This is a genomic window from Siphonobacter sp. BAB-5405 (genome assembly GCF_002872335.1).
Taxonomy (GTDB): Bacteria; Bacteroidota; Bacteroidia; order Cytophagales; family Spirosomataceae; genus Siphonobacter.
In genome coordinates this window covers 57,672-115,342 of sequence record NZ_NJAG01000002.1, presented here as the reverse complement: position 1 = coordinate 115,342, position 57,671 = coordinate 57,672, and the positions used below count along the sequence as shown (strand labels likewise).

Sequence of the window (57,671 nt, the reverse complement as noted above, 5' to 3'; positions counted from 1 at the left end):
CTACGCGAACCAGCACGGAACCCCGGCCGTTATCATCCTTCGGAATTTCCGGGGTGTACTTGCCTTTGGTCGGTAGGGTGCTGTAGGTTTTGGTCGTGACATTGAGAATGTAATTGACAATCACATTCGCGTCCGCTACCGACATCGCCGGGTGACCGGGCATGGCTACCTCACCCCAAACGCCAACACCACCGTTCCGAATTTTCTGTACCAGGCGGTCTTTCTCTTTTTCATCACCTTTGTACTTGTTGGCAATATCCGTAAAGCTCGGACCTACTGATTTCGTACTTACCTGATGACAGACTTTACAATCACTCTGACTGATCAGCGTTTGAGCAACGGCGTACTGGGTCGAAGCATCTACACTCCGTTGACCCTGAATGACTTCCGCGTAATCAAATCCTTCTGACGTATAGTCCATACTTAGAGCTACCCGGGCCGGAGTGATTTTCCCGTCTGCCAGACTTCCATCTTCCTTGTCCGCCACGTTTACTTCATACTGAATCGGCTGATTCGGGAAGAAGAAAGTTTTGTTACCCATGAGATTGATGGCGACTGCCGGAGGTTCATTGCCAGCCGTAATTTTCACCGACTGACTATTCGACGCTCCCTTGGCATCCGTCACGGTAAGGGTTGCCGTGTACACACCCGCTTTGTCAAGCGTGAGGGATGGATTCGCGGTGGTAAATACCTTGGGTGTACCGCCCGCCGAACTTACCTTCCATTGATATTTCAGAGCGTCACCGTCATAGTCTTTGGTACCATCAGCCGAGAGCGTTAGCTTCAGCGGAACGGTTCCTCCTTTGGTACTGGCCGATGCCTGCACGATAGGTTTGCGGTTTCCACTGTTATACTCGATGCGGACCAGCCGGGCGTTGTCACTTTTGCGAAACCAGTTGCTCCCATACTCCAGCACGTACATATCACCCTCGGGACCAAACTTCATATCAATCGGTTCAACCGGATGGTAGCTGGGTAGTACCCGTTCCATCGACTGATAATCACCCTGTTCATTCATGGTGATGGCCATAATCCAACCCCGGGAAAAATCAGTAACAATCCACTTGCCTTCGTAATACGCGGGCCAGGGACGTTTCGCTCCCTTGAAGTCGGATTGATGATAGACCGGTCCACCAGTAGCACTTCGCGAACCCGTACCCACGAGTGGGAAGGTTTCCGAAACGCCGTAGGGATAGTAAATGAAGTTCGGAGCTACGGCAGGTAATTCTTTCAAACCCGTATTATTCGGCGAATTGTTCACCAGCCGTTGCGGGTCTTTCTTCGCCAGCGGTTTATTGTTTTCATAATCGTAAACCGGGAATGCCTGATCGTTCCCGACAAACCAGGGCCAGCCAAAGTTACCGGGCTTACGAGCCTGGTTTAGTTCGTCATAACCGCGTGGGCCAATTTCCGAGTCCTCCGTAGCATCCGGACCTACCTCTCCCCAGTACACGTAACCCGTTTTGCTATCCACCGAAATTCGCCAGGGGTTGCGGTGGCCCATCGAATAAATTTCCGGACGGGTTTGGGCGGTACCTTTGGGAAACAAGTTTCCGGCAGGAATGGTATACGTGCCGTTCGCTTCCGGGTGAATGCGAAGAATTTTTCCACGGAGGTCATTCGTATTTCCGGCGTGTCCCTGATCGTCCCAACTACTGCGACCGGGGCGTTCATCGGTTTGAGCCGCTTTCTGGTTTCCGGTATTATTACCGACGGTAAGGAAGAGGTTACCCGCTTTGTCCCAGGTCATACCTCCACCCGTGTGGCAGCATACTTCCCGTTGCGTCGGTACTTCGAGCAGTACTTTTTCGGAGTTTTCCTGCAAGTCATCTTCGCCCACTTTCCAGCGAGTCAGCAGGTGTTTGTGCTCAGTGGGGTGGGCGTAGTACAGATAGATCCAGTGGTTTTGAGCGAAGTTAGGATCCACGGTCATGCCCATCAGTCCTTCTTCGGCTTCGGTAACTTTCCCTTCCTTACTGGTGTACTTGGTGTTAACCGGAATCGTCGCGAGTAGATCTACCGATTTAGTTTTAGGGTTGTAGCGTTTCAGTCCACCTTTCCGTTCAATAATGAAAACGGTTCCATCTTTCATGACTTCAAACGTCATGGGTTCATCCAGATCTTCCACGACGGTTACGGGGGTGAACCGGCTTTCGTCGGGTTTGTCCTGAACGTGCGTGTCCCTGGAAATAAACGAAGCCAGGCCCGCTGCCAGAGCGAGTTGGGCAACCAGTGTAACCCGTCTATACGTACGGATTCGTTTCATAGATTTTGTCAGTTAAAATGCTGTTTAGAGTTAACAAATACTAGACTTGCGATCGGACGTTAATCGCTATTGAAAATGAATAGATAAGTAGTTTCGGAATAGAAAATTAGCTCTTTTTCGATCTACTTTTAATCAATAATGAAGCAAAGATTGACCCGTATCAAACTATTGTATCAATTCGATACAATAATGCAGGTTGCGATTTTTGTTTCCAATTATTTTAATGTATTCTTGGAAAAATTGTAGAAAATAAAGTTGGTATTGGAAGCACCATGAAGTTTGGCGAAAACTGTATTCCTCAAGTATCCATCGATTGCGTCGTTTTTGGTTTTCACGCTCATCAGTTGAAAGTCTTATTACTACGGGTTCGGAGTATGGAGTACTACGCACTGCCCGGAGGTTTTGTTGGGCAGGAAGAAGCTTTGGACGAAGCAGCCCAGCGTGTTTTGCAGGAGCGTACGGGACTAACCGAATTGTACCTCGAACAATTTTACACCTTCGGCCAACGCAATCGAGGTGAAATAGAGATGCAGCAAAAACTGGCTGAAGTGAATCAACTCAGTTCGGCAGAGTGGCTACAGAAGCGATTTATTTCAGTAGGCTATTACGCTCTGGTTGATTTTTCACTAGTGAAGGCAACACCCGATGAATTATCGGATAGCTGCGATTGGTACGACATCAATCAGCTACCTTTACTGATGATGGACCATCATCAGATGATACAGAAAGCTTTAGATACTTTACGTATTATGCTCGAATATAAACCTATCGCTTTCAATCTATTACCGGAAAATTTTACAATTGCTGAATTACAGCGGGTTTACGAAACCATTTTAGGAAAGGAACTGATTCGTACCAATTTTCAACGCAAGATCCTGAGTCTGGAAATACTGGAGCGTATTGAAAAAAAATATACGGGAGGGGCTCACAAAGCTCCGTATGTATACCGATTTAAATCCACAAAAAAACCGCATGAATCGTAGGCGATCCATGCGGTTTTTCTTTGACTGGAAAGTTACTTTTTAAGGGTAATCATAATCACGCCGTTCTTCGCTTTTTCCCCGTACTTTTCTACACCCTTGGCGTCTTTCAAAACATTGATGCTTTCAATTTTATCGGGACTGATCTTTTCAACGGATTGCTGATCCATTTCTTTTCCATCAACCAGATACAAAGCGGTGGGAAGTTCTGCTTTTTTCCCAGCCTTCGTACGAACGATTAAGATTCCATTCTCTGCCTTTGTCTTTCCTAATTTTTCGAGTAATTGAATAGGCTCTTTACCGGATTTGAAAACTTCAATAGAAGTGATATCGTCTGGAGATATCTTTTTTTCCAATTGTTCCGCGGTCCACTCTTTCCCATCCACAATAATTAATGGTGTATTCTTTCCAGTCAACTGGATCCGATTGGTGGCATTCGCTGATATACGACTGTCACCGTTTAACCGGATTTCCTTACCGGCACTGATCGGAGCAATGTCCGAACGCTTACTGCATGCACTCATCAGTAGGATACCAGCTACTACTAATATCGGAGAAATTCGCTGTAATGTATTCATAGCAAAAAAGTAAGGGTTTGAAAATGATTTAAAAGTTTGATTCCGAAATTTAAGGAGTAATTCCGAAATTTTCGGAATTGCGGTAATTTTTTTTATTGCTGGAAAAAAAAGGACGGATGCACCGTCGTAGAGTTGCAGGTTTACCCTGACTAATTAGTTTGAAAAATAGGGTTACGTAACAAGGGTAAAAATTCACTGGAAAGCCTGGGGTAGGAGCGTATCGGTCGATGAAAAGGCTGGAAAAGTAATCTGTATCACTGATCCTGAAATTGGACAAAACAAAGATTAGCTGTACAATAGTTAGACTAAGTTCTTCAAACAAGGGTATTCGTGAGGCAATAAAGGCTTACATTAAATCCGATGATAAACCTTTATGTCTTTTGTTATAGATAGGCAAGGGAAAGTTATAAAATGAGAATACCGCGAGAATCGTTTATACGGACCAAATCCCGGATAGAAACGCTCTATCGAAATCTCAGCGACATGGTTTGATTGAGGTTTGGGTCTTGAGATTCAGTGGTTCGTGGGAGGTATGAAAAAGGTATCGCGTCTTAGTCTGGTCGAGCCGGATCTAAAGCGTCATCGTGTCTGAGTACACTTTCTAAAAGAGTAGCGGAGTTCGGCGATAGTTTGACTAGCTTCCATGGAAGAGACATCCGGGTGTTGCTGCATAGCGGAGGCAGGGTCAATCTCTATCGGATTCCTTCGGCGTTGGGGTGCTCGACTGAACAGAAAAGGGCGACGAGTGGAAGTTCCAAACGTGTTTACTAGAGTGTAGTTTCTAAGGAGCCTGTTCCATAGTTCTGTTTTAAATGAGGAAGGCAGATCGAAACCTCGTCGCCGATTGGTACCGGTTAAGAAGCTTTCGGCTGTGCGGGAAAATCGCTTTTGCTTGCCTTGTATCCCCTCAGCTTTTATACGGAGCTAGGATGCTACTCAGGGGTGAGTACTCGCTTAGGAAAGGGGGCCGGTTGTAGAGACCGACTGGTGCAGGTTTCCAATTCTGCACCAGTCACAATCATACAGGAAGCTGCTTAGCTGCCGCCTCTCCAGTTTAATGTCACTAGCTCTGCATGTCATTCCCAAATTCTTCTGCTGGGATGGCTTAATCTGACAAGGCAGTTATTAATTATTGTGTATTTAATAATTATGATATAATACAATTATTGCATAGTAAGTAAATGTATAAAACTTGTAGTATATAAATTATTTTGAATAATGTAAGGTGACTTGATGGAAGCGTTTGGTAAACCGATCGACGGCATTCCAGCAGGCAGCAGTGGAGCGTTGATTGACCGCAGACTGTGTAATGCCCAGCATACCTGATATAGTGACTTCCGTATGCCCTAGTAACTTTAAATACATAATGTCAGCCTGTGGTCCTGTCCAGCGGCTGACGATGGTTTCAAGCAGTACCAGACCGGTATTCAACTCGTCGTCGAAAGCCTTCCAGGGCGATTTTACTTCCACGCGATTGGGATGTTTTTTCATACCCGTTATAAGTTGCTCCGAAGCCTGGAAAGCCTCACCGTCGGATTCGCCAACGTTCGGGGAGCGGTAGGTGATGGTACCCATACCTATGGAAATGCGGGCATCGAGTGATTGGCCCGAGTAGAAGTCACTCTTCAGATACGCCCGAATCAACAGGGCTACGCGTAAGGACTCGGCGGGGGTATCGACAATCCCCAGAAAGCGATCGCCACGAAAGACTTCAAAGGGTAACTTTAAGTTTAATGGATTCTTTCCACCCAGGCGATGAAAGAGATCCTCCAGGTTTTTCTGAAGCTTTTTACGTTCGGGAATTTTCAAGGTTGTAGAATCAATCACCTCACCTGATAATACAGCAGCTATCTTCATTGATCGTTATTTTCCCTCAAATATAAGATAATAAGCTTATTAATGAAAATTATTAGTATTTAAACTAATAAAACTAAAATATTAGATTTAATACTAATAATACGCCAATTGAAGATGAGAAGATGAATAGTGATCTCCAATCTTATTTATGACGTATAGAGGACCGTTGCAAAGAAATCCCCATCCATAGACACTTCTCTACAGGTACGATTTTCTTTGCCTACGAGCTGTCAAACAAACCTATGATTGTCATGAAAACCACGAAAAAAAACAATGTAGCCTCGGTTTCTGAACAAGATTCTCCTGCTTTAAAAGAACTTTTCGTTGATGGCTTAAAAGATATTTACTGGGCCGAAAAGCACCTGGCGAAAGCCTTAACCAAACTTGCGAAAGCAGCCACGTCTTCTGATTTGAAAACGGCCTTTGAAACCCACAAACAAGAAACCGAAGTACACGTGGAACGGCTGGAGAAAGTATTTTCCATGATCGAGGTAAAAGCAGTAGCCAAGAAATGTGAAGCCATGGAAGGGCTCATCAAGGAAAGCGAAACCATTACCGAAGAAACTGAAAAAGGTACGATGGTTCGTGATTGTGGCCTGATCATGGCAGCTCAGAAAGTAGAGCACTACGAAATTGCGAGCTACGGCAGTCTGCGTACGCTGGCCGAAAAATTAGGTTACCCTGAAGTAGCGGATCTGCTCCAGACGACTCTCAATGAAGAGGGAGAGACCGATAAAAAGCTGACCGTTATTGCCGAAGAGTACGTGAACGAACAAGCTGCGACTGAAGCGTAATAGTAAATTATTTTTTAATACAATATATATTGTATATACAAAAAGCGGTATCCTCCAAGGTATCGCTTTTTCGTTTACTTTTGTCCCACACGAACAGCGTTATCTACTTCCATGAAAAAGGTTATTCTATGGTGCTCGCTTCTGGCGGCGGCCGTAAGTTTAAGTCATTGCGGCGTTAACAAGCAAATTGCCGAGGCCAAAGCCCTGGGGAATTGCCGATACGACATCGTTTCTGCCGACAGCATTTTCCTGGCCGGCATTCCGGTCCGCGAGCTGAAAAGCTTTGAAGCTTTAAACCCCTTAAAATACCCGCAATTAAGTGCGGCATTGCTTCGCCAGAATGTACCCCTGGATGCTCGGGTCAATCTGGATATTCGGAATCCTTCGGGAAAACTGGCGGGTATCAATCAGCTTGAGTACAAAGTTCTGTTGACTGGGCAGGAACTGGCCACGGGTTATATCAACCAGCGGATTGCGGTAGCTCCGGGCGGTCGTACGACGATTCCCATTCACGTATCGGCTAATGCTTTTCAGTTATTGTCAGACGCCAAGACGCGGGACTCGTTCATTCAGTTCGTGCAGAACCTGGCGGGTAACAAGTCAAGCCAGCCCAGTAAACTAACCATTCGAATCAAACCTACGCTGTCCTTGGGTAACAAGCAGGTGAACTATCCCGGTTACATAACCATCGACCAGGAAGTAACGAATAAAATTCTGGTAGGCCGCTGATCGGTCTGATCATCCAGCTAACGAAAGGGTAGAGCCAGGCTCTGCCCTTTTGTGTATCTATTAAAGCGAAGCAACGTGACCATGAATCGTAGGTTTTAGAAAGCTTTCAAAACTTTCTGCAAGAGACAATGCCCCAGGAGAACTGGCAGAAAGTTGATGAAGTGATCTATGAAAATCAAACCCGCCGACTAGCCGTAGCCTTACGGACGGAAGCAGATCCAATTGTACTTTTACAAGATTCTGAACGGTACGAAACCCGCGGCTGGCAGTTGGTTCAGCTCTGGGAAGACGTGTGGGTGACGCAACGAACCCTGGTTGAAAGTCGCCTGAAATCATTAGTCGGTATTTCACAACGCATTCCCGCCCGACTGACGCTTATTCAGCCCTTAACACCCGCTTTTTTTCAGGAATTTTTATCCCAGAATCATTTGCAAATTCCAGTGAAATGTGCGTTTCGATACGGCTTATTTTTGAAGGAAATGCATCAGAATGAATCGTTCTTGAACGACCCTACGATTGTTAACGGTTGTGTAGCCGTAGCCGGATTTGGTCCCGTACGGCCCATGCCAAGTCGGGGTGATGACTATTATTCGGGCGAGTTAATTCGCTTTGCCAATGTGCGAAATCATACGGTAGTGGGGGGGCTGGATAAACTACTGAAAGCCTTTTTAGTGGAACATCCCATGCAGGATCTAATGACCTACGCGGACCGTGACTGGTCGACGGGGAAAAGCTACGAACGACTGGGATTTGAACGCGTCAGTACCACGCCGCCGCAGGAACTCTGGCTCGATCCTGACACGTTTCTACGCCACTATCCGCACCGAGTCAAAGACGAAAAACCCAGTCACTGGCGTTCGATTTTTAATACGGGAAATTACAAATACATCAAAAAACTCTAGCCGTCGTTTCGACGCATGGAATGGTTTGTATGCATACACCAATTGTAGTGCTAGGCCCTACGGCCTCTGGTAAAACCAGATTGGCCGTAGCCTTAGCCACGGAATTTGAAGGAGAAATTATTAGCGTTGATTCAAGGCAGGTATACCGAACTATGGACATTGGAACGGGAAAAGATCTGTCTGAGTACGGCACGATTCCCTATCATCTGATTGATATTATTGAGGCCGGTAAGGTGTATAATCTGTACGCATTTCAGAAGGATTTTAAAGTCGTATATGATGAAATGCAGAGCCGTAATAAACGACCCATCTTATGCGGAGGTACGGGGTTGTATCTGGAAGCGGTTCTGAAAAACCACGCGTTTACTGCCATTCCCAATGATCCGGAATTGCGAGAGCAGTTAAGTACGAAAAGCGATGAAGCCCTGCGTGAACACTTTCAGCAACTCGATTCGCCGTATCACGCCGTAGCTGATTTGTCGACGCGTAAACGTACCCTGCGAGCCATTGAAATTGCGACGTACCTGCAGCAATTTCCCTTCGCTATTTCCATAGAAAAACCCGCGTTGAATCCGCTGGTACTGGGTCTAAATCCGCCGGTTGAAATTCGGCGGGAGCGAATTACCAAACGCTTACACGAGCGTTTGCAAAACGGCATGATTGAAGAAGTACAGGGCTTACTGGATCAGGGAATCGCGGCAGACCAGTTAATCTACTACGGTCTGGAATATAAATTCATTACGGAATACTTGTCCGGCGTCTGGGCCTATGAAACCATGGTCGAACGACTCAATGTAGCGATTCACCAATATGCTAAACGGCAAATGACCTTCTTTCGGAAAATGGAACGCGATGGCTTACGCATTCATTGGCTAACGGGCTCTTTTGAAGAACAGTTACTACAGGCCCGGCAGTGGGTGGAAGAAAAAAAGAATTGGATCGATTAAGGCTTTTATCCCGGTGGGAATACCCTGATCGATCCGATTCTATAAACCTAATCCTTACTTAACGAAGGACTTTAAAACACCGTCAGTATTGATAATGGATTTCAATTCGGCATACGGAATCAATAGCTCCGTGGGCCCTTCGGCGTAGGCTTTAATTTCGTACGGGTTGTAGCGAAACAATAAGCCTTCCGGACGAATACTGAAATTATCGTTCAGGGCAAAGGCATTGTTTTCAAAAAAGTATTTTTCACCGTACGGATCACCTGCTTTCAGGCCTTCCTGTGTACGGAATAATTTCTCCGCCGTGGCCGCTAAGGTCTTCTCATAACCGGGCTTAAATAATTCGTTCAAGGTTAGTTGATGTCCTTTGGGAGTCAGGTTTACGTAGACCAGATTCGTGTTGGGGTGAGCACCGCCCGAGTAGTTGTACGTGAGCGTAGCCGCAGCGATAAACTGGGGCGTTTGGTGGAGAACCTGCGTCCGGATATCCGTTTCCCAGGCACTGCCCATGACGGGCTCATTGGGGAAGCGTTTCCGCTGATCGGCAATGAACGTATCGAAATCTTTGACGAAATCCTGAACGACCTGCGTAGGGGAAGCCTTCGCCTGAGCGGCCGTAGCATCGGGATTGTCGAGGTAGCCCGAGGCCGCTACCGCGTGTCGGAGAAGCGAATCCGTCAGGACCTGATTGCCTTCAAAAACCGGGTAGGTGAACTGAGCACGGGCACACAGCGAGTCGGGGCGTACACAAAGCTGACTGCGAACGGAATCGCCCTTGATGGTGTACGCAAGGGTATCAGCTCCAGCGGCCGATTGTTGCTCCGGTTTTTTCGATTCACAGGCCGCTAACAGCAGCAACAGGGGGAAGAAAAGGGAAACTTGTTTCATGACTAGAAAAGGGGATTGGGAATACAAGACTACCGAATTCAAAAAAAGGATGCAAGCAAAAAGAATCGGGATTGATTGTTAAGCAACCCCCTTCTCCAGAAACCAGAGAAGGGGGCGGGGCACTTAGGCTTTCTCTGCCCAGATCTGAGCAAGGTTAACGATAACTTCCACGGCTTTCTCCATATCCTGCCGGGACACCCATTCGTGACGAGAGTGAAACGCGTGTTCGCCTGCGAAAATGTTGGGGCAGGGCAGTCCCATAAAGGAAAGCCGCGAGCCGTCCGTACCTCCCCGGATGCTCATTTGCCGGGCGGCAATACCGCTGCGTTCGATGGCTTCCACCGCGTACTGAGCTACCTGTGGATATTGATCGAGTACCTCTTTCATATTGCGGTACTGTTCAACCACCTGGATAGCCGCCGTTGAATTCGGGTACTGAGCCAGTACTTCCTCGGTCAGTTGTTTCAGAAAGGCTTCCTTTTCGTGCAGACCCGCTTCGGCAAAATCCCGAATAATGAGTTCTACTTCGGCTTCCTCCACGGTACCGTGCAGATAGGTAGGGTGTACGAAACCCTCTTTGTCTTCGGTCGTTTCCGGAGAGAGGCGATCCTTGGGTAAGCGGGCTATCAGCTCCGAGGCGATTTTAATGGCACTTTCCATACGGCCTTTGGCAAAGCCGGGGTGCTGACTTACGCCCTGAATGCGAATATGCACGGCGTCGGCCGAGAAGGTTTCGTCTTCCAGCGAGCCCAGCGTTTCGCCGTCGATGGTATAGCCGAAATCCGCACCCAGTTTTTCCAGGTCCACCTTGGCCGTACCCCGACCGATTTCTTCGTCGGGCGTAAAAAGGATTTTTATCGTTCCGTGTTCGAGTTCGGGATGGGAAATCAGGTAATGCACCGCATCCATGATTTCAGCCACACCGGCCTTATTGTCCGCTCCGAGCAGCGTGGTTCCGGAAGCCGTGATGAGGTCGTTTCCGATCTGGTCTTTCAGGTCGGGATGATCGCTCATGCGGATGATCTGGGCAGGATCGTCGGGTAGTACCAGATCCGAACCGTCGTAGCGGGTATGAACGATAGGCTTCACGTTCGCCCCTGAACAATCGGGTGAGGTATCCACGTGCGAGCAGAAGCAAATCACGGGAACGCCCGTTTTGGCGGTGGTGGCGGGCAGCGTCGCGTACACATAGCCATAAGCGTCGAGTTCGACCTCCGTAACACCCATCTGCTGCAATTCCTGCACCAGTACGCGACTCAAGTCTTTTTGCTTTTCGGTCGAAGGGTAAGTCTCGGAATGCGGATCAGACTGGGTGTCGATCTGTACGTAACGCAAAAAACGTTCGGTTACGGTAAAAGAATAAGGACTTAAAGGCATTGATAGTCAAACGAATAAAGGTTTTGTACAAAACAATATAGCAAATTAGCAAGTTTTTTTGGGGAATGAAGGCGGCTTTTTTCCCGCATTCAAATTTATTTTTGTGCCGGGTGAAGGGTTTTTGTGTATTTTCGCTGTCATCAAAACGTTGCCTCTCCTCATACTGGCCGTTGCCAAACAAATTTTTGCTTTATGTCTGATTTTGCAGAACTCTCCGTAGAAGGTAAGAAGGTTCAACTTCCCATTGTCGTTGGAACTGAGGCTGAAAAAGCCGTAGATATTAGTAAACTCCGCGATGAAACGGGTTTCGTCACGCTGGATTCCGGGTACAAAAATACCGGAGCAACCAAAAGTGCGATTACTTTTCTGGACGGTGAAAAAGGTATTCTGAATTATCGTGGATACAGTATTGAAGATTTAGCGGCGAAAGCGACTTTTCTCGAGGTCGCTTATTTGCTTATTTACGGGGAGTTACCCACCCAGGAGCAATACGCTGAGTTTGAAGACTCCATCCGTCGCCACACGATTGTAAACGAAGGCGTACGGGCCATTTTCGATAATTTCCCCGTAAACGCTCACCCGATGGCTACGTTGTCATCGCTGGTAAGTGCCCTGAGTGCGTTCTATCCGGATTCATACGACGAAAAAGGAAAAGACGATCGTCACATCATTCGTTTGCTGGCCAAGTTGCCGACCATCGCTTCCTGGAGCTATAAGAAAGCTCAGGGACACCCGGTGAACTACCCCAAAAACGATCTCGACTACTGCTCGAACTTCCTGAACATGATGTTCTCGCTGCCTGTTGAGAAATACGAGGTAGATCCCGTGGTTGCTTCGGCGTTAAATACATTACTGATTCTGCACGCGGATCACGAACAAAACTGCTCAACGTCAACGGTACGTCTGGTAGGTTCTTCGCAGGCGAACCTGTACTCGTCGATCTCTGCTGGCATCAGTGCCCTGTGGGGACCCCTGCACGGTGGTGCGAACCAGGAAGTAATCGAAATGCTGGAAGCCATCAAGGCCGACGGTGGCGATGTAAGCAAGTATATCGACATGGCAAAGAATGCCAAGACGACGGGCTTCCGTCTGTTTGGTTTCGGCCACCGGGTGTACAAAAACTTCGACCCCCGGGCCAAGATCATCAAGAAAGCAGCCGACGACGTGCTGACGAAACTGGGCGTGAATGATCCCGTACTGGAAATCGCCAAAGGACTCGAAGAGGCCGCTCTGAACGACGAATACTTCGTAGCTCGCAAGCTGTACCCGAACGTCGATTTCTATTCCGGAATCATCTACCGGGCCCTCGGTATCCCGACCAATATGTTTACGGTGATGTTCGCCATTGGCCGTCTGCCGGGCTGGATTGCTCAGTGGAAAGAAATGCGGGCGATGAAAGAACCCATCGGTCGTCCCCGGCAGATTTACACGGGAGCTACCCTGCGTGATTTCGTTCCCATGGAACAACGCTAGTTACTGAATTTTCAAAATGTGGGCACCGTCCCACATTTTTTATGCTTTTTACTTTTTCATGGCTTTTATGGGAAAGGCTTTCTCGGTTCGGGAAAGCCTTCTTTGATTTCCGGGTGCAAAGTCGGGTAGCCTGCCTGAATACGCACGGCCAAATTTTTGAAAAGTCATTCCGCTGAAATTCCAAAGGTTGTTTTGGCCTGTGTCGGTACAGTGTTTTACGGGCCAATTGTATTCTTAAAACCACCAAATGCACTTTTTTAAGGCATTGAACGGGGGGAGAAAGAATGCAAAAATTTCAAACCGCCCAGCGGACAAATCTAGTACCTTAGCGGTTTAAGGCGTCTGTATAAAGCAATCGGAAGACGCTCATTCAACAACAAACGTAGTAATGGAAGAGAAAAAAAAATCTTCGCCGTCAGGACGCTCTGGATTATCACTCCAAGGGTCGTCCGGGAAAAATTGAAGTAGTTACGACGAAAGAAACAGCCACGCAACGCGATCTTTCTCTGGCGTATTCGCCGGGAGTAGCCGAGCCCTGTCTGGCCATTGCCGAAAATCCGGAAGATGTTTATAAATACACCGCCAAGGGAAATCTGGTGGCGGTAATTTCCAACGGTACGGCCGTGCTGGGGCTGGGCGATATTGGTCCGGAAGCCGGCAAACCCGTGATGGAAGGAAAAGGTCTGCTATTCAAAATCTACGCGGACATTGACGTTTTCGACATTGAACTCAATACCAAAGACGTCGATGAGTTTGTTCGGACGGTAAAAATTCTCGAACCTACCTTCGGAGGCGTGAACCTGGAGGACATCAAGGCTCCGGAATGTTTTGAAATCGAAGATCGGTTGCGGAAGGAGTTGAAAATTCCGGTAATGCACGACGATCAGCACGGTACGGCCATCATCTCTGGTGCGGCTCTGCTGAATGCTCTGGAAATCGTTGGGAAGAATATTCAGGACGCCAAATTCATTGTGAGTGGAGCCGGAGCTGCGGCTATTTCCTGTACCCAGATGTACGTACAACTGGGAGCCCGCAAAGAAAACATCACCATGTTCGACAAGGACGGCGTGATTTGTCTGGAGCGTACCAACCTGTTTGGCAAGCAAAAGGATTTTGCCGTTCCAACGCATATCACGATGGCTGAGGCCATTAAAGGTGCCGACGTATTCATCGGACTGAGTGCGGCAAACGTGCTTTCGCAGGACATGATACGCAGCATGGCGGACAATCCAATTGTATTCGCGATGGCGAACCCGACACCGGAAATCAGCTACGAAGACGCTACCGCCGCTCGTCCGGATATCATCATGGCCACCGGACGCAGTGATTATCCCAACCAGGTGAACAACGTACTCGGTTTCCCCTTCATTTTCCGGGGTGCCCTCGACGTACGGGCTACGGGCATCAATGAAGCCATGAAAATGGCCGCTACGTACGCTCTGGCCGAACTGGCAAAAGAACCCGTCCCCGATATTGTCAATATCGCTTACAACGAAAAGAATCTAACCTTTGGCCGGACGTACATCATTCCGAAGCCCATGGACCCTCGTTTGCTGACGACGGTAGCTCCGGCCGTGGCGAAAGCCGCGATGGAATCAGGACTGGCGACGCAACCCATTGAAGACTGGGAAGCTTACGAACAGGTACTGGCGAAACGCCTCGGTCAGGACAACCAGTTGACGCGGGCCATTGTCAACAAAGCCAAAAAGGATCCCAAGAAAGTTGTATTTGCCGATGCCGAAAGTCAGACGGTACTCAAAGCCGTACAGCAGGTCTACGACGATGGCATTTGCGAACCGATTCTGTTAGGAAATCGGGCCCGGATCGAAAAAATGATCAAAGAAGACCGACTGGAGCTGGAAGGTGTACAGATCATTGATCCGAAAGCTGACGACGTACAGCCACTAGCTCGCGAATTTGCGAATGCCTACTACGAAAAACGGAAACGCCGGGGCGTAAGTCCCGCCGATGCCGAACAGATCATGCTGCGTCGGACGTATTTCGGAGCCATGATGGTGGAAACGGGTAAGGCCGATTGTCTGATTTCGGGTTTGACGCGGAACTATCCGGATACCGTTCGCCCGGCTCTTCAGGTGATTGGACGGCAGGAAGGCATCAAGAAGGTATCAGGTATGTACATCCTGCTTACCAAAAAGGGCCCTCTGTTCCTTTCTGATACGACGGTAAACTTTAATCCTTCGGTAACTGAACTGGTAGAGATTGCTGAACTAACGGCGATCTCCGTGGAAAGTCTGGGTATTAAGCCCCGCATCGCGTTATTGACGTATTCCAACTACGGTACCGCTGATGGGGAAGACGCTGAGAAAATGCGGCAGGCGACGGCCATTCTACGCGGTAAACATCCTGACTGGGTGGTAGAAGGGGAAATGCAGGCTCACCTGGCCTTTAATACAGAATTGGTGAAGCAACAGTATCCCTTCTCTGATTTAGCCGAAGAAGGAGCAAACGTGCTTATTTTCCCGAACCTCTCGGCGGCGAACATTGCTTACAACTTATTGAAAGAAGTCGGCGAACTCGAATACATCGGTCCCGTACTCCTGGGTCTGAAGAAACCCGTACACGTCCTACAGTTAGGAAGTACGGTTCGTGAGATCGTTAACATGGTAGCGATTGCCGTGGCTCAGGCTCAATAATTTTGATTGTATTTAGGAACGGGGTGATGATCCAACGCGTCACCCCGTTTTATTCCAACCACCAATCCGTATGAAAGACCTCTTTTCCAAACAATCGGATGCTTACGCGAAATACCGTCCTACGTATCCTACTGAACTATACGAATTTATTCTCAAGTATGTACCGGGCCGGGAAGCCGCCTGGGATTGTGCTACGGGCAACGGACAGGTAGCCGTCGCTCTGGCTGAATACTTTGAACGCGTCGAAGCTACCGATATCAGTGAACAGCAACTGGCTCAGGCCGAGCCCGCTCAACGCGTACATTACCAGGTTAGCCGGGCGGAAGAGACGAACTTCCCCGCTCAGTCCTTCGATCTGGTTACCGTAGGTCAGGCTCTCCACTGGTTCAATTTTGAAACTTTTCACTCGGAGGTAAAACGAGTACTTAAACCCGGAGGCGTACTGGCCGTCTGGGGCTACGAATTATTGGAGATTAGTCCGGAGATCGATCCCCTCATTCTTGATTTCTATACGACGGTGGTGGGACCGTACTGGGCTCCCGAGCGGCATCATATTCAGGAAAAATACACGAAGATTCCTTTTCCGTATCAGGAAGTGCAGGTACCCGTTTTCTCTATGATCAAACAGTGGAGTTTAGAAGAACTGTCCGGTTACTTTAGCTCCTGGTCGAGTGTACAGGCGTACAAGGAAGCCAATGGCGAAGATCCGGTTCCTGAACTCATCGATCAGATTAGTCCGTTATGGGACGTCGATCAGGTACAGGAAATCGAGTTTCCCATCTTCATGCGATTAGGTATCAACGACTGATGTAAAGCATACAGGTAACAAAAAAGCCCTCAACGTGTAACGTTGAGGGCTTTTTATATAATGGCTCTGTTCGTTATTCCAAAGACTTCACCAATGCAGAACTAACCTTCAACACTGTACCATGCCGGGTTCCCTTGGGAAATTCCACCTGATCGGATACATCTTCCCAGTGTTCCATGTCTTTGGAGCGAATGGCCCCGTACTTATGTTCGGTATACTTGTCGAAATACACGTACACGTAATCGCCAATTTGTACTGCCGTCGGGCCTTCCGCCCAGTACTTTCCCGTAATCGGAGCCGAAACTTCGGTCGGGTACGGCCCTGCGGCGTTACGCGATTTAGTGATGCGGATATTCTTCTCGGCGGGTTTCGGGTTTTCGTTTTTCAGGAACATGTAATACCACTTGCCTTTCTTTAAAAGCGTGGCATCAATTACGCTAAAGGTCGGATTGAAGAAAAGCTTCGTATCACTGAACGTTTTGAAATCGCGGGTAGTGACGTAGTAAATCCGGTGGTTGAGGCCCTTTTCCCGTTCCGACTCGGCCACATCCGAATGCCGCCCGGGGATGGTCGTGGCCCAGTAGATGATAAACTGCTTGGCCTGATCGTCGTAGAATACTTCTGGAGCCCAGCTGTTCTTGGCCGTAGGTTCGTGCGTCATGACCGGAATGGCCTGTTGAGCGGACCAGTTTTTTAAATCTTTTGAGGAGGCATAACCGATGATCTGGTCATTCCAGCCGGAGGTCCAGACCATGTGAAAGGTTTGGTCCGGCCCCTGAATGACGCAGGGATCCCGCATGAGTTTATCTTTTCCGACTTCGGGCGTCAGGTACGAGGCTCCGTTACGGAGCGATTTCCAGTGCAGGCCATCGGTACTACTGGCCCAGTGTAGGCCATCCTGACCATTGTCGGTAAAGTAAGCAAAGAGATACGACTGAGCCTGAACCGTTAGACAGAACAGCCATAAACCGCAACTAAGAAGGGTACGCATAGATGGATTAGAAAACGTTGAATAAGAGAATGCCTCTGTTAAAGGGGACGGAAGTTTACGCAGAAATCCCTATTTTTCCGTACCTAAGGTATTGGTATGATTTCATTAGAGAGTCAGCGTATCCTCTGATTGTCTGGCGGGCTGGGTTCATAAAGGCTAAAAAGAATCGCATACGAGCCCTCTGCCGGAAGTCAGCACTGCGAACCCTGCTTGATTCCATCAACCATGAGTACCCCGAGTCAACCGAAACAAAATCTTCTTAAAAAAATCACCCATCAGGACGTCGAAAGTGCGGCTCTGCCCACCCTTGGCGTATTTGTGGGTTTAATGCTCGCCCAGATTCCGTTTTTCGGTCCTTTTGCCGGATTCATCGTCATGGTGATGCAGTGTCTGATGAATGTGCGTCCGAAGGGTACCTATAAAGAACGCTTACAGATTTTGAGCTACGTGCTGCTGATTCTTTTGGGAACAACCCTCTGGGGGATCATTGGTACATACCATTGGGTGAATGTCGTGCTGGGGGTTATTCTGCTGTCGGTGGCCCTGAGCTACTGGCGGCATTTTTTCCCGGACGACTGGCGAAGCATCAATGCCCCCGCCGCGGCTCTGTACTTCTTTTCACTAGCCGTCAAAGCCGACGAAATAGCCATAGCGGCCGTGTTGATCAGCGGGGTACTCGCGATTCTGTTGCAGGCCCTGATGTGGCGGGTGTGGCCTGCGGCCTTTGAAACCCGATCGCCACTGATGCGGCTGCGTAGTCGCCGGGCTCGCAAGCGTACGCATAAGCTGGATCTGTCGGTGGCTTCACTGAAACCGGATCTGTGGCGGTATACCTTCCGATTATCCTTTCTGCTGGTGCTGAGCGTTTGGCTCATTAGTTATACGCGTTCCTTTCACGCCTACTGGATTCCCCTAACGATTGTCATTGTCTTGCAGGACAATCACAGCGATACGCTGAAACGGGTGGGGGGACGAATCCTGGGAACCTTCATTGGAAGCATCATCGGGAGTTTTATTCTGGTGCTGCATCCCGAACCCGTCTTGGGCATGCCCTTACTAATTCTATGCATGTTTACGTTCCTGTTGATCGTTAAACACAACTATCCGGTCGCCTGTATTTTCCTGACGATTTATATCATCCTGCTGATTGGCCAGCAAACCACGCATTCGTTTACCGTGGCCATTGAACGCAGTTTATTTACGCTGGTGGGTGGTTTGCTGGTGTTCATTAGTTCGTTTATCCTGTTCTGGAATCGAAAACAGATGCAATCTTCCTGAAGAAAACTGAACTTTAGGATAGACAACCGCCGTTACGGTATCTTTGTGAAAAGAATCAATGATGACTATGCCCCAAGTGCTTACCCCTGCTACGACACTACCCGTAATGGAATCCTTTTACACGCTGCAGGGCGAAGGCTTTCATGCGGGAAAAGCCGCTTATTTTATTCGTCTGGGCGGTTGTGAAGTGGGTTGCCACTGGTGTGATGTGAAAGAAAGTTGGGATGCCAGCCTGCATCCTTCCTTTGGTATTGACTCCATTGTGGCGGGTGCCCTTCAGTACCCCGGACGGATGGCCGTGATTACCGGCGGTGAACCGCTCATGCATGACTTGACGGACTTGACCGCTGCTCTCCAAATCGCCGGATTCCAGACCAATATCGAAACCTCCGGCGTGTATGCCGTGACGGGTTCCTGGGACTGGATCTGTTTTTCTCCGAAAAAATTCAAGGAACCGCATTCCGATATTTACGAGCGGGCTGACGAGCTAAAAGTAATTATCTATAACAAATCGGATTTTGAATTTGCCGAGGAACATGCTTCCCGTCTCCAAACGGATGCTCAGCTACTGCTGCAACCCGAATGGAGCAAACGTGACGTAATGCTGCCCCAAATCATTGACTACGTCAAGGACAATCCGAAGTGGCGGGTTTCGTTACAAACGCATAAGTACATGAATATTCCGTAATCCATGAACGCCATCCATCGAAGTCAGGAGTCCAGCCGGACCAGTATTCCCCAGGAAACGAAACGCATGCTACGTCGAGTAAGTCTCTTGCTCGGCCTGTTGCAGGGGTTATGGCTGATGACTCCGGAACTTCAGGCCCAGGATCGGCGGGCTCAGGACGCGTACGAAAAAGGACAGAAAGCACTGGCTAACCGGGATTTACCCGGTGCCCGAAAAGAATTTCAGCGAGCTGTGGAACGCGACGAATCCTACGGGGAGGCGTACTTCCGGCTCGCTCAACTAGCCGAATACGACCGAAACCTGGATCAGGCGGCCGTACAGTACGAAAAAGCCATTACGCTCAAACCCGAATCGCCGGAAGTACAGCCGGCGTATCTCTGGCTGGGCAGTCATTATTTGCGTCGGGGGCAGTATACGCAGGCTGCTCCCTTGCTTCAAAAGTACATTACGGGTCAGCAAGCCCTGACGAAACCGACAAACGCCCAGAAAATTGCGTTGAAGCGGGCTACCCGCATGCTGGAGGTATGCCGGTTTTCGGAAGAAGCCATCAAACGTCCGTTGACGGTTCAGGTCAAACGCCTGCCCGATGCGGTCAACCGTTTCGAGTCGCAGTATTTTCCCGTCCTGACGGCGGATCGGCAAACGCTGTTTTTTACCGGCATTGAACAGGAAAACGGCGACGAAAACCTGTACACCTCCGTGTACACGGAAGAGGCCGGCTGGACGAAACCCCGCCTTCTACCCGGAGCCATCAATACGACGGAGAACGAAGGTACTTCCAGTATTTCTGCGGATGGGCGTACGCTGGTTTTTACGGTGTGTCAAAGCCGCTTACGCCACGGATTTGGGAACTGTGATTTGTACATCAGCTACCGAAACGGGCAGGAGTGGAGTGAACCCGAAAACTTGGGACCGGAAATCAATTCCGGAGCCTGGGAATCGCAACCTACGCTTTCACCCGATGGTCGGGTCTTATTCTTCGTCTCGGATCGTCCGGGCGGTATTGGCAAACGCGACATCTGGATGAGTCGCAAGGATTCACTGGGTCGCTGGTTACCGTGCGTTAACGCCGGGGCGGCTATCAATACGACCGAAGATGAGGTTTCTCCTTTCCTGCACGCCAACGGCCGCAGTCTCTTCTTTGCCTCCGACGGGTATACGGGCCTGGGTGGTTTTGATCTGTGGCTGAGCGAATTTGACGGAACGCGTTTCTCGAAACCCGAAAATTTAGGCTATCCCATTAATACCCACGAAGATCAGGTCGCTCTGTACATCACGGCCGATGGCCGCAAAGGCTATTATTCCCAGGAAGAACGAATTCGGGCCGATCGCCATCAATCACGACTTTGGGAGCTGGACGTACCGGAAGCATTGGCTTCCCGTTTCAAACGAGCCAATGTACTGAAGGGTACTATTGTAGATGCTGCCAATCAAAAACCGCTGGCGGCTAATCTGGAAGTCATCAATCTGAAAACCAATGCTACCGAAGCCCTGCTACGGAGCGATGCCAAAACGGGCGAATATGCGGTAGTATTGACGGATGGCAATGAATACGCCGTTTTTGTCAATCGTCCGGGGTATCTCTACAAAAGTTTGTCTTTCGATTTTTCGGGGAAAAGTACGGACAAGGTCCTGAACATGGCTCTGGAAAGTATCCGAAAGGATCAGCATGAAGTACTAAAAAATGTTTTCTTCGAATCCGGTCGTTGGGATTTGCAGGAAAAATCGCAGGCAGAACTGGGAAAACTGGTCCGATTACTCAAAGACAATCCGTCCGTATCCGTCGAAATTTCCGGGCACACGGATGATGTAGGCGAAGACAAAAACAATTTGGAACTCTCCCTCAAGCGAGCCCGCTCTGTGATGGAATATCTGGCCGCTCACGGGATTACGGCCACCCGGGTCAAGGCCGTTGGGCTGGGAGAGACCCGACCCGTAGTGCCGAATACCAGCGAGGAAAATCGGGCTCAGAACCGGCGGATTGAAGTTAAGATTCTCTAGAGAATGCCCGGAGCGGAAAGATTGTTGGAAGCAGGAAAACCTTTTTTCAGGGAAAATATGTTACCCCTGCGAGCCCAATCCTGAAAACCGACAACCTTGATTTTCAGCAAGTCTTAAAAAAATCTTGCCTTTCCGGCTCGAATTGGCAATTTTTGTGAAAGCAACCGAGTTGCAACTAAGGTATTACTCCCATCATTTTATGTCAGCTGAACATATTCATTGCTTAATCATTGGTTCAGGCCCTGCTGGCTACACAGCCGCTATTTACGCTTCACGGGCAGGCCTTCAGCCAGTTTTATATACGGGTGCTCAACCGGGTGGTCAATTAACGACTACGACCGAAGTGGATAACTTTCCGGGTTACCCAGAAGGTGTAACCGGCCCCGAAATGATGCAGGACCTGGAAAAACAGGCTCGTCGTTTTGGAACGGAAATTCGCTATGGTTTAGCCACGAAGGTAGATTTTTCGGATACAGCCAGTAAAAAAGTCTGGATAGACGATACGCACGAAATTTGTGCCGATGCTGTCATTATTTCCACGGGAGCTTCGGCCAAATGGCTAGGTCTGCCGGGTGAAGACATCTACAATGGTCGCGGGGTATCGGCCTGTGCCGTATGTGATGGTTTCTTCTACCGGGGTCAGGACGTTGTGGTTGTAGGCGGTGGCGATACCGCTGTGGAAGAGGCAAGCTATCTGGCTAAATTATGCAAGAAAGTGTACCTGCTGGTTCGCCGGGATGAGTTACGGGCCTCGCAAATCATGCAGAACCGGGTAAAGACTATTGCTAACATCGAAATTCTCTGGAATACCGAAACCGAAGAATTGTTAGGTGACGAAACGGGTCTTACCGGTGCCCGTGTGAAAAACATTGTAACGGGTGAAGTACAGGATTTATGCGTGACGGGCTTCTTCGTAGCCATCGGTCATAAACCCAATACCGATATTTTCAAAGATTTCATCGATATGGATACTACGGGTTACATCAAAACCGTTCCCGGTAGTAGCCGTACCAATGTAGCGGGTGTATTTGCCTGTGGCGATGCCCAGGACAATGTGTACCGCCAGGCCATTACTGCCGCTGGTACGGGCTGTATGGCCGCTCTGGACGCTGAACGCTGGCTGGCTGAAGTTGAAACGGCCGTAGCGGTAGGTTCAGCAGCCCTTTAAAATTAATCTTACGTAACTCCAGCTGCCTTTGGGTAGCATTAGCGGGGCTTTCGGAGCCAAGAACTCTCCTGAAAAGCTCCGCTTCTTTTTGGAGATCGACATACGAAGCCGTCAGAGACGCCCTGATGGCTTCCCTTTAGGCGTACCTAAACACATGATGAAACTAGTAACCGCTCTTTTCTTTTGTGGCATTTGTGTTTTTGCATCGACAGAAAGCGTTGCCCAACGAGAAAAAGGACTGTTTAAAAAAGCTCCCAGCATCAAACCCAAGACGGATAGCAAGAAAACCGGTAACGAGTTTGAGCTTCCGCAGCAAACCACATCGAACTTACGTTTTTCGGAACAACTCGAACCTAAAAAGCCCGTTAATCCGGTGGTCAGCAACATGGACACCACACGGATCGACGATAAGACCGAGAAAATTCCTACGGAAACGGAAGATCAGGTTTACGATGATTCTGCGGGCGTCTGGGTGACTACTCACCGCTACTTCTCCATCTGGGATCCCAACACGATTGATCCCTACAATATCAACCCACTTGATTTCGACGAGCCCGTTGAGCTTCAGTTGTATGACGATGCCAAGGGGCAATTCTGGGCGGCACCGCTAACGAAAGGGATTCTGACTTCGCAGTTTGGTCGTCGCTGGGGACGCTGGCACACCGGAGCCGATCTGGATCTGGACACCGGAGATGATGTATTTGCCGCTTTTGATGGACAGGTACGGGTTGTCAATTTTGACGGCGGTGGTTACGGTCGCTATATTGTTATTCGGCATTATAACGGTTTAGAAACGTTATATGGTCACTTGTCCTCCCAGTTAGTTCAGTCAGGACAATTTGTAAAAGCGGGTGAAAAGATTGGGTTAGGCGGGAGCACGGGCCGAAGTACCGGACCCCACCTCCATTATGAATTACGGTATGAAGGGAATCCTTTTAACCCGTTGGAGGTTTATAAATTTCCGGAAAACGTAATCAAAACCGATCGTTACCTGCTGACTTCCAAAGCCTGGGATTATCTGCGGGGCGGCGGAAATCGGGTTCAGTACGAATACAACACCGGTGAGAAATCCAAACAGCACCGTCAGATTCGCTGGTACCGTGTACGTAAAGGTGATACGCTGTATGACATTGCTCACCGCTCAGGCGTTTCCGTATCCCAGTTGAAACGACTGAATGGATTACGGAATAGCAACCTGAGCATTGGTAAGAAATTACGGGTTAAGTAAGCCCATTGGTTTTCGCCAGCAACCGCAGGCACGCGTGCCTGCGGTTTTTTAGTATTTCCCCCTTCCGGATAGTTGAATTTATGAATTATGGTAGCATTCGCGGCTCCGGGGCCGCCTGTTGAGAGGTTCAGATGTTTTTTCAAAATACAATCAAAAGCGTTCTTTTTTTCCTGTGTTGGATTGCTACATTGACGGTTTCCGCCCAGGAAAAGGGAGTTTTCAAAAAAACTCCGGCTATTAAAGCTAAAGTTAACCCTTCCGTTTCCAGCCTTCCCGCCCGAATGGAACCCGTTCCCCTGCTTCATTCGCAACAACCCTTTGAACCTCAGAAAGTACTAAACCCGCTGGTTAGGAGTGCAGTGGATACCATGGTGGCCGCTCAATTACAGAATGACCAGTTAGTGGTGGAGACGATTCAGGAAATTCGGCCGCATGATTCGGAAAGCTGGGCCAAGGTGAGTGAGCGGTATCGCGTGTGGGATGAACATCACGTTAATCCGTACGGGTACGATATTCGGAACTTTGACGCCGCTATTTCCATTCAGCTGTATGACTCGACTCGTCAGCAGTATTGGTCAGCTCCCATGGAAACGGGTCGACCCACATCGGCCTTCGGTTGGAGACGAATTCGCTGGCATAAGGGCATTGACCTGAACCTGAAAACCGGAGACCCCGTAAAAACGGCCTTCGATGGCCAGGTACGGGTGGTAAGTTACGATAGCAGGGGATTTGGTCGCTACGTAGTGGTACGGCATTATAACGGTTTGGAAACCGTGTATGGCCATTTATCCAGGCAGCTGGTTCAGCCCAAACAACTCGTAAAGGCAGGAGAAATCGTTGGTTTAGGAGGAAATACCGGGCGGAGTACAGGTTCCCATTTGCACTTTGAGCTACGGTACGAAGGGCATCCGTTCAATCCGCTGGAAATCTTTGCCTTTCCAGAAAACATCATTCGATTCAATCAGTATATACTGACGCCCCGGGTATTTGCTTACGTTACGGGTCGTAAGTTTGATGAAGTGCAGGCGGAAGGCGATAGTGAAGAGGAAGAAGTAGAATACCGGGAAACGGATTGGTATACCGTGCGAAAAGGGGATACACTGGACGAAATCTCCCGACGTTCAGGCATCACCATTGGTCGCATCAAAGAATTAAATGGATTACGAACGACCCGACTGCAAATCGGGCAAAAATTGCGTATACGCTAATGAAATTAGATCTATTGGTGTTGGCCGCTCACCCCGACGATGCAGAAATGTCCTGCGGTGGTTTGATGGCCATGGAAGTGGCTAATGGCAAAAAGGTAGGGATTGTCGATTTCACCCAGGGAGAACTCGGTACGCGGGGGACCCCTGAAATTCGATTACAGGAAGCAGCCGATGCGGCTCGAATGTTGGGTCTTTCGGCTCGTGAGAACCTGGGATTTAGGGATGGCTTTTTTGTCAACGACGAGGCTCATCAGTTGAAAGTCGTGGAAGTCATTCGCCGATATCAACCCGAAATTCTGATTGCAAATGCCATCGATGATCGGCATCCCGACCATGGAAAAGCGGCAGCTGTGGCCGAAACCGCTCATTTCCTGAGTGGTCTGCGTCGCATCGAAACGTTCGAACCGGATGGTACGCCCCAGGCTCCGTGGCGAGCGAGACAGGTTTTTCACTATATCCAGGATCGGTATATTAAGCCAGATGTAGTCGTCGATATTTCGGATTACTGGCAACAGAAAGTAGAGAGTATTAAGGCCTATCGCAGCCAATTCTTCAATCCAGACAGCGACGAACCGTCTTCGTATATCTCCAGCAAAGAATTTATGGATTTTCTGGTGGCCCGCTGGCGAGAGCTGGGACATCAGATTGGCGTAGAATTTGGGGAAGGGTATACTAATTACCGCCAGATCGGTGCAAAAAATCTGTCCTCGCTGATTTAAGCGTAGAAGTTAATAAGACTTCATAGACGCCGGTGGTTTACAGAGATCATACTGTAAGCCACCGGCATTTTGACTTTATGGATCAGAAGTAAAGCTAACCATTAATGTTATATATAACATTATAACGCTATTGAAACGTTAAAAAGCATTCTAAAGTTGAATAAAATGCTTTTGAAAGACTAAGTGAGCAGGACCGAGGTCATGGTCAGGGAGCCGCCAACGACTTTGTCATTGAAAAAATGGACCTCATCGGCTGATGTTTGCAGCCCAAGGGTGTACAGTAGGGGATAGTAATGGTCCGGCGTTGGGATGGCTAGCTGAGCAGCCGCTCCTAGCTTTTCGTACTGAATTAGCACTTCATGATTGCCGGAAGTAATGTGTTTTTTAAACGCTTCATTCATGGCAATGGACCAATCGTAGCCGTATTCGGGTTTATTAAGGTGTTCCCAGGCAACCATTCGCAGGTTGTGCACCATATTACCGCTACCCAAAATCAAAACCCCCTTTTTACGTAAGGCAGCTAATTCCTTAGCTAAGGCATAGTGGTAACTAGCGGGCTGATTATAATCGATGCTGAGTTGCAGTACCGGAATGTCGGCGTCGGGATACATGTGACGAACGACGGTCCAGGAACCATGATCCAGGCCCCAGTCGTGATCCAATCCTACGTGGGTACTCGTGATGAGACGCTGGGTTTCCAGGGCTATGGGTAAGCTGCCCGGAGCAGGATACTGCACGTCAAAAAGTTCCTGGGGGAAGCCTCTGAAATCATGAATGGTCGGTGGGGCTTCCATAGCCGTCACGTGTGTACCCCGCGTAAGCCAGTGAGCCGAAATAACCAGTACGGCCGTCGGGTGGGGCAATTGCTGGCCCAGTTCCCGCCAGCTTTGGCTGAACAGATTGTGTTCTATACCATTCATCGGTGACCCATGTCCTATGAAAAGTACGGGCATGGATTGAGTGGATGAATAAGAATCCGTTAGATTTTTAAGAGCGTGTAAATCCATATCGGTTAGGAGTATAGGGGTTAAATGTAATGTAATGGCCTGACGTTAAGGTCATTAATAAATAATTACTGAGAGGCAAATCATATGTTTTTACAATATATGTATAAACATATAAAAATAGTAAAAAATTCCCAAAAGCTTATGATTAGCTTTGATGCTCCTTCACAACGTTAACCTATGCTCCGGTAGTGGGACTATGAAAATTGGTATCGAGGCCCAACGCTTATTTGACCCCCAAAAGCACGGTTCTGACTTTGTAGCCCTGGATTTAATTCACGCGTTACAAAAGATCGACCGGCGTAATGAGTACTTTATTTTTGCCCGGCCCGATGCCGACCGGGATTGCTTGGCCGAGGCTCCCAACTTCCACGTGGTAGAAATCCCCGGGTATAACTATCTGCATTGGGAGCAAGTACAATTGCCGCGTTACATGCGTCGGTTTCAGATTCACGTCCTGCACAGTACGGCCAATACCGCTCCCGTACGTAGGGAGGTACCACTTATTCTCAATCTGCACCATATTAATTTCATGGAAGATCGTCGAAAGACGGAAACCCGCTTTCAGCAGTTGAGTAATCGCTACCGGCGATGGATTGTGCCGCGGGTAGTCGATCAGGCCGAACGTGTCATAACGGTGTCGGAAGACGAGAAACAGCGGATTTTGCAGAAATTTCCTAAAGTAAAGGCTGAGTGCATACAGGTGGTGTACAACGGCGTAAATGAAACCTTTCAAACGGTAGTACCCGAACGACAGCAGTACGTCCAAACCCGCTATCGCTTACCCCAATCGTACGTATTAGGATTAGGAAGTACGGATCCTAAAAAAAATCTGACGGGTTTAATAGATGCCTTTTCACAACTAGCAGAAGCATTTCCAGAGGTATCGCTTGTATTATTGGATACCCCAGAATCCTTACTTAATGCCGCTTTAGGTTTACACGTTCGATTGCGTTCACGAATACTAGCACTCGAAAACGTAGCTCATGAGGATGTACCGGCCCTGTATCAATTAGCCTCCGTGATGGTCTATCCGTCGTTACGAGAAAGTTTTAGTGCCCCCGCTTTGGAAGCTCTGGCGGCAGGTGTCCCCTTGGTATGTTCTGATTTGCCTTCGTTACGGGAAGTAGTGGGATCGGCGGCTCGATACATTCAGCCACAGGCTCCTGACTCCATTGCTCAGGCATTAACCGCATTGTTATCCGACGAAAAGCTTCGCCATCAGCTAGTTGAGGATGGAAAAAAAGCCGTGCATCCTTTTACCTGGGAACGCACGGCTCGTCAAATGATCCAGATTTATGAATCATTTAAGTAAGTTGAACTTAAGGAGCTAAGCGTTCGATTGCCCAGCGTTCGTCTTCCGTCCATTCGTACTGAATGCGGTCGTGGAGGCGGGAAGCCCGACCCTGCCAGAATTCCAGCCGGCGGGGTAAAGTCGGTAACCGCCCCAATGCGGGGGACGAGGAATGGGCTGGTTGGCAAAACGATCCATCATTTCTTGTTCGCGAGCTTCCAGGATTGCCCGACTATCAATGATATTACTTTGCGGCGAAGCCCAGGCTCCAATCTGACTGCCTCGGGGACGAACCGCAAAATAGGCGTCTGATTCTTCAGGGGAGACTTTCTCAACGATCCCTTCCACGCGTACCTGCCGTTCGAGTTCAACCCAGAAAAACGTGAGGGCCGCCCGGGCAGAAGAGGCCAGTTCCTGACCTTTTTTGCTTTCGTAATTGGTAAACCAGACAAAGCCTCGTTCGTCTACGGTTTTCAGCAACACGATACGGCCCGAGGGCTGACCATCCGCTGCAACCGTGGCCAGATGCATGGCGTTAGGTTCGGGAAGCTGTGAAGAAGCGGCTTCGGTAAACCACTGACGGAACTGTTCGAGGGGATTAGCGTGTACCGTATTCTGGTCCAGAATACCCCTGGTATAGTTTTCTCGAAGAGCAGATAAGTCCAGCAGGGATGAAGCCATTGGTTTAAATCGTTGGTAAGACGGGCAAAACAAATGCTTAATCCATAGAATTGAGTGGGATTTCCCTGATTTTTATCAAAAAAAATGTTTCAAAACCTGCGGAATCGACGAAGCGACGCAGGCACTGGAGAAATTATTCTATTTTTGCCATTCCAATCAATGGGTAAAGGATTTCAATAATGATTGACGACAACCAACTGACCCCTGAAGAGCAACCTACGGAAATGAATGCACCGAAAGGCCAATCTGCAGAGGAAACGACGCAACCCGCGGGTACGAGCGAACAACCCACTACTGAAGCACCGACGGAAGAAACCCAGGACGTTCCTGATTTTGGCGTTGAGGCTTCAGCTTCTGACGTACCTGCCTCTGAAAGCGTGATTCCCGATTTGGATTCTACGCCGGAAGTAGTAGCCGAGGCGGCTCCCGAGGTTGCGGAACCTTCTACGCCTACGTACGATACGAACGAATCTGAAATCGTAGAAACGCCCGACGAACGCCCCGATGACTCCACGGAAGAATCGGAAGAAATGCTTGAAACCCAAACCGACTACACGCATTGGTCGAAGCAGGATCTGGTAAATCTGGTGGAAACGACCCTGACGGCCGTGAAAGCCGGTACGGCCGACCTCAAGGTGACCGACGCCATGTTGCGGGAAATTCGTCCGGTATTCGATCATTTCAAGACGACCGAACGGCAGGAAGCACTTCAGCGATTCATCGAAGAAGGAGGTGAAGAGGAAGGCTTTGCTTATAAACCGGATGATCTGACGCAGAAGTTTGATCAGCTGTATGGTCAGATTCGTAGCGAACGTTCGCGTCAGTATCAGCAGGCCGAGAAAGCCCGTGAAGATAATTTTGCCAAGAAAACCGAGTTGCTCAACAAGCTGCGGGATCTGGTTGAAAATGAAGAAAAAAGCGGAGCAGGGGAGAAAAGCTGGGAAACCTTCAAGCAGATTCAAACGGACTGGAAAGGTGCCGGCAACATTGCCTCGGCTCATAATAATACACTCTGGCAAACCTACCACGCCTTGGTAGATCGGTATTTCAACAACCGGAATATCTACTTTGAGCTGAAGGAACTGGATCGCAAGCGAAATATGCAATCCAAGATCGAGCTGATTGAACGTGTAGAAAAAACCGTCGCTTCCGTGCAGGGTGGTGAGGACGTTTCCGGTAAGATGCTCGACGAAGCCAACGAACAGTTTGAAGAGTTCAAGCACATCGGTCCCGCACCTAAGGAAGTAAACGAAGAACTCTGGCGTCGTTTCAAGGCGGCGTTGGACGTATTATACGGTAAGAAACGCGAGCAAAACGAAACGAACAAAGTACAGGCGGAAGAAATTTACAAGCTCAAACAGGAAATTGCTTCTCTGGCCGAAACCTTTACCAGTTTCCATTCTAATTCCATCAACGAATGGAATGATAAGACCAAAGCACTGCTGGCCGTTCAGGATCAGTGGAATGCGGTTAAAGGTCCGATGCCACGGGACAAGGGCCGGGAGATGAGCCAGAAATTCTGGGCTGATATAAAAACGTTCTTCCGTAACAAAGGCGAATTCTTCCGTCAGCTCGAAGCTAAACGTGACGAAAATCTGCGGCAGAAAACGGCTTTGTGCGAACAGGCAGAAGGCCTGCTCGAAAGCGGTGATGATTCAGCGGATGCTACCAATACCATCATTGAATTACAGCGTCGGTGGAAATCCATTGGTCACGTACCCGAAAAAATGCGGGACAAAATTTTCGATCGCTTCAAAAAAGCCTGTGATGCCTTCTTCGAGCGGAAGCGTAACAAGAACGCCGGTATCGAAAAAGAATACGAATCGAACCTGGAGCAGAAAAAAGCACTTTGCGAGGAAATTGAAACGCAGGCCAAATCCGGTGAAACCGATCTGGAAAAGCTCAACGCGTTTAAAGCTCGCTGGGCTGCGATTGGCTTTGTACCGCGTAAAGAGATGCAGAACATTCAGCAACGGTATATCAAAGCTGTAAACAGTTACGTAGCAGCGATGGGTAAACTGAGTGCTCACGAAAAAGAACAACTCGTGCTGGAAAGCGAAGTTGAGCTCGTCAAGCAGGATCGCGGTCGGGGCGGCTCGGGTGATTTACGCGGACGGGAAAACGATATTCGTCGTAAAATCCGTACGCTGGAAGATGAAATCGCCCAGATGGAAAATAACCTGGCCTTTTTTGCCAACTCGAAAAATGCCGATAAGATCAAACTGGATTTTGAAAAACGGATTGATCGTTCGCGTAAGGATCTCGAACAACTCCAGCATCAGTTGCGGGTCGTTCGCGAAGCCGAAGACTAGTAAAACAAAAAAAGCCTCACCGATACGTGAGGCTTTTTTTGTGAAAAGATCTTTGGAGATCAGCTACTTACAAAACAGCTCAAAAAAAAATATAGCTGCAAGGTTGACAAGGGTTGAAAATTGCTTTAGTTTTGCGGCACGTTTGAAGGAAAACAACACCGACAAACAAACTAAAGAGGCCTCCTTAGCTCAGCTGGTAGAGCAACTGACTTGTAATCAGTAGGTCATTGGTTCGATCCCGATAGGGGGCTCTTTTAAAGGTTACGTTGCGAAACGTAACCTTTTTTTGTTGTCTGTGGTATCAGTGATGGTGGGTATCCAGGCAGGGATCGTCCGGGCTTTCCGTTTCGAGCGTAGCATGTTGGATGGACAGGTGTTCCAGCGAATGCCGCAGCTCCTGTTTGACCTGGTACAGTTCAGTACCGCTCAGTTCGGTAGCTACAACCACGTGGGCCGTCAAGGCGTTTTCGGTCGTACTCATGGCCCAGATGTGTAGGTGGTGGACATCGAGAACCGCGGGGTTTTTTAACATTTGGTTTCGAATGGTTTCGGGGTTCACGTTAGTAGGCACCCCATCCAGCGACAACACCAGGCTATCCCGTAAGAGAGACCAGGTACTCGCTACGACCACCACGGCTACGACCAGACCAAGCACCGGATCCAGCCAGTACCAGCCCAGTCGGGGCATCAGTACCCCCGCGACGACTACAACGGCTGAAACCAGTGCATCAGCCATCAGGTGTAAATAAGCTCCCTTCACATTCAGATCGTGGTCTTTCTGGCGAAAAAATAACAGAGCCGTTAGCGTATTGATCACAATGCCAACTCCGGCGACCAGGGCAATCGTATCCCCGGGTACGGGTTGGGGACTGGAAAAACGCTGAATGGCTTCGTAGCCAATACCGCCCATTACTACGAGCAGGAGCACGGCATTTCCCAGTGATACCAGAATGGTACTCTTCTGAAAGCCGTACGTAAACCGGGACGTCGGCTGGGCCTTGGCTAGCCGAAAGGCCAGCATCGCCAGTAACAGACTCGCTACGTCGCTTAAGTTGTGACCTGCATCCGTGAGCAGGGCCAGTGAATCGGTATACAAACCTGCCAGGACTTCCACCAGTACAAAGGCGGTATTGAGTCCAATACCCCAGATGAACGCCCGGTTGATTTCCGTGGGGGTGTGACTATGGCTATGGTCGTGCGTATGAGCCATTCGAAAGCTGTTTAGGGAAGTTACGTATAATCTTTTTATTACTTTGCCGTAAAAGTAGGAGCGGGAATCGTGCAACAGGGAATCAAAAAGGGGGATTTGCGAAGAAAGTCCCGTTTGGTATACGTCTGCCTTTTCTTTGCTCGTTGCTAGGATTATAACTTGTACTGTATGAAATCGTATGTTAGCTGGGTCTTGCTCATCGGACTCATGGGACTACTCAGTTCGTGCTGGGCACCCAAGTGTCCGATGAAAAGTTGTCACGTAAAAATGGAGCACCGCCACGAAGGAAGGATTTACCGGGGTAGTTCCATCTTCGCTTCGCCGACGCACAGCTTTGGGTGGAAGTTGAAAAAACGCCCGGGGCGAAGCTGAAGAAAAATCACTGTACCGGGAGAATAAAGATCCTAAAACCAAGAAGAAGTTTAAAAAACTACTTCCCTGGGAAAAAGTATAAGCGGCAATAGAAGGCCCGTGAGCGTGGAAAAAAGGCCGAATCAGGCCCTTTGTTTTGCCGTTGGTGTATTCTTTAAAAAATACAAATAATAACGTCTCAGCGGGCCTGATTTGTTGGGTAAATCTTTGAAAAAACGGCAAAAAATCAGTATTTTTGGTACTTCTTACATAGAATCCCTCATTTGATCGGGAAATTCTGCAATTGATTTAAAATGGCTGAAACTACAGAAGACCATCTGCCCGAAAACAGTAACTCAGGTAACATTATTCCCATTAACATCGAGGACGAAATGCGGGGGGCCTACATCGATTATTCGATGTCGGTTATCGTATCGCGTGCCTTGCCCGACGTGCGGGACGGCTTGAAGCCCGTACACCGCCGCGTGCTTTTTGGGATGGACGAGTTGGGCGTTAATTACAATCGAGCACATAAGAAATCAGCCCGTATTGTTGGAGAAGTTTTAGGCAAATACCACCCGCACGGGGATTCATCGGTCTACGATACCATGGTACGTATGGCCCAGGACTGGTCCTTGCGATATCCGTTGGTGGACGGCCAGGGTAACTTTGGTTCGATTGACGGCGATTCACCGGCGGCGATGCGTTATACGGAAGCCCGTCTGAAACGGATCGCCGAAGAAATGTTAGCCGATTTGGGTAAAGAAACGGTTGACTTTCAGAACAACTTCGATGATTCGTTGCAGGAACCTACGGTAATGCCCGCTAAAATCCCGAACCTGTTACTGAATGGTTCAGCCGGGATTGCGGTCGGTATGGCTACGAACATGGCTCCGCACAACCTGACGGAAGTAGTGGATGGGATTGCTGCCTACGTCGATAATCCGGAGATTACCATTGCCGAACTGATGCACCACATCAAAGGCCCCGATTTTCCAACGGGTGGTACCATCTACGGTTTAAGTGGAATCAAGAATGCGTTTGAAACGGGCCGGGGACGTATTGTCATCCGGGCCAATGCTACGTTCGAGCAAACCAAGACGGGTAAAGATCAGATCGTGGTGACGGATATGCCGTACCAGGTCAATAAAGCCGTTCTTCAGGAAAAAATTGCCGAACTGGTTGAAGATAAAAAGCTGGAAGGAATTTCGGCCATTCGCGACGAAAGCTCCAACCGCGAAGGGATTCGTCTGGTGATTGAGCTGAAACGGGATGCCGTACCCAATGTGGTACTGAATAACCTGTACAAGCATACACCCCTGCAAACGGCGTTCAGTGTCAACAACGTGGCTCTGGTGAAGGGTCGTCCGATGACGCTCAACCTGAAAGACATGATTCGACACTACGTCGAACACCGTCTGGATGTAATCGTTCGCCGGACGCGTTACGATCTGAAGGAAGCTCGCAAGCGGGCTCACATTCTGGAAGGTCTGCTGGTTGCTCTGGATCACCTCGATGCCGTTATTGCCCTGATTCGTAGTTCACGCGATCCGGAAGTAGCGAAAGCTGGATTGATGAACGGATCCTTCATGACGACCGCTCAACGCGAGGCGTTCCTGAATAATCCGGATCGTAGTTTGCAAATCGTTGATACCTTCAAAAATGAGGGAGCAAACAACCTCGTTCTGAGTGAAGCACAGGCCCGGGCTATTCTGGATATGCGTCTGCAACGTCTGACGGGTCTGGAACGCGATAAGATTCAGGAAGAATACAACGAGCTGATGCGTTTCATCGCTGATATGGAAGACATCCTGGCTCGCCCCGAACGTCAGTACCAGGTCATCAAAGACGATCTGACCGAGCTACGGGCCCGCTACGGCGATGAACGTCGGACGCAGATCTCGCACGCGGACGACGAACTGTCCATTGAAGACATGATTGCCGATGAAGAAATGCTCATTACCATTTCTTCGCAAGGCTATATCAAGCGTACACCACTGGTGGAGTATCGGACGCAAAGTCGCGGGGGCGTCGGAGCCCGCGGTGTCAAAACCAAGGACGACGATTTCACCGAGCACCTCTTTACGGCGACCATGCACAATTACCTGCTGTTCTTTACCGACACGGGTAAATGCTTCTGGTTACGCGTATTCAACGTTCCCGAAGGAAACAAAGTAGCCAAAGGACGTCCCATTCAGAACTTGCTCAACATTGAAGCGGGTGATAAGATTCGGGCGGTCATCAACGTGAAAACGCTGACGGATCCGGATTACATCAACAATAACTTCATTGTGATGTGTACGGAACAGGGTACGGTGAAGAAAACTTCGCTGGAAGCTTATTCACGGCCCCGTCAGAACGGAATCATCGCCGTGAACATTAACGAGGGTGATCGTCTGCTCGATGTAGCTCTGACTAACGGGAACAACGAAATTATTATCGCCGTTGATGCCGGACGTGCAGTACGCTTCAATGAGGAAAAAGTTCGTCCGATGGGACGTACGGCTACCGGGGTGAAAGGCGTTGAACTGGCCGACGATGAAAAAGTAATTGGCATGGTGTGTGTAGTCGATCCCACTACGGCCCAGCTGCTGGTGGTTTCTGAACAAGGCTACGGCAAACGCTCGGATATCGAAGAGTACCGTCTGACCAACCGGGGAGCCAAGGGCGTAACTACCCTGAAAGTAACCGACAAGACCGGTAAGCTGGTCGCCATCAAGCAAGTAAGTGACCGGGATGATTTGATGATCATAAACCGTTCGGGTCTGGCTATTCGCTTTGCGGTGGCTGATCTCCGGGTCATGGGCCGCAATACGCAGGGCGTCCGCCTGATTAACCTACGCAACGGAGATGAGATTTCGTCGATTACCAAAATCGAAAATGAAGAACTCATCGAAGGGGTAGAGCAGGAGGGGGAACAGCCCACGACGCCGCCTGAAGAAACGATGGAGGCATGATTTTTTTGAACCTTGGGGATTAGTCTCCAAGGTTTTTTTATACGGGTATACCCTTGCTCATTTCGGGAAGTGTACACCAAATCTATTCCTGTGTACGTTTTCTTGAAAGCGAGAAAATCCTTTACTTCGCACAGAAAAGCAACTAAACCAAAATTAGTAGTACAATGAATAAACTCATTCTTCCGGCCTTTTTAGGCCTGTTATCAGCAACCGCTTACGGCCAGAACAGTGCATTATCGGCAATGGAAAGCGGTAAGCTCGACAAAGCAAAGGAGGAGATAGATAAAGCGGTTCAGGACCCTAAGTCAGGTGCCAAGCCTAAAACCTGGTTGGTAAAAGGTCAGGTATACGAAGCACTGTCTACGGATAAAAATTTGGCAGGTCTTGATTCGATGTCTTCTCTGGCTGCTTACGAAGCTTACAAAAAAGCAATCGAACTGGATACGAAAGAAGGTAAACAGGGAAGCACGGCGAAAGATGCTCAGAAAGCAATCGTCATGGCTCCTGATGCAAAAGAGAAAGTTCGGTTGTACTATGGTTTGATCGGCCAGGGGAACGCCAAGTACCAGAACAAAAACTTCCCCGATGCTCTGAAGCTGTTGAAAACGGCGATGGAAGTTGATCCGAAGGACAGTACCGCCGCGATGTTCACGGGTATCGTAGCTCAGCAAACGGGTGACAATGCAACGGCGAAAGAAGGTTTCGGAAAGTACCTTGAATTAGGCGGTAAAGATCCGGTGATCTTCTACACGCTGTCAAACATTCACCGTACGGAGAAAAATGACAATGAGGCCATCAAGGTACTCAACCAGGGCATCGCTGCTAATCCGGAGAGCAAGGATTTGAAAAATGAGAAAATCAACATCTATCTGAGTTCCGGACGTACGGATGAAGCGATCAATGACTTGAAATCTCTGGCGGACAAGGATCCCAACAACGTACAAAACGTGGTGAACCTGGCTATTCTGTACGACAATGCCGCACAGACGACGCAGGAGGAACTCAAGAAGTATGCTTCCGAAACCCGTAAAGGTGGTGACGCTGCAAAAGCTGTTAAAACGGCGGAAGCTGACGTGAAACTGTATCAGGATGAAGTAACGCGTTTGTCGGCAGCTCTTAAGAAGAAGCCAACGGATAAAGAATTGAAACGTCAGCTGGGTGAGGTGAAAACCAAATTAACCGATGCTCAGAAGAGTCTGGCGTCAGCTACCCAGGCAAAGACAGCCTCTGATCAGGCTAATGCCGGTAAAGTTGCCGAAGCACAGGGCAAAGTAGCTGAACTGACCAAGAAGCTGGACGAGCAAAAAGGACAGGCGAAAGCAGGTTACGAAAAAGCTTTGCAAATTGAGCCTAACAACTTCGACGCCAATTACAACATGGGCGTGTATTACTTTAACGAAGGTGTGCAGGTGAAGAGCAAAGTCGATGCTATGGATATGGCTTCTTATAATAAAGAAGGTAAGGCTGTAGAAGAAGAAACGGTAGCTAAATTCAAACAAGCGTTACCATACTTCGAAAAAGCCTGGGCTGTGAAGCAAGAAGAAGCGTTAAAAACCAACTTGCTGCAAACGTACAACATCCTGAAGCAATTGGATAAGGGTACGAACTACGACGAGAAAATTGCCGCTCTGCAGTAATTGTTTCAACGCGTACGTTATTTATAAAAAAAAGCTCTGCGAAATTCTCGCAGAGCTTTTTTTATAAAAGAAGCTATAGGGTATATATTCTTTTTTATTACTTAACATAATATAAATTATACAACAAATGTAATTAGTTGATAATAAGGGTAGATTAGGCTATTTCATGGGTATATATTCGTATAAAGAATAAAGTCTGGTATCGTTCTAGCGAAAAGAAAAAAGTTGAAAAAGAAATCGATCAGGAAGACCAGCTGAGATTTTATACGGAACTGAATGTAAATTCATCGCACGAATTCTACGCAGTACACGGCTATTTAACGTAATCATTTAATCGGCTGCAGCGTGTGGTTGCTTTCGGAAATACATTTCAATCGACTATCAGGCGGCTATGCGTATGGTAGTCTTGGATTGAAGACGTATCGGCATGATATGAAATAGTCGTGCTGGCATTTCTTCTTGATTGCAGAGAACATTCCAAGTTGAATCATTCGTCGCTGCAATCAAGAAGATCGGTCTGTAGACTGGTGACAACACACATCACCAGTCTACAGGTGAAGAGACTTATCCTTCCTGTAAAATGGATTCCAGGTCAGCCGGCGAGTAATTAACGGATTTAAGCGTCTTGTGATCCGATTTACGGTAGACGAGCCATTTACCATTATCTTCATGATAGGCGGCTTCTGTACCGTCTTTGGCCAGGTAGAACGCAACGGTAGCCTGAGCCTCGGCTTCAGTAGAGCAGGCCTTGCTCATGTTGGAGCGGTGTACTTCATTGAAAAGCTCTACAAACTTCTCTCCCAGACCAAACTCCAGTACCGCTCCCGAAAGTACGTATTGTAAATCACATAAGGCATCGGCTACGCCCACGAGGTCATTGGCTTCTACAGCTTCCCAGAATTCTTTGAGTTCCTCCGCCAATAAGGCGTACCGAAGTTTTGATCTTTGTTCGGAGGGGATCTGTGGATCATCTAGTACGGGAGCATGAAAAGTACGATGAAATTCAGCTACTTGTTGAAGAGAATTAAGTTGATCCATGTTGTATAATAACCTACTTTATGTTTAATAAGCGTTTTATTAGGATGAAGCAGAGCATTCATTCACTGATTAAATGTCCTGCTTGATGCATCAAATATACGCTTCCCTCCCGCCCTTTTCCCAGCTTTCCCAGCCCCCAGCTTCTTCAACCTACCCCGTTCCACGGCGTGACGATAGCTAACTTATTAGCTATTAACGAGTTACGATTCACGTGGAACAGTCATTTTTTTATCAGAAGTAATGCATTGATAAATAGGCATTTACATAGAGGTTCCTCAATGATCCCTGTATTCTTTTGATAGGCCTTGGAAAGTATGTTTATACCTTTATCCATTGATTCTAAGCCCAATGGATTGGAACTAGGTATAACTAAATACTAGGGTTTTAATGATTGAAACCCATCAGCCAGTTACGAGTTCCTACTGCATTTCCCTTACATAGGATCGTTCTTGGCCCTTCCAAGGTATGGCTGGTCGTTAATGAGATCAATCCAGCGGGACTACCTAATCAATAAAGGATAATTAGGCAGATCTCATGAGCCCACCGTTCGGGTCTTAGACAGAATGAATGAGCTCGTGTGGGTTATTGCTCGCGTTGGAATTCATCATGAGGCAATCATACCTCAACCCCTTTGGAGGCGTCACTTTATGAAGTTAACTACACACGGAGTCCAATAACCCGTGATCGAAGACCTTCTAGGAAATACAGCGAATAACGAATAAGCTCATCAAGTAGCTGACATCTCAAGTCCGCTCGCTTCGGCACTCAGAATTGTATACTTTAATAAATGAACCTATATTGAATGAATATTCATTTTTAATGAGCATACATTAGTGAATAGTTAAAGAATCCGGATATGCCTACATAATTTCCTGCCAGGTCTGGTCAGAATAAAATACAATCATTTTGACGACATGTTTGGTATCAAAGGCATGATTGTCGTCCACGCGAGAATGAGCTAGATCCGGCTTTCCTACGAATGCATTTCGTTTAGCGGATTCTGGGAGCTTTGCTGCGGCCGGAAATTCAGTAATAAAGGAAGCCGGCGTTTGGGGTATATTTCGTTGCTCCGGCGAATCATCGCAAAGCCATTCATACGTAATTTCAGGATACTGCTTGACAACCTTTCGGGCAATATCCATACTGAGTCGGTTACGCTCAGAAAGAATATGAGAAATACTAGATCGGGGAATTCCGATCGTATCGGCAAATTGAGCAGCGGTTAAATTTTTGGATTCCAGTAGATGAAGGATCTTCTCTTTGTCAGTCATAAGAGTAACAATTGTGACTTATTACTGGATCAAAGGTATTTTACTTTTGTGAATTATCCAAATCACAGTATAAACAGTTGTAAATTTATAAATGTAAATAAGTAGAAACTAATGTAAATTTACTTTTGTGTGTATTTTTACGCTTGCAACTAATTGATTATCAATGTAATTTATTATTGTAAATAATATGATTTATAAATGTAACACCATTGTAAGAGAAGTAGCTTAATAAAAAAGGAGGGCATCTACCCTCCTCTATTCATTCATTAGATGTAACGCGATACTTATACCGCTACGTTGTTTTCACGTAGAGCCTGATTTAGGGATGTTTTCAGATCCGTACTTTCTTTACGTTTTCCAATAATGAGTGCACACGGAACCTGGTATTCGCCCGCCGGGAATTGTTTGGTATAGCTACCTGGAATCACGACGGAGTTTTCAGGAACTCTTCCGATGTACTCAACCGGTGATTCGCCTGTAACGTCAATGATTTTCGAGCTACCAGTAATCACTACACCAGCTCCTAATACGGCTTTTTTACCAATATGGGCCCCCTCTACTACAATACAACGGGAACCAATGAAAGCCCCGTCTTCAATTATTACAGGTGCTGCCTGGGGGGGTTCGAGTACGCCACCGATGCCAACACCTCCGCTTAAATGCACGTCTTTTCCAATCTGGGCACAGCTACCAACCGTAGCCCAGGTGTCGACCATCGTACCACTATCTACATAGGCACCAATGTTAATATAGGAAGGCATTAAGATAACACCTTTAGAAATGAAAGAACCGTAACGAGCAACGGCAGGCGGTACCACCCGTACACCCAATTGATCGTAGCCAGTTTTCAATTTCATCTTGTCGTGATACTGGAAGATACCTACTTCCTGTACTTCCATAGATTGAAGGGGGAAATATAAGACGATTGCCTTTTTTACCCATTCGTTAACTTGCCACTCTCCATTAGTAAGTGGTTGGGCAACTCGAAGCGTACCCTTATCAACTTGTTCTACGACTTGCTGAATGGCGTCTTTAGCAGAAGCGGTACTTAACAATTGACGATCGTCCCAGATTTGTTCGATCGTAGTTTGCAATTCATTCATGGTGTAAATATATATTTACCGTAAAGGTAAGACGAAAGGTCGAAATGAAGTAACGTCATTTTGTCACTTTGTAAAGTACAATAAAAGGCCATACAATGGTTGAATATTTTATAAAGATCATTATACTTAATCAACAGATTGTTAGAGTATTAAGTAGTATATTAGATTTTCTTATGGATGTTATATAGTGCAATTTAGAATATTATTTTCCTTGGTAAGAAAGGATTTTGATTATCAGTGCAACGTAAGATAATCCTTGAAGATACACGTAATATCGATCAATAAACGAGGATTGAGTCTCGCCTACTCTAATTAATAAAAATATAATACCAGACCAATTCATGCCTGCTGAGTACTAGAGAATGGTTTAAATGAACTTGTGCCCAAAGCAATTTATTTGATAGGCTCAGAAGCTATAGGTAGTAGTGTATAGAGGCTGTTTTTTTATTTTGCCTTATAATAGTGTACCTATTCTTCCTTAAATAGATTCCTCATTGGATTATACGGCTAGTTCAAATCAGATAGAATCGTTTCTTTCTTCATTCTAATCTAGAACGTACAAACAACGTCGCTACTTTAGTTAGTATAAAAATCAGCCCATTTACTAAAAAATGCTAATTACTAAATAGCTTATTGCTAAAAATTAAAATATACTAAAAATCGATACTGCTGTTACTAAAATAGGCTCTTTTGTATTACTAAATATTGAAATTCCACCAAATCAATTAATTTCTTTAATATTGCAACGAAAACCATAATCTATTTTCAACATGGCCAAAGTACGTGTCGCAATCAACGGGTTCGGACGCATCGGAAGACTCTCCTTCCGTCGTTTATTGGAAAAAGAAAACGTTGAAATTGTTGCTATCAATGATTTAACAGATAACGCAACCTTAGCTCACCTCCTTAAATACGATTCAGTGCACGGTAAATTCGCCGGAACCGTTGAATCAGATTCAGAGAGCCTCACCGTTAACGGTAACAAAATTCACGCTTACGCTGAACGTGACCCAAAATTACTTCCCTGGGGAGATCTCAATATTGACGTAGTTATCGAATCAACGGGTCGCTTTGTAGATGAAGCAGGTGCTGGTCAGCACCTGACGGCCGGAGCTAAGAAAGTAGTAATTTCTGCTCCTGCCAAAGGAAACGTAAAGACGGTCGTATTGGGTGTTAACGACGATACACTGAACGCGGATGACAAAATCATCTCTAACGCTTCATGTACGACGAACTGCTTGGCCCCGATGGCGAAAGTAATCGACGACACCTTTGGTATCGAAAAAGGTTACATGACTACGGTACACGCGTATACGGCTGATCAGAACCTTCAGGATGCCCCTCACAGCGATTTACGCCGTGCTCGTGCCGCTGCTCTTTCGATCATCCCGACTTCTACAGGTGCTGCCAAAGCAATTGGACTGGTGTTACCTAACCTGAAAGGTAAACTGGATGGTTCTGCACTCCGCGTACCTACTCCTACCGGCTCTGTAACCGATCTTACGCTCGTATTGAAGAAAGAAGCTACAGCTGAAGAAATCAATGCTGCGATGAAAGCTGCTGCTGAAGGCCCCATGAAAGGATACCTGTTCTATGCAACAGATCCTATCGTATCTGCCGATATCGTAGGCGATTCTCACTCTTGTATCTTCGACTCAGAATTAACTTCTAGCCAAGGTACACTCGTGAAAATCGTAGGTTGGTATGATAACGAAGCTGGTTACTCCAGCCGTATTGCTGACCTGGTAGCTAAAATTGGTGCTTAATTACTGATAGCATTCGGTTTTAAATAAAAAAACCTACGTCTTTCGACGTAGGTTTTTTTATTACAATTCATTGAGATCTGCCACCACAAACGTACTTCCGCCCACCACAATTAAATCCCTAACCTCTGCGTGAGTACGAACGTAAGCCAGTGCTTCATTTACATCAGGTATGGTTTCTCCACGTAAACCGTGCTTAGCGGCTAGTTCCTTCAATGCTTCCGCTGGCAAAGCCCGGGGCGTTGAGGCCTGACAGAATACGTATCGGGCCTGCGTTGGATATAAGGGAAGAATTTTTGACAAGTCTTTATCCGCTACAAAGCCCAGTACAAACCACAAATGCTCATAATTGATGGAAGCAATCGTTTTAAACACCTCCCGAATACCGGGTTCATTATGGCCCGTATCCGCATAAGTTAAGGGCTGTGTAGAGAGCTGCTGCCAGCGTCCTTTCAAACCCGTCAAGGGTACTACGCAACCCAAAGCTTTCTTCATATTTTCCGGTGTGATCACATACCCTGATTGAGTCAGCACACGCGTCGTTTCCAGTACCCCCAGAACATTCTTAGCCTGGTAACTTCCCAAAAGATCCAGTGCTACAATTTGAACCGCTTTCATTGATTCGATGGTAAGCACTTTCTTTCCTTCCTTTATTTCTTCGGTTTGTACGGTATATCGATCCGAAGCAAACGTCAAAGGAGCCCGCAGAGTATCGGCTTGAGTCTGGAATACTTCGTCTGTTTCGGGTTGTCGTTCACTAATGACAACGGGTACCCCTGCCTTCATAATACCCGCTTTCTCCGCGGCAATTTTAGGCAGGGTATCCCCCAGAACGTCGGCATGGTCCCAGCCAATATTCGTAATTAAGGCTACCTCCGGTACGATTACATTCGTAGAATCCAGTCGCCCCCCCATACCTACTTCAATCACTGCAACGTCTACTTCCTGCCGGGCAAATTCGTAAAAAGCTAAAGCAACACTTAATTCAAAGAAGGATGGCGTTACCGATTGAATAAACATTCGGTTCTCCTCCACAAAAGCAACGACCCGCTCGGGGTCAATGGCCACGCCATTAATCTTGAACCGTTCGGTGTAATCTTTTAAATGGGGCGAAGTATACAATCCCGTCTTGTAACCCGCTTCCTGCAAAATGGCCGAAAGCATGTGCGAGGAACTCCCCTTTCCATTGGTCCCCGCCACGTGAATAGTCTTAAACTTCCGATGGGGGTTCCCTAAATGTTCCAGTAAGATTTCGGTCGTAAGCAGACCGGGTTTATACGCCTGCTTACCTGCCAGGTGAAAGACGGGCAACTGCTGATACAGATACGCGAGGGTTTCCTGATAAGTCATCGTTAAAAAAAATGCGTACAGACTGCACGCATTTTACTAGTACTATGAATGAATTGATTTTCTATTGTGAACGCACGACAAAGGTAATCGTTCCTGAAGACTGAGCGGCCCGACTGCCGGAAGCGTTGGTCGGTACAAAGTCCAGGCGTTCGATTTCTCGTTCGCATTTTCGTACGTCGGCCGGACTAAGCGTACTTTCCACGACCGATTTGGAAATCAGGTTCCCGTTTTCATCAATTTTGATACGGAAGACTACTTTTCCATCCGAAGTCAGTCCCTGCGGACTCGGACGACGGCTCCAGGTCCAGCCCGTCAAACTCAGGGAGGAGCCATTGCCACCCCCGCCCCCAGTTCCTTTGCCGTAGAGACCCCGGCCATCTACTTTACCGTCTGGACTGCCGTAATCGCCTACGCCTTTATTACCCGCCGGGCCATTATTGTTGCCCCCCGGATTGTCACTCGTCCCATTCGTGCCGTTTGATTTCGCTTTCCCGTACAATCCCTTCGTATCCACTTTGGGTTGTTCGACAGGTTTTTCAGCGGGTTTGGCCGGAGCACTTACTTTCGTTTCTACGGGCTTCGTTTCTTTTGGTTCGGGCTTGGGAGCCACCTTCACCGGACTTTCCGTTTTAGCCGTCTTTAAGGGGGCTTCCGGAGCTTTTACCACAGGTTTCTTAACGGGTACGACCTCCTTTACTTCGGGTTTGCGTACCGTACGTTCTTCGCGTACCTCTTCCTTGGCTGGCTTTGATTCCTCCCGATTGGGTAGACGACTGGGTTTGTTGTGCGTTTGTATATCGCCACTGCCCAGTACCCCGTTGCCCAGGTTCGCTAGCTCAATGCCGACCATCGGTTCGGGTGGAGGCGTCAATTTCCACATCCCCACGAACCATAACAGCAAAAACAAAAGAACGTAAATGACCGTCGTGACTCCCAGAGCCACCGAGCGATTTTTCCGTTCTTCCTGTTCGATTTGGGCCGTTGTATTCATACCGATTCAACTATTTTTTTAAGAACGCGAATTTGATCAAAATGTTACAGACCTGTATCCTGTACCAACAAAAAACCAAACCCGGCAGAGTTTGGTTTTAGTCGTGGATCGATTTTCGAGGCTTAGTCAGCCAACGATTTCAGAATCCAGAGATTGTTATGAAAATGATTTCCAATGTTACGGGCCTTTTCCTGAGCTGCCGCCGCGGTGGGTAACTGATCGCCAACGACTACTTTCACCAGACCTTTGCGGGGACGGAACATCTGTACGCGGAACCCATCGCCTTCCAGTTGTTTCTTCATCACCGTAGCTGACTTCACTCCACCAAAGCTTCCGGCTACGATATAGTATCCTTTGGCCACTTCTGCTCCTTCGAGTGTCTTCACCCGGGACGGAACCACCAGGAACTTCATGGTATTTTTCTTGGCTACTTTTACTTCCTCTTCTGCAACGGGAGCAGCTACTACGGGTTGGGGCTTCACCACGGGTTGAGCTACTGCGATGGGTTGAGCCGGCTGTTTGGGCAGTACGACCGCTACGCTCTCCGCCTTTTTCGCATTCAACCAGGAGAAATCAAGGGCCGATACGGGGTTCATACTACTCAGTGTCGTTTTATGCTGACCCGTCATCCAGGCTCCTACCAGCGTCACCGCCATGATAACAACGGCCGCCGCCGCCCAACGGCTTAATCGTTTCACGGGCGTAGTGCTTACCGGTAGCGGGGCAGGTAATTCCTCTACTTCGGGTTCCAGGATCGCTGGAGCCGTCGAAGGAGTTACCGCAGCTTTGGCCGTTCGCTTGTACGCCGGCGTAAATTCGCCTAATCCAAAGCTTTCTCCGTGGAAATTGATCTTTCCAGCGGGCTCAAACACCAGCTTACCTTCCACGTTCTGCGTAAACACCCCCAGCTGATCAAATTGATACTGCTGTTGCTGGCGAATCTGCGAACGTACCTGATCCACGAATGCCCGCACTTTTACCTTGACCTCTTCGCGAGACCGATTTTCAACAGTAGCTACATAATTGGTCAGTAAACCATCGTCAAACTGTAACATCTCGTTGAACACGAGCCGTTTCCGCGGTGGTAAGACTGAGCCACTGGGTAAAAACGTCGCAGAATCAAAATTGCCGATAAAGCCCCCGAATTCCGGGATAACGACGCAATCTTGTTCGAAAAGCAGTTTTTTGACGTGTTCAGGAATAGTAGCCATGCGATTATGCGAGGTTGAAACCGTGAATAGCTGATTTTGAAAGGACTGCGGTCAGGCAGGTCATTTCAAGGTTTAAAGGTAGGCTACACTACCACAAAAATCAAACCGCATTTTTGAAATAATTTCCCTTCCGGGCTCATAAAGGCCTTTTTTACTCCACTAACCATTGAAGTAATCTGGGCTAAGGGTACGCATTTTCAGCGGATTACAAAAAAAGTCCGCTCAAGGAGCGGACTTAAAAATTTATAAAAAATAAACCCGTTTATCTTTCACTAAAACTGGTACGATACGCCCGCCAGGAAGTTCACCCCCTGCTGTTTGTAGTACTGATAGCGTTCGTAGTTTTTACCAAGAATGTTATTGATACCCACAAAGCCCGAGATCCGATCGGTGATCAAATAGGTCGTCCGCAGGTTCAGGTCAAAAATGGCCGGTAGTTTACGAACCTGCTGCGAAACGGGATTACGTCCCTGCAGACCCGAGATCACGTAAAAATCCGTCGCTACAATCAGCTTCTTATTAAAGGTAAGCGTATTGCTCCAGGTAGCCGTGAAGTTCGGACGGTGCCAGGCCGTTTCCAGTTGCTTGAGTTCGTACCCGTATACATCGAACTTGAGGAAGGACCGCCACCAGTCTTCGTGCTGGTAGTTCAGTTGCCCGGATACATTGATGACATTAGACATCCCTCGGTCCAGGGGCTGATCGTAGAGAACTTCGAAACGGGAGGTATCACGACCCGAGTTATTAAAGACATACAGATTCCGGTAGCGACCGAAAGACACCTTCGCCTCGTAGCTAAAACCGCCCGCAATGAGTCCCTTCGTACCCAGGTAAATGTCGTGTACTTTCTCCGTATTCAGCAGTCGAACATTAGGAGCCAGGAATTGATTTTCGTCAGTCAGGCTGGCCAGCGTATTCCGGTGTACGTCTCCCTGATAACCCGCAAAAATGTGAATATCCTCGACGGGCATCAGATCCAGTTCCAGCACGGGATAGGCATGCGTGGGTTTGGTCAGCTCGTTCAGGTTGTCCGTTTCGTGTACAACGTTGATTCCCGCCAGTACGCTAAAACGATCGGTACGGTACTGGAATGTCGGTTTGATGCGGAATAAGTTCCGACTATTGGTTAATGAATCATTCCGCTGGGTTACGTAGGCATCACCGGCCAGGTGAGCAAAGAACTGAGCGTTGATGGGAAAGGTAGCCTTCAGATTAGTACCCCAATCGTATTCATTCGCCTGGGTGAAGGTACTCAGCGTCCGTAAGCGGGTCTTGATCGAATAATCAATCACGGCGTCCTTCTTCGTGTTTTCAATACCAATCCCTACGTTGAAGTTATTGAGCGTTTGCCGGATGTTTTCCCGCGTGGGCGTTTCCGGGGTCCGCTGATAACCGTAGAAGTAAAACTGATTGCGATCGTACCCAATACTACCGTCGAGTTTGAAGCTGTTCGTGGCGTACTTACCCCCCACCTGAATGAGTTGTTGACTCGTACCGGAGTTACGACCATCTACGGGACCAGTAGCCGTGGAGTTATGACGAGCCTTGATGTTAATGCCATACGGCAGGTCATTCCGGGAATTCACATTGGCCTCCGCGTAGAAGCGTCCGTAGTTCCCGGCTCCAATTTTCACTTCGGAATTATACAAAGCTTCATCATTCTGCGATTTGGGCAGTTCCGTCACGACGGGATTGAACTTCTGCGGAGCCACCATCAATTTCTGATCGGTGAACTGGTACTTCAGGGGCTGACGGTTGGGACGGGCGGCCTGACTAGCGGGAATTTTCTCGAAGTTCCGGTTTTGGGTCGTCAACGAGATTTTCCGCTCGCGGACAATATCAATTTCCCCCGATTGAATTTCGCCTTCCGCTGGCGTAACTTTTCCTTTATTCTGAGCAACCGCCGCAACGCTCAGTAAACTCACCAGTCCCAGCGAGTGGATAAAATGGCGAATTGTGATGTGATGACTCATAGTTCGATACAAAGATCTTCAGTGATAGGTTTTATTTCAGAGCAGCCAGTTTTTTGCGAGCTTCCTCCACGATGGTTTTATCCTCGGCTCCTTCGATGATCGTATTGAGCAGAGCTTTGGCCTGGAATGCTTCGTTCAGACAGACGTACACATCCGATAGCAACAGGAAACCCCGGTCAATCCACTGCTGATCGGTAAACTGCTCTTTCAGCTCATTGATAATCTTATCACGGGATTCTTTACATTTCTTTTCCTTGTACAGAATCAGGGCTACGTTGTAAATCGCTTCGGCCCCGTAGGAATCCTTGGCGAGTTTAGCCGTTTTCTCAAATTCTTCGATGGCCTTCTTCGAATCATTCCGGGCCAGGGCAATCTTACCCGAAAACAGCTGAGCCCGGTTCTGAGCACCCATCACGGCGTTTCCTCCGTTGATCACGTCTTTGGCGTATACGGAAGAAGAGTCGTACTTGGCGAGTTTGTAATACGCATCCATCAAACCCAGCTGAGCGGCCACCTGATCCTTTTTGTTGGTGGAGCTACGTAACAGGGTTTGGTAGTTACTGACGGCTCCCCGGTAATTTTCGTTCTGGTATTCCAGCTCAGCCGCCCGTTGAGCTGCCCGTCCGACAAACTGCGTCTTATTATCCCGGATAACGCGGTAGAAGTACTGCAGAGCACTGGTACGGTCTTCGGTGCGATAGTACGAATCCGCCAGGTAATACAGAGCTTCGGGAGCCGAGCTACTGTTGGGATACTTTTGCAGAAATTCCTGAATGGCGGTAATGGCCTGAGCGTATTTCTCGCTGAAGTACATGTTCTTGGCCGCGTCGTACTTGATCTTCTCCAACGAGCCATCCGAAGGATTGCTTTGTTCGTAACCCTTGATGATCGAACTAAACTCTTCCGGACGACCCACGGAATTCAAGGCATCCTGTACACCCAATAAAGCCGACTCGGCACTCTTGGAGGTAGCGTACTTGGTTAGAATTACCTGGTAATCGGCAATGGCTTCGTCGTACTTCTTCAGGTTACTGTAGGCAATTGCCCGTTGCAGATAGCCGGCGTGCAGAATGGGACTCTGGGGTTGCCGCTGAATCAGGCGGGTAAACTGGCTTACGGCACCCGTGTAGTTCTGCTGGTTGAGTTCGACCATTCCCAGCTGGAACATCGCATCATCCACGTAAGCGGAATTGGGATACTGATTCAGTAACTGGTTGAGGGTCGTACGGGCCTCCGCGTATTTGTCCGTGTAGAGAAGCGAAATTCCTTTATTGTACAAAGCATTGTCTTTGTCCGACTTTCCGGTCACGACGACCTGATCATAAATCCGGGTGGCCTCATCGTAGCGTTTGGCCACCAGATACGTATCGGCCAGCCGAATCATGGCATCTTCGTAATTCCGGCGATCTTCGGCGGGCAGTCCCCGAACGGCGTCAGTATAGGCTTTAAACTGCGTAGAAGCCTTATCGTATTCCCGCGTATTGTAATAGGCATAACCTAGTCCGTATCGGCTCCGGATGCGGAAATCAGGAACAATGGTCGAGTTATCCGAACTCGCAATGAGCTGGGTATACTGCGGAATCACCTCGGCGAACTTCTGCTGGGCGGATATGGCTTCCGCCTTCCAGAAACGGGCGGCAACGGACAGATCCCGATTGTCGGTATACTTCAGTGATTTATCAAACGAGACGATGGCCTGATCAAAACGTTCCGCATTAAAGGCATTAATGCCCAGGTTGTAGGCCGCCTGCTGGTACTGATTGCGTTGTTTGACCGTCAGGTTACGCTCCTTGTCCAGATAATCCAGAATCAGAGCGTAGTTATTGGAAAGCAGTAAGCCTTCCCCCCGTAGTTCTTTACTTTCGTTGAGGTAGGCACTGTTGGGATACGTCTTGATGAACTGATCGAATTCCTTGACCGACTCATTTCCATTACCCAGATCCAGCTGTACCTTGGCGTGGTTGAAGGCCGCATCTTCCTGTACGGATGTATTGAAGCTCAGTTTGCGGGCCTGATCCAGAGCCGCCAGCGAGTACTGGAGGTTTTCCGTATTCAGATAGCTGATGCCCATGTAGTACGACGAATACTGACCCACGGTATCTTTCGAAGCGGCCAGCGGTTTCAAGGCAGCGATGGCTCCGTTGAAATCGTTTTGGCGATACAGGGAATACCCATACCGATACGCCGCCGGAACGGGCAATTTACCACCCCGGAAGTTCGTGTGCATTTTATAGTACTCGGCTGCTTTGGCGTAGTTTCCTTTCTGGAAGTAGACATCGGCAACCAGTAACGACAACTCGTCGAGTCGCTTGCCCGATTTGTTACCTTTCCGTAAAATGGGCTCGGCGTAGCTCAGCAGCGGATCGTATTGGCCCTGCCGATAGTACGAATGGGCAATCCAGCCGGGTACTTCATTACCAAAGTCCTTGGAGTTTTCAATGCGGCGAAAATCGGAAATGGCCGCCGGATAATTGCCCTTGTTGTAGGCAATGACGCCGGAGTAATAGCTGGCCGCCGACGCGTATTCACTTCCTCCCACCTTCACCGGATCGAAGGCTTTCAGAGCCGCTTCGTAGTTCTGGTTATAGTACTGAGCCATCCCCAGTTTAAAAGCGGCTTCGGTACCACTGGCTTTCTCCAGGTACGGAATGGCTTTCGCATAATCGCCACTGTTGTAATAAAAATTGCCCAAATCAGCGTAAAGCTGACGGGCCGCCGGATGGTCCCCGTGGTTTTTGATGAATCGCTCGGCCAGAATTTCGGCTTCGGCCTGATTCAGATACAGGGCCGACATGGCAATGTAGTACTCCGCATTGACGGCATTAAGGTCATTGCTCGTCAGCAGGCCTTTGTTGGTTTCGAGGAAACGCTGAAACTCCTGACGGGCGGAGGCGTAGTTTTTCTTTTCGACAAACTCGATACCAGATCGATAATGTACATCGGGTGTGGTGTAATTGAGTGTATTCTGGGCCCACAAAGCCTGACCCGAATACAGCGATAGTAGGCACGATCCCACCAGGGACAAGCGACGTGTACGCATAGAAATAGGCTGATTGATTAACATCCGGAACTTTACTTACGAGAACATATACGGAAAAACCCGGTTTAATTCATTCACTGTCAAACCGAAATCAGCGGATTCTACCCGAGATTCAGCGGAACGGATGAAAAACCTACAAAAAAAGACAAATAAAACGGCGGAGTGTTCAAAGAGTTGGACTATTTTCACGGTTTAAACGCAAAGAAATACAAAACCGATATGATTCAACGACTTTTCGTCTGTGTCGTGTTCTTTCTCTGCGGTTTCGTTTCTGTGCCTGATTCCATGAGTCAAAATCATATAGAGTATACCCTCCGCATGCCGGAACCTGCTACGCATTATTTTCAGGTAGCCATGCACGTTTCGGAATTCGTTCATCCAACCATTCAGAAGCAGGGGTACATTGATGTTAAGTTGCCAGTATGGACACCCGGTTCCTATCTGGTGCGGGAATACGCCAAGAATCTAGACCGCCTCGAAGCACACGCGAATGGAGTAAAAACCGACGTTCGTAAAATACGAAAGAATGTCTGGCGGGTTTCCCTGCCCGACGATACCCATGACCTTACCCTTACGTACGCCCTGTACGCCAATGAATTAACGGTACGGACGAATTTTCTGGACGATCAACACGGCTACGCTACCGGAGCCGCTACCTTCCTGTATACCGACGAATTCAAGCATCAGCCCGCTGATCTGGTCGTTGAGCCGTACCGGGACTGGACCCGCGTGTCGGTAGCTCTGCCTGCCCTACCCGGAAAATCCTTTACGTACCGGGCCGAGAATTATGATCTGCTGGTAGACTCCCCCATCGAGATCGGTACGCATCAGGTACTTCATTTCGAGGCCTGTGGCATTCCTCATGAGATTGCCTTAGTGGGTACGCACGCTCCCGTGGATGAAGAACAACTGAAAGCCGATTACAAACGGATCTGCGAAGCCGCTCTGACGGTTGTAGGTACGCACCCCTGCCAGCGGTATCTATTCATCGTACACCATACAACCGGTGGCAGCGGCGGACTGGAACACCTGCACTGTACCACCCTTCAGACGAACCGGAATACGTACGCCCAGGAATCGTTGTATGCGAACTTTCTAGGACTGGTGGCTCACGAGTATTTTCACCTCTGGAACGTCAAACGGATTCGGCCCATTGAGCTGGGGCCTTTCGACTACGAGAACGAAAACTATACGCACCAGCTCTGGGTTGCCGAAGGCTTCACCAGTATGTATGACAATCACATTCTTCGGCGGGCGGGCTTGAGTTCCGTAGACAAATACCTGAGCGATGTAGCCAACGACTTTACCTACGTGGTGAACACGCCCGGTACACGGATACAGTCGCTGGCGGAAGCAAGCTGGGATGCCTGGATCAAGTACTATCGACCCAACGAAAATTCGATCAATAGCCAGAGCTCTTATTATACCAAAGGAGCTGCCGTAACCACTTTACTGAACCTGGAGATTCTGCACGCCACGGCGGGTGAACGTTCGCTGGATGATGTCTTACGGTCGTTATACCAAACGTACTACCTGGAAGCCAATCGAGGCTTCACCGAGCAGGAAATTCAGACGACCATTGAACAAGTCGCAGGCCAGAGCATGGAGTCTTTTTTCCAGGACTACATCTGGGGTACGGCTCCGCTGGACATTGACCGATACTTGCAATACGTAGGTTGTCATGTAGAAAATGAACTGGATGCTCAGCAAGCGTATCTGGGTATTCATCTGGCTTCCGGCCGTCCGAGCATTCAGCATGTACTGAAAGGTTCACCCGCCTGTCAGGCAGGCCTGAATGCCTTCGACGAACTGATCAGTATCGATGGTCAGCCGATTACGGATTTGCCGCGATTCCTAGCAACTAAACAGCCGGGTGAAGAAGTACTCATCGAAGTTCGGCGGGCGGGTATCGTTCGGATTTTCGAAGTGGAACTGCAGTCAAATTCCCTGCAAAAACTAGTCATTGTTCGCAACGAAAACCCAAGTCCGGAGCAAGTAGAATTGTTCAGTAAATGGGTATGGCTGGGCTCCGAAACTGCCTAAGAAAAAGGCCTGTCTACAGCGAATAATCCTACTAAAAAACATTTAGTATTCATTAGTTAGTATAATACTAAATACAAAAGAGGTCGTTTATCCGTTGCAAACAGGCTTGTCTAGGTTTTTTACTCTTAATCTTCGATTTCTTCCAAGGCTTCTTCCCAGTCCCGAGCCATGGATTCAAAACGAGCCATTACCTTGTCGATAAACGGACCCGTCAACAATTCTTTTAAGTCTTCCTCACTAGAAATGTCGTATTCATTAATCTTGTAGGTCTGCTCCAGAGCCCCCGCCTCTATCTTGATGATATAGCGATTGTTCCAGGAATACAGACTGATTTTACAGGACGGATGTTGAACTTCACTGATAAAATGCATAAGCGTACAGTTTACGAATTAATAAAGACTCAAGGCTTTCTTTCTACGAAGATGCGAACACTCCTTTCAATATTCCTACTTTTTTTGATGGCGGCCTGCGGAAAACAACGTGATCAGGAGGCTTACCAGTTTTTTTTACGCGGGAATGATCAGCTCCTGCGGCAGGATTACGACCAGGCCGGACGGTTTTATACGGAAGCCATCCAGAAAAAACCCGAGTTTCCGGAGGCTTTAACCAACCGCGGTTTGGTATACATTCAACAGGGTAACTATGAAAAGGCTTTGAGTGATCTGAATAACTCCCTGAAGATCAACCCTAGATTAGGCAGTACATACCAGAACCGTGGGAACCTATTCTCCATGCAGGGTAACTATGCGAATGCCTTACGAGACCTGGAAGAAGCCGTAAAATTCATTCCCGATTCTTCTACAGCCTGGGCATTCCTGGGAAACGCCCAGTACATGACCGGTCAGGAGGATTTAGCTATGGCTTCTTTCCAAAAAGCAGAGCAGCTTCGTCCTTCTGACTATACCACGTATGCTTTTCGGGGATGGGTGTACGTATTACGCAAAGAATACGAAAAAGCCCGGCAGGATTTTGAGAACGTGCTGAAATACAGACCGAATGAGCCGAGTACCGTTAATAACTTATCTATGGTGACCACGATGTTAGGTGATCCGAAGAAGGGACTCGAATGGGCGGACCGGGCTGTGAAGCTTACGGAAGGCAAGCTCCTCGCCTACTCCGTTAACAACCGGGCCTATGCCTTACTTGAACTCAATCGGCTCGATGAAGCAAAAGCAGAACTCGATCGTTCCCTCCGGTTGGACGATAATAACGCCTGGGCGTATCGGAACCTCGGACTGTTTTATTTCAAAAAACAGCAATTCCCTCAGGCGATGGATGCGTTGAAGAAAGCAGAACGGATGGATCCGTCCGTTGAAAACCTGTACTTCTACCTGGGGAATACGTCCCAGGCCAGCGGAAAAAATCAGGAGGCCTGCACGTACTGGAAGAAAGGGGCCACGTTAAAGGAAAAGAAATCCATCGAGGCAGCAAAAGGCTGTTCCTGATGGATTTCTGTCCACGCTGAGAATTCGGTATTCCGCATCAATACCCGGAAAGTTTCTTTCTATCAAAATCTCAGACGGCCGTATGACTACTAAAGCATCACTTACGTGTCTTCATAAACTACTTATAATCAAATCATTACTAAACCACTTACATCGCTTTCATTAGCTCCTTAAACTGGTCAAAGGTTTTTTGATTCGCAACAGGGTCACTGCTGATTTCCAGTAACTTAGCTTTTTTATCCTCGTTTAGAAAGGAAGGTAAGGCTTTTACCAGTTCCGGTTCGTTGGCAATGGCATAGTACTCCAGGCCCGCATCCTGTGCTGTGCGTTCAGCGGTGGTATGGTGCTTCGTTTCAAAATACGTTTCGAGTTCGGGTTGCTGACGCGGACCATCAATCATCCGGAAAATACTTCCCCCCGAATTGTTGATCAAAATGATTCGCAGGTTACTCGGTACATGCGGATGCCAAAGGGCGTTGCGGTCGTAGAAAAACGCGACATCCCCGATGAGAAGAAAAACCAATTGATCAGTAGTAAGGGCTGCCCCTACAGCCGTACTCATACAGCCATCAATTCCGCTCGTCCCGCGGTTGGAAAAAACGGTTACTCGCTGAGGCAGGCCAATATAGTTGGCGTACCGAACCGACATACTGTTGGCCAGATGCAACTGACTCGATTCCGGAATTTGTTCAAGGACCTGAGCAACGGCCTGAAATTCGCCGAAGGCTTCACGGGTTTGCAGAAAGTGCCGAATTCCGGAAACTGCCTTTTGTTCGGCCACTTCCCAGCTTTGTAGAAAGGTAGTGTCCCGGTCTTCGTCCCCCTGCCGAAAGGCTCGTAAGTCCAGCGTTTCCAACAATGTGTGAAAGAAGACTTCCGGCTCGATCGCCAGTTGCTGAGTCAACGTTTGAAACGGATCAATCAGCTCCCGACGAAAGGAGATATGATAGTGGTACCTAGGCTTATACTTCCGAAAGAATAACTTCAGATTTTTGGACACGAAGGAATCTCCAAACGTAATCAGTACTTCCGGACACCGTTCATCCTGCGGTTGCGTACTACCCAGAAAAATATCCGGGTGCGTGAGGAAGGAATGACTCGACAAATTGGATATCACCTCCCCTACTACCGGGAAGGCAAATTCATTTTTTAGCTGATCCAGAATTTCCAGTAAGGATTCATTAATCACCTGCTGTCCCGCCAGAATCAGTACGCGGTCGGTATCTTCGAGTAACCCGATCAATTCTTCCCAGGTTTCCTGCGGCAGAGTTCGCTGCTCAACAACCCGGTTGATGGTACGCGGTGATCCGTAGGTAAAAGTTTCGTCGGGCTTCGGATAGAAGGGCTCCCGGATGGGTACGTTCAGATGTACCGGTCCCCGGGGTTGTTCCTGGGCACTATTAATGAGTTGATTTACCGTACGCTCGATAAACCAGCGACTATCCACATGCCCGTAATCGGCGGGCAAGGAATACGACTCTTTGATGTGTTTGCCATATACCGCATCCTGATGAATCATTTGTCCATCCTGCTGGTGAATCCATTCGGGGGGACGGTCGGCAGTGAGTACCAACAGAGGTACACCAAGAAAATAAGCTTCCGCAACAGCGGGAGCAAAATTAAGAGCGGCCGTACCCGAAGTACAAATCAGTGCGACGGGCTGGCCCAGTTGCTGGGCCATACCCAAGGCAATGTATCCGGCAGCCCGTTCGTCGGGTATAACCTTGGTTTGAATATGCGGGTGACGGGCGAAAGCCAGCGTAAGGGCGGCGGAGCGGGAACCAGGAGCAATGACGGCGTGATGAATCCCACGGCGTACACAAAGTTCGGCCAGATCCAATAAGGGTTGCAAGATCATACGCCAGCAAAGTTATAGGAAAACAGGATTGATTGGATAGATAACAACGGATACAAAAAAAGCTCCAGAGTGGAGGCTTTTTTTGTATCCGTACTACATTAGGAAATTAACCCAAGTACGTTTTTAAGGCTTTGCTACGAGAAGTATGGCGTAAGCGACGAATGGCCTTTTCCTTGATCTGGCGAACCCGTTCCCGAGTCAGATTGAATTTTTCTCCAATCTCTTCCAGAGTCATGGCGTGATTTCCGTCCAAACCAAAGTACAGGGTGATCACGTCAGCTTCACGTTGGGTCAGCGTTGACAGGGCCCGTTGTACTTCCTTCCGTAAGGACTCATTCACCAAACCAGAATCTGGTTTGTCTTCGCCGTCATTTTCCAGTACGTCAAGCAGAGAGTTCTCTTCACCCTGTACGAAAGGAGCATCCATGGATACGTGACGACCCGAGATCTTCAGGGTATCGACCACTTCACCCGCTGAAATTTCCAGTACTTCGGCCAGTTCTTCCGGTGAAGGTTCCCGTTCGAAACGTTGTTCGAGTTCGGAGAACGTCTTGGAAATTTTGTTCAGAGAACCTACCCGGTTTAAAGGCAAACGTACAATCCGTGATTGTTCGGCCAAAGCCTGCAGAATCGACTGGCGAATCCACCATACGGCGTACGAAATGAATTTAAAACCACGCGTTTCGTCAAAACGCTGAGCGGCTTTAATCAAACCCAGGTTTCCTTCGTTGATCAAATCGCCCAGGGAAAGTCCCTGGTTCTGGTATTGCTTAGCTACCGACACCACGAAACGCAAGTTTGCTTTGGTCAGTCGCTCTAAAGCTAATTGGTCACCTTCACGAATTCTTCGAGCCAGTTCTACCTCCTCGTCCGGGGTGAGCAAATCCACTTTACCAATTTCTTGAAGATACTTATCAAGCGATTGGCTTTCCCGGTTAGTGATCTGCTTAGAAATTTTTAGCTGTCTCATCTGGCATCAGAATTTGCTTATGGGTTGCTGATGATTATGTAACATGAAAACATGAAAAAAATTCAGGAATCGTTATCTTTTGTAACGTAAATTAGTTACGGGGGCGGCGATTCTCGGAATTTCCCCGGTCCCCACGTTCCGGACGATCTCCTCTTTCAGGACGTTCGGGTCGCTCAGGCCGTTCCACATATCCTTCCGGTTTGGGCAACAGCACCCGCCGGGATAAACGGAATTTTCCGGTTTTCTGATCTACTTCAATTAATTTCACCTGTACTTCTTCGCCTACTTCGAGTACGCCTTTCATAGCGGGCAGACGATCCCAGGAGATTTCCGAGATGTGCAGCAGACCATCACGTCCGGGCAGGAATTCAACGAATGCTCCGAAGTCTGTCACCGTTTTCACCTTACCGGTGTACACTTCACCTACTTCAGGAATCGTTACGATACCTTTCACCCGACCTACGGCCGCATCCATCGCTTCTTTGTTCGTGGCGAAAATGCTGACGTAGCCTTTGCTATCTTTTTCTTCGATGGCAATCGTTGCACCCGTCGTCTTCTGAATTTCCTGTACTACTTTACCACCGGGTCCAATCACGGCACCGATAAACTCCTGAGGAATTTCCAGAATAACCGCC

The 57,671-nt window shown here is 48.3% G+C and carries 42 protein-coding genes, 1 tRNA gene and 1 pseudogene (2 of these 44 cut by a window edge); 23 read left to right on the top strand and 21 right to left on the bottom strand.

Annotation, left to right across the window (positions count from 1 at the left end):
* On the bottom strand, window positions 1-2,266 hold the 5' portion of the coding sequence (locus tag BWI97_RS01560) for a PQQ-dependent sugar dehydrogenase (protein ID WP_102199784.1). Its footprint begins 560 nt before the window's first position; the window shows 2,266 of its 2,826 coding nt (coding positions 1-2,266); it begins with the start codon at window positions 2,264-2,266; its stop codon lies off the left edge, out of view.
* Window positions 2,267-2,538: 272 nt separating this feature from the next.
* Between BWI97_RS01560 and BWI97_RS01555 the strand changes: the two genes are divergently transcribed.
* Entirely contained in the window at window positions 2,539-3,249 is a 711-nt protein-coding gene (locus BWI97_RS01555; RefSeq protein WP_102199783.1) for an NUDIX domain-containing protein, read from the top strand.
* A 32-nt stretch (window positions 3,250-3,281) separates the two neighbouring features.
* On the opposite strand, the gene BWI97_RS01550 is transcribed toward BWI97_RS01555, so the two are convergent.
* Both BWI97_RS01550 and BWI97_RS01545 read right to left on the bottom strand, forming a co-directional pair.
* Window positions 3,282-3,824, bottom strand: a complete 543-nt coding sequence (locus BWI97_RS01550) for a TonB-dependent receptor plug domain-containing protein (protein ID WP_146010838.1) — start codon at window positions 3,822-3,824, stop codon at window positions 3,282-3,284.
* A gap of 1,206 nt (window positions 3,825-5,030) precedes the next feature.
* On the bottom strand, window positions 5,031-5,633 hold the full coding sequence (locus BWI97_RS01545) for a hypothetical protein (protein WP_146010837.1): 603 nt from the start codon (window positions 5,631-5,633) through the stop codon (window positions 5,031-5,033).
* Window positions 5,634-5,932: 299 nt separating this feature from the next.
* Between BWI97_RS01545 and BWI97_RS01540 the strand changes: the two genes are divergently transcribed.
* The 4 genes from BWI97_RS01540 (at window position 5,933) to miaA (ending at window position 9,053) form a co-directional block, all read left to right on the top strand.
* The gene (locus tag BWI97_RS01540) at window positions 5,933-6,475 is read left to right on the top strand and encodes a ferritin-like domain-containing protein (protein WP_094810426.1); all 543 of its coding nucleotides are present in this window, start codon (window positions 5,933-5,935) and stop codon (window positions 6,473-6,475) included.
* A gap of 111 nt (window positions 6,476-6,586) precedes the next feature.
* Window positions 6,587-7,204: an LEA type 2 family protein gene (locus BWI97_RS01535; RefSeq protein WP_094810323.1), complete on the top strand. Its 618-nt coding sequence runs from the start codon at window positions 6,587-6,589 to the stop codon at window positions 7,202-7,204.
* Window positions 7,205-7,332: 128 nt separating this feature from the next.
* Window positions 7,333-8,106 (top strand): hypothetical protein, encoded by a 774-nt coding sequence (locus BWI97_RS01530; RefSeq protein WP_102199781.1) that lies wholly within the window; start codon window positions 7,333-7,335, stop codon window positions 8,104-8,106.
* A gap of 29 nt (window positions 8,107-8,135) precedes the next feature.
* Complete coding sequence (miaA, locus tag BWI97_RS01525) at window positions 8,136-9,053, top strand: tRNA (adenosine(37)-N6)-dimethylallyltransferase MiaA (protein ID WP_102199780.1); 918 nt, start codon at window positions 8,136-8,138, stop codon at window positions 9,051-9,053.
* A gap of 54 nt (window positions 9,054-9,107) precedes the next feature.
* Here the strand turns inward: miaA and BWI97_RS01520 are convergent, their stop codons facing one another.
* On the bottom strand, window positions 9,108-9,941 hold the full coding sequence (locus BWI97_RS01520; RefSeq protein WP_102199779.1) for a DUF3298 and DUF4163 domain-containing protein: 834 nt from the start codon (window positions 9,939-9,941) through the stop codon (window positions 9,108-9,110).
* A 123-nt stretch (window positions 9,942-10,064) separates the two neighbouring features.
* Window positions 10,065-11,318, bottom strand: a complete 1,254-nt coding sequence (pepT, locus tag BWI97_RS01515) for a peptidase T (protein ID WP_102199778.1) — start codon at window positions 11,316-11,318, stop codon at window positions 10,065-10,067.
* Window positions 11,319-11,510: 192 nt separating this feature from the next.
* Here pepT and BWI97_RS01510 point away from each other — a divergent pair, with 192 nt between their 5' ends.
* The 3 genes from BWI97_RS01510 (at window position 11,511) to BWI97_RS01500 (ending at window position 16,253) form a co-directional block, all read left to right on the top strand.
* On the top strand, window positions 11,511-12,791 hold the full coding sequence (locus BWI97_RS01510; protein ID WP_102199777.1) for a citrate synthase: 1,281 nt from the start codon (window positions 11,511-11,513) through the stop codon (window positions 12,789-12,791).
* Between the two features lie 425 nt (window positions 12,792-13,216).
* Entirely contained in the window at window positions 13,217-15,445 is a 2,229-nt protein-coding gene (locus BWI97_RS01505; protein ID WP_102199776.1) for an NADP-dependent malic enzyme, read from the top strand.
* A 70-nt stretch (window positions 15,446-15,515) separates the two neighbouring features.
* Window positions 15,516-16,253 (top strand): class I SAM-dependent methyltransferase, encoded by a 738-nt coding sequence (locus BWI97_RS01500; RefSeq protein WP_102199775.1) that lies wholly within the window; start codon window positions 15,516-15,518, stop codon window positions 16,251-16,253.
* A 73-nt stretch (window positions 16,254-16,326) separates the two neighbouring features.
* Here BWI97_RS01500 and BWI97_RS01495 read toward each other — a convergent pair whose 3' ends face one another.
* Entirely contained in the window at window positions 16,327-17,244 is a 918-nt protein-coding gene (locus BWI97_RS01495) for a glycoside hydrolase family 43 protein (protein WP_102199774.1), read from the bottom strand.
* Between the two features lie 225 nt (window positions 17,245-17,469).
* Between BWI97_RS01495 and BWI97_RS01490 the strand changes: the two genes are divergently transcribed.
* The 7 genes from BWI97_RS01490 (at window position 17,470) to bshB1 (ending at window position 25,534) form a co-directional block, all read left to right on the top strand.
* On the top strand, window positions 17,470-18,522 hold the full coding sequence (locus BWI97_RS01490) for an FUSC family protein (protein WP_102199773.1): 1,053 nt from the start codon (window positions 17,470-17,472) through the stop codon (window positions 18,520-18,522).
* Between the two features lie 67 nt (window positions 18,523-18,589).
* Window positions 18,590-19,210: a 7-carboxy-7-deazaguanine synthase QueE gene (locus tag BWI97_RS01485; protein WP_233207721.1), complete on the top strand. Its 621-nt coding sequence runs from the start codon at window positions 18,590-18,592 to the stop codon at window positions 19,208-19,210.
* A gap of 3 nt (window positions 19,211-19,213) precedes the next feature.
* Window positions 19,214-21,211: an OmpA family protein gene (locus BWI97_RS01480; protein ID WP_233207720.1), complete on the top strand. Its 1,998-nt coding sequence runs from the start codon at window positions 19,214-19,216 to the stop codon at window positions 21,209-21,211.
* 199 nt (window positions 21,212-21,410) lie between these two features.
* On the top strand, window positions 21,411-22,379 hold the full coding sequence (gene trxB / locus BWI97_RS01475; protein ID WP_094810344.1) for a thioredoxin-disulfide reductase: 969 nt from the start codon (window positions 21,411-21,413) through the stop codon (window positions 22,377-22,379).
* A 154-nt stretch (window positions 22,380-22,533) separates the two neighbouring features.
* Window positions 22,534-23,607 carry a peptidoglycan DD-metalloendopeptidase family protein gene (locus tag BWI97_RS01470; protein WP_102199772.1) on the top strand — a complete coding sequence of 358 codons (1,074 nt, stop codon included), beginning with the start codon at window positions 22,534-22,536 and terminating at the stop codon, window positions 23,605-23,607.
* 281 nt (window positions 23,608-23,888) lie between these two features.
* Complete coding sequence (locus BWI97_RS01465; protein WP_158242659.1) at window positions 23,889-24,815, top strand: peptidoglycan DD-metalloendopeptidase family protein; 927 nt, start codon at window positions 23,889-23,891, stop codon at window positions 24,813-24,815.
* Window positions 24,815-25,534 (top strand): bacillithiol biosynthesis deacetylase BshB1, encoded by a 720-nt coding sequence (bshB1, locus tag BWI97_RS01460; protein ID WP_094810354.1) that lies wholly within the window; start codon window positions 24,815-24,817, stop codon window positions 25,532-25,534. Before BWI97_RS01465 ends, bshB1 begins: the two co-directional genes overlap by 1 nt.
* Before the next feature lie 179 nt (window positions 25,535-25,713).
* Here bshB1 and ygiD read toward each other — a convergent pair whose 3' ends face one another.
* Window positions 25,714-26,541: a 4,5-DOPA dioxygenase extradiol gene (ygiD, locus tag BWI97_RS01455; RefSeq protein WP_094810356.1), complete on the bottom strand. Its 828-nt coding sequence runs from the start codon at window positions 26,539-26,541 to the stop codon at window positions 25,714-25,716.
* Window positions 26,542-26,737: 196 nt separating this feature from the next.
* Between ygiD and BWI97_RS01450 the strand changes: the two genes are divergently transcribed.
* Window positions 26,738-27,853, top strand: a complete 1,116-nt coding sequence (locus BWI97_RS01450; protein WP_158242658.1) for a glycosyltransferase family 1 protein — start codon at window positions 26,738-26,740, stop codon at window positions 27,851-27,853.
* Between the two features lie 7 nt (window positions 27,854-27,860).
* Here BWI97_RS01450 and pdxH read toward each other — a convergent pair.
* Window positions 27,861-28,513 (bottom strand): annotated as a pseudogene (pdxH, locus tag BWI97_RS01445) (pyridoxamine 5'-phosphate oxidase).
* Window positions 28,514-28,692: 179 nt separating this feature from the next.
* On the opposite strand from pdxH, the gene BWI97_RS01440 reads away from it, so the two are divergent.
* Together BWI97_RS01440 and BWI97_RS01435 are read left to right on the top strand one after the other, a co-directional pair.
* Entirely contained in the window at window positions 28,693-30,825 is a 2,133-nt protein-coding gene (locus tag BWI97_RS01440; RefSeq protein ID WP_102199769.1) for a DUF349 domain-containing protein, read from the top strand.
* 178 nt (window positions 30,826-31,003) lie between these two features.
* Window positions 31,004-31,076, top strand: a tRNA-Thr gene (locus tag BWI97_RS01435).
* Between the two features lie 50 nt (window positions 31,077-31,126).
* Here the strand turns inward: BWI97_RS01435 and BWI97_RS01430 are convergent.
* Complete coding sequence (locus tag BWI97_RS01430) at window positions 31,127-32,035, bottom strand: cation diffusion facilitator family transporter (protein WP_102199768.1); 909 nt, start codon at window positions 32,033-32,035, stop codon at window positions 31,127-31,129.
* A gap of 665 nt (window positions 32,036-32,700) precedes the next feature.
* Between BWI97_RS01430 and gyrA the strand changes: the two genes are divergently transcribed.
* Both gyrA and BWI97_RS01420 read left to right on the top strand, forming a co-directional pair.
* Window positions 32,701-35,343 (top strand): DNA gyrase subunit A, encoded by a 2,643-nt coding sequence (gene gyrA, locus BWI97_RS01425; protein WP_094810368.1) that lies wholly within the window; start codon window positions 32,701-32,703, stop codon window positions 35,341-35,343.
* 164 nt (window positions 35,344-35,507) lie between these two features.
* Window positions 35,508-36,980 (top strand): lipopolysaccharide assembly protein LapB, encoded by a 1,473-nt coding sequence (locus BWI97_RS01420; protein WP_102199767.1) that lies wholly within the window; start codon window positions 35,508-35,510, stop codon window positions 36,978-36,980.
* A 564-nt stretch (window positions 36,981-37,544) separates the two neighbouring features.
* Here BWI97_RS01420 and BWI97_RS01415 read toward each other — a convergent pair.
* From BWI97_RS01415 to BWI97_RS01405, 3 genes are all read right to left on the bottom strand, one after another.
* Complete coding sequence (locus BWI97_RS01415) at window positions 37,545-38,018, bottom strand: nucleoside triphosphate pyrophosphohydrolase family protein (RefSeq protein WP_094810372.1); 474 nt, start codon at window positions 38,016-38,018, stop codon at window positions 37,545-37,547.
* Between the two features lie 860 nt (window positions 38,019-38,878).
* Window positions 38,879-39,289, bottom strand: a complete 411-nt coding sequence (locus tag BWI97_RS01410) for a helix-turn-helix transcriptional regulator (protein ID WP_094810374.1) — start codon at window positions 39,287-39,289, stop codon at window positions 38,879-38,881.
* A 284-nt stretch (window positions 39,290-39,573) separates the two neighbouring features.
* Window positions 39,574-40,392, bottom strand: coding sequence for a 2,3,4,5-tetrahydropyridine-2,6-dicarboxylate N-succinyltransferase (locus BWI97_RS01405; protein WP_094810376.1), 819 nt, complete (start codon window positions 40,390-40,392; stop codon window positions 39,574-39,576).
* Between the two features lie 770 nt (window positions 40,393-41,162).
* On the opposite strand from BWI97_RS01405, the gene gap reads away from it, so the two are divergent.
* Complete coding sequence (gap, locus tag BWI97_RS01400) at window positions 41,163-42,158, top strand: type I glyceraldehyde-3-phosphate dehydrogenase (protein WP_094810378.1); 996 nt, start codon at window positions 41,163-41,165, stop codon at window positions 42,156-42,158.
* 60 nt (window positions 42,159-42,218) lie between these two features.
* On the opposite strand, the gene BWI97_RS01395 is transcribed toward gap, so the two are convergent.
* From BWI97_RS01395 to BWI97_RS01375, 5 genes are all read right to left on the bottom strand, one after another.
* Window positions 42,219-43,505 (bottom strand): folylpolyglutamate synthase/dihydrofolate synthase family protein, encoded by a 1,287-nt coding sequence (locus tag BWI97_RS01395; protein WP_102199766.1) that lies wholly within the window; start codon window positions 43,503-43,505, stop codon window positions 42,219-42,221.
* A gap of 61 nt (window positions 43,506-43,566) precedes the next feature.
* Window positions 43,567-44,496 (bottom strand): hypothetical protein, encoded by a 930-nt coding sequence (locus tag BWI97_RS01390; RefSeq protein ID WP_094810382.1) that lies wholly within the window; start codon window positions 44,494-44,496, stop codon window positions 43,567-43,569.
* Between the two features lie 122 nt (window positions 44,497-44,618).
* On the bottom strand, window positions 44,619-45,707 hold the full coding sequence (locus tag BWI97_RS01385) for an SPOR domain-containing protein (protein ID WP_102199765.1): 1,089 nt from the start codon (window positions 45,705-45,707) through the stop codon (window positions 44,619-44,621).
* Window positions 45,708-45,979: 272 nt separating this feature from the next.
* On the bottom strand, window positions 45,980-47,680 hold the full coding sequence (locus BWI97_RS01380) for a hypothetical protein (RefSeq protein WP_102199764.1): 1,701 nt from the start codon (window positions 47,678-47,680) through the stop codon (window positions 45,980-45,982).
* A 31-nt stretch (window positions 47,681-47,711) separates the two neighbouring features.
* Entirely contained in the window at window positions 47,712-50,720 is a 3,009-nt protein-coding gene (locus BWI97_RS01375) for a tetratricopeptide repeat protein (protein ID WP_158242657.1), read from the bottom strand.
* Between the two features lie 219 nt (window positions 50,721-50,939).
* Here BWI97_RS01375 and BWI97_RS01370 point away from each other — a divergent pair, with 219 nt between their 5' ends.
* Window positions 50,940-52,763: a M61 family metallopeptidase gene (locus BWI97_RS01370; RefSeq protein ID WP_146010835.1), complete on the top strand. Its 1,824-nt coding sequence runs from the start codon at window positions 50,940-50,942 to the stop codon at window positions 52,761-52,763.
* A gap of 125 nt (window positions 52,764-52,888) precedes the next feature.
* Here the strand turns inward: BWI97_RS01370 and BWI97_RS01365 are convergent, their stop codons facing one another.
* Window positions 52,889-53,134, bottom strand: coding sequence for a hypothetical protein (locus tag BWI97_RS01365; protein WP_094810392.1), 246 nt, complete (start codon window positions 53,132-53,134; stop codon window positions 52,889-52,891).
* A gap of 51 nt (window positions 53,135-53,185) precedes the next feature.
* Between BWI97_RS01365 and BWI97_RS01360 the strand changes: the two genes are divergently transcribed.
* Window positions 53,186-54,208, top strand: coding sequence for a tetratricopeptide repeat protein (locus tag BWI97_RS01360; protein ID WP_233207719.1), 1,023 nt, complete (start codon window positions 53,186-53,188; stop codon window positions 54,206-54,208).
* A 148-nt stretch (window positions 54,209-54,356) separates the two neighbouring features.
* Here the strand turns inward: BWI97_RS01360 and menD are convergent, their stop codons facing one another.
* The 3 genes from menD to pnp form a co-directional block, all read right to left on the bottom strand.
* Window positions 54,357-56,066 carry a 2-succinyl-5-enolpyruvyl-6-hydroxy-3-cyclohexene-1-carboxylic-acid synthase gene (gene menD, locus BWI97_RS01355; RefSeq protein WP_102199761.1) on the bottom strand — a complete coding sequence of 570 codons (1,710 nt, stop codon included), beginning with the start codon at window positions 56,064-56,066 and terminating at the stop codon, window positions 54,357-54,359.
* A 106-nt stretch (window positions 56,067-56,172) separates the two neighbouring features.
* Complete coding sequence (locus BWI97_RS01350; RefSeq protein ID WP_094810398.1) at window positions 56,173-57,036, bottom strand: RNA polymerase sigma factor RpoD/SigA; 864 nt, start codon at window positions 57,034-57,036, stop codon at window positions 56,173-56,175.
* Window positions 57,037-57,127: 91 nt separating this feature from the next.
* Window positions 57,128-57,671, bottom strand: the end of a protein-coding gene (gene pnp, locus BWI97_RS01345; RefSeq protein WP_094810400.1) for a polyribonucleotide nucleotidyltransferase. The gene runs 1,673 nt beyond the window's last position; the window shows 544 of its 2,217 coding nt (coding positions 1,674-2,217); its start codon lies beyond the right edge, outside the window; the stop codon is at window positions 57,128-57,130.

What these genes read in the sequence shown, in the direction of transcription:
- BWI97_RS01555 (WP_102199783.1), top strand. Translation starts at nt 2,539, where the DNA reads ATGAAGTTTGGCGAAAACTGTATTCCTCAAGTATCCATCGATTGCGTC.
- BWI97_RS01550 (WP_146010838.1), bottom strand. Translation starts at nt 3,824, where the DNA reads ATGAATACATTACAGCGAATTTCTCCGATATTAGTAGTAGCTGGTATC.
- BWI97_RS01540 (WP_094810426.1), top strand. Translation starts at nt 5,933, where the DNA reads ATGAAAACCACGAAAAAAAACAATGTAGCCTCGGTTTCTGAACAAGAT.
- BWI97_RS01535 (WP_094810323.1), top strand. Translation starts at nt 6,587, where the DNA reads ATGAAAAAGGTTATTCTATGGTGCTCGCTTCTGGCGGCGGCCGTAAGT.
- BWI97_RS01530 (WP_102199781.1), top strand. Translation starts at nt 7,333, where the DNA reads ATGCCCCAGGAGAACTGGCAGAAAGTTGATGAAGTGATCTATGAAAAT.
- miaA (WP_102199780.1), top strand. Translation starts at nt 8,136, where the DNA reads ATGCATACACCAATTGTAGTGCTAGGCCCTACGGCCTCTGGTAAAACC.
- BWI97_RS01520 (WP_102199779.1), bottom strand. Translation starts at nt 9,941, where the DNA reads ATGAAACAAGTTTCCCTTTTCTTCCCCCTGTTGCTGCTGTTAGCGGCC.
- pepT (WP_102199778.1), bottom strand. Translation starts at nt 11,318, where the DNA reads ATGCCTTTAAGTCCTTATTCTTTTACCGTAACCGAACGTTTTTTGCGT.
- BWI97_RS01510 (WP_102199777.1), top strand. Translation starts at nt 11,511, where the DNA reads ATGTCTGATTTTGCAGAACTCTCCGTAGAAGGTAAGAAGGTTCAACTT.
- BWI97_RS01500 (WP_102199775.1), top strand. Translation starts at nt 15,516, where the DNA reads ATGAAAGACCTCTTTTCCAAACAATCGGATGCTTACGCGAAATACCGT.
- BWI97_RS01495 (WP_102199774.1), bottom strand. Translation starts at nt 17,244, where the DNA reads ATGCGTACCCTTCTTAGTTGCGGTTTATGGCTGTTCTGTCTAACGGTT.
- BWI97_RS01490 (WP_102199773.1), top strand. Translation starts at nt 17,470, where the DNA reads ATGAGTACCCCGAGTCAACCGAAACAAAATCTTCTTAAAAAAATCACC.
- BWI97_RS01485 (WP_233207721.1), top strand. Translation starts at nt 18,590, where the DNA reads ATGCCCCAAGTGCTTACCCCTGCTACGACACTACCCGTAATGGAATCC.
- BWI97_RS01480 (WP_233207720.1), top strand. Translation starts at nt 19,214, where the DNA reads ATGAACGCCATCCATCGAAGTCAGGAGTCCAGCCGGACCAGTATTCCC.
- trxB (WP_094810344.1), top strand. Translation starts at nt 21,411, where the DNA reads ATGTCAGCTGAACATATTCATTGCTTAATCATTGGTTCAGGCCCTGCT.
- BWI97_RS01470 (WP_102199772.1), top strand. Translation starts at nt 22,534, where the DNA reads ATGATGAAACTAGTAACCGCTCTTTTCTTTTGTGGCATTTGTGTTTTT.
- BWI97_RS01465 (WP_158242659.1), top strand. Translation starts at nt 23,889, where the DNA reads ATGGAACCCGTTCCCCTGCTTCATTCGCAACAACCCTTTGAACCTCAG.
- bshB1 (WP_094810354.1), top strand. Translation starts at nt 24,815, where the DNA reads ATGAAATTAGATCTATTGGTGTTGGCCGCTCACCCCGACGATGCAGAA.
- ygiD (WP_094810356.1), bottom strand. Translation starts at nt 26,541, where the DNA reads ATGGATTTACACGCTCTTAAAAATCTAACGGATTCTTATTCATCCACT.
- BWI97_RS01450 (WP_158242658.1), top strand. Translation starts at nt 26,738, where the DNA reads ATGAAAATTGGTATCGAGGCCCAACGCTTATTTGACCCCCAAAAGCAC.
- BWI97_RS01440 (WP_102199769.1), top strand. Translation starts at nt 28,693, where the DNA reads ATGATTGACGACAACCAACTGACCCCTGAAGAGCAACCTACGGAAATG.
- BWI97_RS01430 (WP_102199768.1), bottom strand. Translation starts at nt 32,035, where the DNA reads ATGGCTCATACGCACGACCATAGCCATAGTCACACCCCCACGGAAATC.
- gyrA (WP_094810368.1), top strand. Translation starts at nt 32,701, where the DNA reads ATGGCTGAAACTACAGAAGACCATCTGCCCGAAAACAGTAACTCAGGT.
- BWI97_RS01420 (WP_102199767.1), top strand. Translation starts at nt 35,508, where the DNA reads ATGAATAAACTCATTCTTCCGGCCTTTTTAGGCCTGTTATCAGCAACC.
- BWI97_RS01415 (WP_094810372.1), bottom strand. Translation starts at nt 38,018, where the DNA reads ATGGATCAACTTAATTCTCTTCAACAAGTAGCTGAATTTCATCGTACT.
- BWI97_RS01410 (WP_094810374.1), bottom strand. Translation starts at nt 39,289, where the DNA reads ATGACTGACAAAGAGAAGATCCTTCATCTACTGGAATCCAAAAATTTA.
- BWI97_RS01405 (WP_094810376.1), bottom strand. Translation starts at nt 40,392, where the DNA reads ATGAATGAATTGCAAACTACGATCGAACAAATCTGGGACGATCGTCAA.
- gap (WP_094810378.1), top strand. Translation starts at nt 41,163, where the DNA reads ATGGCCAAAGTACGTGTCGCAATCAACGGGTTCGGACGCATCGGAAGA.
- BWI97_RS01395 (WP_102199766.1), bottom strand. Translation starts at nt 43,505, where the DNA reads ATGACTTATCAGGAAACCCTCGCGTATCTGTATCAGCAGTTGCCCGTC.
- BWI97_RS01390 (WP_094810382.1), bottom strand. Translation starts at nt 44,496, where the DNA reads ATGAATACAACGGCCCAAATCGAACAGGAAGAACGGAAAAATCGCTCG.
- BWI97_RS01385 (WP_102199765.1), bottom strand. Translation starts at nt 45,707, where the DNA reads ATGGCTACTATTCCTGAACACGTCAAAAAACTGCTTTTCGAACAAGAT.
- BWI97_RS01380 (WP_102199764.1), bottom strand. Translation starts at nt 47,680, where the DNA reads ATGAGTCATCACATCACAATTCGCCATTTTATCCACTCGCTGGGACTG.
- BWI97_RS01375 (WP_158242657.1), bottom strand. Translation starts at nt 50,720, where the DNA reads ATGCGTACACGTCGCTTGTCCCTGGTGGGATCGTGCCTACTATCGCTG.
- BWI97_RS01370 (WP_146010835.1), top strand. Translation starts at nt 50,940, where the DNA reads ATGATTCAACGACTTTTCGTCTGTGTCGTGTTCTTTCTCTGCGGTTTC.
- BWI97_RS01365 (WP_094810392.1), bottom strand. Translation starts at nt 53,134, where the DNA reads ATGCATTTTATCAGTGAAGTTCAACATCCGTCCTGTAAAATCAGTCTG.
- BWI97_RS01360 (WP_233207719.1), top strand. Translation starts at nt 53,186, where the DNA reads ATGCGAACACTCCTTTCAATATTCCTACTTTTTTTGATGGCGGCCTGC.
- menD (WP_102199761.1), bottom strand. Translation starts at nt 56,066, where the DNA reads ATGATCTTGCAACCCTTATTGGATCTGGCCGAACTTTGTGTACGCCGT.
- BWI97_RS01350 (WP_094810398.1), bottom strand. Translation starts at nt 57,036, where the DNA reads ATGAGACAGCTAAAAATTTCTAAGCAGATCACTAACCGGGAAAGCCAA.